Origin of the sequence: Kitasatospora sp. NPDC058478 (assembly GCF_042720345.1) — a bacterium.
Classification (GTDB): Bacteria; Actinomycetota; Actinomycetes; order Streptomycetales; family Streptomycetaceae; genus Kitasatospora.
In genome coordinates, this window is sequence record NZ_JBHXML010000068.1 from 1 (window position 1) to 57,671 (window position 57,671).

General features: G+C 74.3%; 11 protein-coding genes and 1 pseudogene (1 of these 12 running past the window's edge). 7 read left to right on the forward strand and 5 right to left on the reverse strand.

Annotated features, from left to right (window positions below):
* Positions 1-127: 127 nt before the first annotated feature.
* Together ACFWPT_RS31400 and ACFWPT_RS31405 are read right to left on the reverse strand one after the other, a co-directional pair.
* Positions 128-217: pseudogene (locus ACFWPT_RS31400) on the reverse strand (GNAT family N-acetyltransferase); the annotation flags it as partial.
* A gap of 300 nt (positions 218-517) precedes the next feature.
* A complete protein-coding gene (locus tag ACFWPT_RS31405; protein WP_380485910.1) occupies positions 518-4,957 on the reverse strand; it encodes a LamG-like jellyroll fold domain-containing protein in 4,440 nt (1,479 codons plus the stop codon).
* A gap of 713 nt (positions 4,958-5,670) precedes the next feature.
* Between ACFWPT_RS31405 and ACFWPT_RS31410 the strand changes: the two genes are divergently transcribed.
* Positions 5,671-12,585, forward strand: coding sequence for an RHS repeat-associated core domain-containing protein (locus tag ACFWPT_RS31410; RefSeq protein ID WP_380485912.1), 6,915 nt, complete (start codon positions 5,671-5,673; stop codon positions 12,583-12,585).
* Between the two features lie 15 nt (positions 12,586-12,600).
* Positions 12,601-13,005 carry a hypothetical protein gene (locus tag ACFWPT_RS31415; RefSeq protein ID WP_380485914.1) on the forward strand — a complete coding sequence of 135 codons (405 nt, stop codon included), beginning with the start codon at positions 12,601-12,603 and terminating at the stop codon, positions 13,003-13,005.
* Between the two features lie 430 nt (positions 13,006-13,435).
* Here ACFWPT_RS31415 and ACFWPT_RS31420 read toward each other — a convergent pair whose 3' ends face one another.
* Positions 13,436-13,558, reverse strand: a complete 123-nt coding sequence (locus tag ACFWPT_RS31420; protein ID WP_380485916.1) for a hypothetical protein — start codon at positions 13,556-13,558, stop codon at positions 13,436-13,438.
* An 85-nt stretch (positions 13,559-13,643) separates the two neighbouring features.
* On the reverse strand, positions 13,644-13,943 hold the full coding sequence (locus tag ACFWPT_RS31425) for a replication initiator (RefSeq protein WP_380485918.1): 300 nt from the start codon (positions 13,941-13,943) through the stop codon (positions 13,644-13,646).
* A gap of 634 nt (positions 13,944-14,577) precedes the next feature.
* Between ACFWPT_RS31425 and ACFWPT_RS31430 the strand changes: the two genes are divergently transcribed.
* Positions 14,578-15,123 (forward strand): hypothetical protein, encoded by a 546-nt coding sequence (locus ACFWPT_RS31430; protein ID WP_380485920.1) that lies wholly within the window; start codon positions 14,578-14,580, stop codon positions 15,121-15,123.
* Positions 15,124-15,235: 112 nt separating this feature from the next.
* On the opposite strand, the gene ACFWPT_RS31435 is transcribed toward ACFWPT_RS31430, so the two are convergent.
* Positions 15,236-17,371 (reverse strand): alkyl/aryl-sulfatase, encoded by a 2,136-nt coding sequence (locus ACFWPT_RS31435; RefSeq protein ID WP_380485922.1) that lies wholly within the window; start codon positions 17,369-17,371, stop codon positions 15,236-15,238.
* Between the two features lie 284 nt (positions 17,372-17,655).
* Between ACFWPT_RS31435 and ACFWPT_RS31440 the strand changes: the two genes are divergently transcribed.
* From ACFWPT_RS31440 to ACFWPT_RS31455, 4 genes are all read left to right on the forward strand, one after another.
* A complete protein-coding gene (locus tag ACFWPT_RS31440; protein WP_380430113.1) occupies positions 17,656-18,255 on the forward strand; it encodes a hypothetical protein in 600 nt (199 codons plus the stop codon).
* 1,023 nt (positions 18,256-19,278) lie between these two features.
* Entirely contained in the window at positions 19,279-20,637 is a 1,359-nt protein-coding gene (locus tag ACFWPT_RS31445) for a serine hydrolase domain-containing protein (protein WP_380377013.1), read from the forward strand.
* Positions 20,638-20,806: 169 nt separating this feature from the next.
* Positions 20,807-39,658 (forward strand): non-ribosomal peptide synthase/polyketide synthase, encoded by an 18,852-nt coding sequence (locus ACFWPT_RS31450; protein ID WP_380485924.1) that lies wholly within the window; start codon positions 20,807-20,809, stop codon positions 39,656-39,658.
* Positions 39,659-39,681: 23 nt separating this feature from the next.
* Positions 39,682-57,671 carry the 5' portion of a non-ribosomal peptide synthase/polyketide synthase gene (locus ACFWPT_RS31455; protein WP_380485925.1) on the forward strand. The gene runs 2,149 nt beyond the window's last position, so the window shows 17,990 of its 20,139 coding nt (coding positions 1-17,990); it begins with the start codon at positions 39,682-39,684; its stop codon lies off the right edge, out of view.

A 57,671-nucleotide genomic window follows, 5' to 3' on the forward strand; every position in this document is an offset into this window, starting at 1 on the left:
CGATGGTACTGCAGGGGGGACCCTGTGGGAGAGTAGGACGCCGCCGAACAATCATTCACAGAGAACCCCCATCCGGGAAACCGGATGGGGGTTCTTTGCATTTCCGGGGCTTTGGGACTTCAAGGCCTCAGAGCTGGAGCTTGAATCCGACGTGCGACGGGACGAAGCCGAGCTTCTCGTAGAAGCGGTGGCCCTCGTTGCGGGTCCACGCAGACGTAGCCGAGGCCGCAGGTGTGGCGGACAGTGACGTGGGGGCGGTCATCGTGCCGTACGGGCGGGTGTGGCTGGCCGGCCTCAGTGGCGGCGCGGCCGGGGCCGTGGGCGTCGAACAGGGGCTTCAGGAGGAGGGGTTACAAGGTCTCGGTGTCGGGCCCTGTGGTCCCTGTAGGCCCTGCGCCGGTAGGCCCCGCCCTGCGAATCGGCCCGGGCCCGCTTGGCGGCCGTCCGGGTACGGCGAAGGCCGTTGGCTCCCCCATGGGGGAGCCAACGGCCTTCGCGTGGTGGTGCCGGTTGACCGTCAGCCAGTCAGCTGTGCGGTGTAGGTCCACCGCTGGTTGGCCCCGCCGTGGCAGTCCCAGATGTCGAGCTGGGTGCCGTTGGTGGTGGTCCAGCCGGGGAGTTCCAGGCAGCGGCCGGACTGCGGGTTGAAGAGGCTGCCGTCGTAGCGCCGCAGCCACTGCTGGCCGCCCTCGGCGGGGTTGCAGTCGCGCAGGACGACCTTGGCCCCGTTACCGGAGGCGTTGTCCTGAGTGCCGACGCACTTGCCGTTGATGGTCATGGTGTCGTCGGGAGTGAAGGTGAAGTGCTGGTTCGCTCCGTTCCAGCAGTCGTAGATGGCGATCGTCGCACCAGCTGAGCCGCCACCCCAGTCGTCGACGCACTTGCCGTAGGCGTAGGCGCTCTGGACGTGGACGCTGGCGTTACCGGTGGCGAGGTTGTTGGCCTGCTGGTCGGTGACGGCATACGGGTAGAGCCGCACGTCGCTGACCGCGCCGTCGAGTCCGGCGGCGTCGGGGAGCTGGTGCGTGGTCTCGGCGCCGATGGTGATCGGGCCGTCGGCCGTCCAGCCGTGCCAGTCGGCGTCGACCTTGGTGGTGCCGACGGCCTGCCCGTTGACGTAGAGGGTGATCGCCTGGGTGTCGGCGTTGTAGGTGCCGACGAGGTGGGTCCAGACGCCGACCTGGGGCGCTGCGGTGTCGTTCACCGTGTAGTACTTGGCCGGCGGGTAGCGGTCCTCACCGGCGAGGGTGAACGACCAGCGGCCGAAGGAGGAGGAGTACTGGAGGTAGAACGGGCTCCGCTGGTTCCCGGTCTGGGAGACGATGGTCCGGAAGCCGTTGGTGTTGTTGATCTTCGCCCAGGCCGCGACGCTGTAGCTGCGGGTGGTGTCGATGCCGGGGCTCTGCTTGGTCTTGTAGTAGCTGCTGCCGTTGAGGGCAGTGGCCGCGCCGGCGACGTTGTTGTGGTCGGCGGTGCGGGTGGGGGCGCCGCTGGGACTCAGCGGGTTGTTGATGCTGCTGTCGACGACCTTCTCGGTCCTGCCGTCCATGGCCCACCAGCTCGGGGCGGCGGCGGCACTGGCGGCGTTCTGGGGACCGGCGTCCCAGGTGAAGGTGGGATTGGTGGGGTCGCCGCTGCGGTGTCCCCACCAGATCTGGATCTGCCCGTCGGCGTTGCGGCCCCAGAGGGTGGGGGCGCCGTTGCCGGTCAGGTCGCCGTCGGAACCCAGGACGGGCCACGTCGTGGCGGAGACGTTCCCGATCGGGACGGCGGCGGAGATCGCGGTCACCGTGGGCACGCTGATCGGGTTGCCGAAGTCGTCCCGGACGGGCTCGCCGTTGTGGGTCGGGGCGTAGGTGCCGGTGGTGAAGGTGTAGGCGCGCAGATCGCCGGTGGCGCGGTTGCGGGTCCACAGGCCGGGGTGTCCCTGGCCCGCCCAGTCACCCGGGGTGAGAAGGTCGATGTCCTTCCAGCCGGAGGCCGCCAGTTGCACGGGGGCGCCGAGCGTCTGGGCGCCGGTGGCCGGGTAGAACCACAGGCCGGCGTCGCTGCCGTTGCTCTCGACCGTCAGCAGGCCGGTCTGGTTCTTGAACTGCAGCTTGGTGTCGAGGTCGCTGTGCGCGGGGTCACCGAGCGAGGCGACCTGCAGAGTGGTGGACCAGTCGGCGGCGTACACTCCCGGCGCGCACTGCGGCGGCGGGCTGTCCGCGTCGCTGCAGTTGGGCTTGGTGAGCACGGCCTTGCTGTCGAAGCGGCCGGAGTAGCCGGTGTTTCCGGGGTTGCCGTAGAGGTAGATGTCCTTGTCGCCCGCCGGGTGGACGATGAGGTCGTCGACGTTCTTGCCGCCGGTCAGGGTACCGCGGTGGGTGAACTGGACGCCGTTGGTCCAGCTGCCGGTGGGGGAGTCGGCCGGCAGCGCCGCCAGAGCCGCGGTGGGACTCTTGGCGAGGGAGTTGCCGGGCACGTTGTACGCGCGGAGGTTGCCGGCCCCGTCGTAGGTGACGATGTCGGGAGCGCCGTCTCCGGTGATGTCGCCGAAGACCGGCGGCGGGCCGTCGGGGTTCCACGGCACGTAGAAGGCGTACTGGGAGACGGGGGAGACGTTACCTGCGTCGTCCTGGGCCTGGATGAACAGGACGTTGGTGCCCCAGCGGCCGGCCATGACCGGAATGCCGCCGGTGGGCATGGCGCCGCCGCACTGCCAGCCGGCGCCGGCAAGCTGCGGGTCCCAGCTCCAGCGAAGGCACTTCACCCCGGAGGCGACGCCGTCGTTGGGGGTGGGATCGGTGAGGGTGACGGGGACGTACCCGGTCTGCCAGGTGCGGATCTTGGTGGTCTGCCCGTTGCCGGAGGGCGGGAACTGGGTGGCCAGTGCGCCGTCGGAGAGCTGGTCGTAGACGCCGGGAACAGAGACCTGCGGAGGAGTCAGGTCGACACCGAAGCGGCAGGTGGGGGTGGAACCGGAGAGACCGACCAACTGGTCGCTGGCCATGATGCCGTAGCCGTAGAGGTGACCGTCCTTGATGACGTTCGGGTTGACGGTGAAGGCAGCGTTGCCACCATTGTTGACGAGGGGTGAGTAGCCGCTGTCGACATCGGGAACGCCGGAGACGGTGTAGTCCCAGATGTGGGACCAGGAGTAGAGCTGCCCCTGGACGGGGCTGCTGACGGTGGCGTTGAGGGTGACGGCGCCGTTGAGGTCCGAACCGGCACCGAGCCAGCCCCAGTTGTCGCCGTTGCAGCCCTGGGTCTGGCGGGCGGGGTCGACGGTGTGGGGGACCGGGTAGGTGTACGGATTTGTCGGGGTGTTGGGGGTGCGGTCGTAGGTGACGGTGAGCGTGGCGCCGTAGTCGAAGCGCTTGAACGCGTAGGCGTTGTTCTCGTCGGAGGCCTGGAGTCCGAAGGTCAGCCAGGGCTCGTTGACCCACTGCGCCACGGTCGGGCCGGCGTTCCAGAACGTCACCGGGACGTTGTCATGGCAGGCGCCGCGGCCGGAACCGGCGACCTGGGCGGTCTCGATCGGGCCGCCGACCGGCTGGGGCCGGTTGCTCCAGTTCGTGCCCGTGTTGATGGGGCGGTCGACGAGGTAGAGGTCGACGCCGTAGGTCTTGTTGCAGTCCCAGTCGGCGGAGATGTACTCGGCGAAGTCCAGCCGCGCGGAGTTGATCGCCGCGCCGTTCAGACCGCGGGTGTCGATCTGGAAGTAGGCCCGCTCGATGTCGGCCGGGTTGCAGCTGGGCGCGCTCGGGTAGCTGCCGCACTTGCCGACGCCCAGGTGGTCGCTGTCCGCCGGGCCGTTGACGTTGTAGTGCGTAGCGCCGGGGTGCGCGGACTGGACGAAGGTGGAGCCGTAACTGCCGTTGACCCAGGGGATCCAGGCCGGGTCGATGAAGTACGGCGCGGTGCCCGTGGCAAGGATGTCCTGGTCCGGGGTGACGTCGATGCCAGAGGACGTGGTGGCCACCGGCATCGTCGCGACCTTCGCGCCGGCGCCGGGGCTCTCCGGGGTGCTCACCGAGGGGACCACCTCGCGGCCGCCCGCGCCGGAGGAGGCGCTGGGGGCCGGTGACGGCGAGTGCGTCGTGTCGGCTGCGGGCATGGCCGCGGCCGCAGCGCGGAAGCTCGCGGCCTTGACACCCGGAGTGCTCGTCCGGGTGGCGTCGGCGGAGGCCGTCGGCGCGCCGGCGGCGGGGGTACTGTCCCACATCCGGGGCGCGGGTGCGTGCCAGCGGGGACCGTCGGCGGCGGAGGCCGTCAGGTCGTGGTTCTCGTCGGACGTGATGGTGACCCCGTCCGTGACGGTGCCGAAGTGGAGGTTCTTCAGCGCCGGGTCCGCCGCTGCCTTGGCGGTCTTGACGATCAGTACCGTGCTGACGCTGCCGGCCTTTCCGACCGTGACCTTCAGATCGGTGTCGGCTCCGAGGACCGCCGGGTAGAGCAGGCTGTCGCCCTGGACCTGGGGTGCGGGCAGCGGGAACGGTGCGGTCAGCGCCAGCCTCTTCCCGTCCGTGCTGGTCATGGTGGCCAGCGGCCCGTCACCGCCGCCGGACAGGACCACACCGGACGGGGTGGCCTTGGGGGCGAAGCCGCCGCCCGGTCGCGCGGTCAGGGTGGCGTCCAGCGGGCGCCATTGGCCGTCGGCCTTCATCCGCTGCTGCTGCGGGTGGCGCGACTCCTGCAGCCGGCCGTCCGGGGTGGCGTAGGTCTCGGTGAACTCGGTGGTCAGACGGTCGATCAGGACGCTCTTGCCGGTCGCCTTGGCCTGGGCGAACGCGGTGTCATCCGCCGGCCGGTCCTTCGGGCGGTCCTTGGCGTGTGCGGCATCCGCGGCCGCCATGAGCTCGGTCAGGGTCTTGCTGTCGGTCCCGCTCGGCGTGGTGCCGGCGAAGGCGGGCATCGCGGAGGACAGGGCGAGGACGAATCCGGTTGCGGCGGCGGCGAAGCGCAGCCGAGACACAGCTCGCCCCCGGGTTCTCGAGTGTTCTCTCGGTGGGCGTTCGGGCATGACGGGGCCTCCCCCGGAAGTGATGGTTGGTGCGGACACCGCCGGGATCGGGCAATGCGCACAGGACATGCGGAATTTCGCCCAGGAAGTGAAGGTTCGTCAAATCATTAACCGGGTGATATGTCCCTTTAGTGAGACCAGCTGACGGTTTGTCGGTCAACGTGATGTATGCCACTTACAAAAAATTGATCTTGGACTCGACGGTGATGTGAACGAGTTCGTAGTGTCGCCGACGTTAATTTCGGCTGTTCCATGCCCAGAGGCATGGTCAATTCCCGTAGGGGGCAGTGGTGGCGTCCACCCGTCGTGCTCGATCAACCAGGGGAAGAACCGCCCAACGGGCGAGAAAACCCAGAACAGCACTGCTCAGCGCACTGGCTATGATGGCGGGACTCGTCGTGCCGGCGGCTGGGGTTCCCGCATTCGCCGTCGGTTCGGACGAGAACAGGATCTGGTCCCCGACGACCACTCAACTTCCGTCCACGCCATCCGTTCCCGGGCAGGACGCGAAGCCCGGATCTCAGGTTCCGGTACGAATTGCGACTCCTGACTGGGTGCCGCCAAAATCCCCGGCGGTCCCCCCTCATGGTGCGTCCACTGTCGAGCTGGCGGCTGCACCGTCGGCCGGCAGTCGGGCGGCCCGGCTGGACGAGGCCGGCCAGACCGTGATCGAGCCCTCCGCCGGCGCCTCCACCAAGGCAGGCGCCCTCCCGGTGTGGCTGGCGCCCGTGGCCGCCGACGGCCGGGCGGCTACACAGAAGGACGCGCCCGTCGAGCCCGGCGCCAAGTCCTCGGTGCACGTCGAGGTCACCGACGCGAAGACCGCCGCGTCCGCGGGATCGCGCACCAACCTGGTGGCGCTCACGCCGACCGACCCGTCGAACGCGTCCAAGCTGCGGGTCAGCCTGGACGCCTCCGCCTTCGGAGCCGGGCTCGGCGGCGACTGGTCCCAGCGCGCCCGCCTCTACACCCTGCCGGCCTGCTCCCTGACCACCCCCCAGGCTGAGGGCTGCCTGGAGCGCAAGCCCGTCGAGTCGCACTACGACGCCCAGACCGGGAAGCTGGTCGCCGACGTCGATCTGCCAGCCGCCGTTGCCGGCCCGGCCTCCACGGCCGCGGCCGCCCCGAAGACAGGCGTGACGCAGGCCGCGTTCCGCACCGGGCTCACCGCCGGCGCGGCCGCACCGACCGTGCTCGCCGCCGACGCGCCCGCCACCGGCGGGGCCGGCACCTACAGCGCCACCAACCTGGCACCCAGCCAGTCCTGGACGGCCGGCGAGGCCTCGGGCGCGTTCAGCTACAGCTATCCCGTGCAGGCGCCCCCGAGCATCGGTGGCGGCGCGCCGAATGTCGCCCTGGGATACAGCTCGACCGCGGTGGACGGCAAGACCTCCTCGACGAACTCCCAGGCCTCCTGGATCGGCGACGGCTGGGACTACAGCCCGGGCTTCGTCGAGCGCTCCTTCCGCCCGTGCGCGAAGGACGGCATCACCGGTTCCGGCGACCAGTGCTGGGGCGAGGCCAACCTCACCCTGTCCCTGGCCGGCCACTCCGGCGAACTGGTGCCCGACGACGCCTCGTGCCCGAAGACGGCCGGCCCGGACGAGTGGTCCAGGTGCACCTGGCGGCTCAAGACCGATGACGGCAGCAGGATCGAGTTCCTGACCGGCGCCACCAACGGCACCTGGAACGGCTCGTACATCAAGCTGACCGACGCCGCCGGTGCCGCCTACTACTTCGGCTTGAACCACCTTCCCTCCGCCACCGGCAAGCCCACCACGATCGGCCCGGACACCAACTCCGCCTGGACCGTTCCGGTGTACTCGCCCAACAGCGGCGACCCCTGCTACGACGCGGGCAAGGGCAAGGACTCCTGGTGCCAGACCGCCTGGCGCTGGAACCTCGACTCGGAGGTGGACGTCTACGGCAATCTGACCACCTACAGCTACACGCCCGAGACCAACTACTACGCGCGCGGCGGCGGCCAGAACCGGGGCAAGGGCACCAACACCGCCTACACCCGCGGTGGCGTCGTGGCCTCGATCGGCTACGGGCAGCTGCTGTCCGACCAGCTGAACGCCAACGGTGGCTACCAGCCCGCCGCCCGGATCGACTTCGACTCCGGCGAGCGCTGCGTCACCGGCGCCGCGGCCTGCGACCCGGCCCAGCGCACCGCCGCCAACGCGGCGAACTGGCCCGACGTCCCGCTGGACAAGCAGTGCGCGCAGAACGACGTGTGCGCCAACTACGGGCCCAGCTACTTCACCACGAAGTGGCTGAACACCATCACCACCCGGATCCGCTCCGGCAACGGCTACCGCGACGTCGACTCCTACGCGCTCAACCACGTCCTGAAGCTGGTCCAGAACAGCACCGAGAACACCGCGGTCCCGTGGCTGGCCTCCGTCCAGCGCACCGCCAAGGACGAGTTCAACGGCCAGAAGCCGTTCACCCTCCCGGCCGTCACCTTCGCCGACGTCCTGCTACCCAACCGGGTGGACGGCGCGGGCCCCTCCCGCCCCGCCTACAACCGGCCGCGCATCGCCTCGGTGACCACCGAGACCGGCGGCGCCATCAACGTCGACTACTACCAGGCGTCCTGCTCCCGCACCGCCGGGGTGATGCCGACGTCGGCGGACGACAACAAGCTCGGCTGCTTCAACGTCAAGTGGTACCAGCCCAACTCCACCGCCGACAGCAACCCGGTGGACGACTGGTTCCTGCGCTACCCGGTCAAGACGATCACCGTCGACCCGCGCTCCGACCTCGTCAAGGGCGCGCTCCCGCAGACCACCACGTACACCTACGGCGACGCCGCCTGGCACCGCAACGACGGCCGGTTCGTCGAGGCGAAGGACCGCACCTGGGACGACTTCCGGGGCTTCGCCACGGTGACGACCGTGATCGGAACCGGCAAGGACGGCGTCCAGGGCCAGAAGTCGACCACCTACCACCAGGGCATGGACGGTGACCTCACCGCCTCCGGCGCCAAGCGCTCCCGGACGGTCGCCGGCCCGATGAGTGGACCGGTCACCGACAGCGACTGGCTCTCCGGCCAGGTCCTGGAATCGGACACCTACGCTCAGGCGGGTGCGACCGAACCGGTCGCCTTCAGCGTCAGCACCAGCTCCGGACCGGCCACCACCGCGACCCACGTGCGCGGTGACGGCCTGCCCGACCTCGTCGCCCGCTACACCTCCACCAGCAGCGTCGTCACCGCCAAGGCCCGTAAGACCGACGGCACCTGGCGCACCACCACCGACACCACCACCACCGACCCGGCGCACGCCAACCGGCCCGTCACCGTGCTCAACCAGGCCGAGGGCACCCCGGACGTCTGCGCCCGCACCACGTACGCCACGGGCACCGACCCGATCATGACCGTGCTGGTCTCGGAGGCCATCTCGGTCTCCGGCCCGAACGCCTGCACCGCCGCCCCCACGGCCGCCAACACCCTCACGGGTTCGCGGACCGTCTTCGACGGTGCCGCCTTCGGCAGCGCCGGCGCCAAGGGCGAAGCGAGCAGCATCCAGGTCCTGGAGAAGTTCGACGACTCCGGCAAGGCCCAGTGGACCACCACCGGCCTCAGCACCTACGACACCTACGGGCGCCCGGTCACCGTGACCGACCCCACCACCACCGACTCCGCCCACCCGGGCGGCGCGGCCACCACCACGGTCTACAACTCCGCCAACCCCGGCGAGCTGCCCAACGGGACGACGATCACCTCGCCGGCCCCTGTCGGGGCTCCCGACGCGGCCTCCGGCCGGATCTCCACCGCGACCCTCAACCCCGCCCGGGCCCTGCCGATCACCGGCACCGACGCCAACGGGCGCACCGTCACCCAGGCCTACGACGCCCTGGGCCGCCTCACCGCCGTCTGGCTCGCGGGCCGGACGACCAGCGACAAGGCGAACTACACCTACAGCTACGCGGTCGGCAACGGTGCTCCCAGCAGCGTCACCTCCGGCCGCCTGCGCGCCAACAGCAGCTACGCCCAGTCCGTCCAGATCATGGACGGGCTCGCCCGCGTGGTGCAGACCCAGGCCGACCCGGCGATCTCCGCCTACCACGGCCGGATGATCACCGACACCTACTACGACTCCCAGGGCCGCGCCAACCGCGTCAACAACACCTACTACAACGACCAGGCCGGCCCCGCGACCACGCGGTTCGAGCCCGAGGACGCCAAGGTCCCGAACCAGACCTACAGCGTCTTCGACGGCCAGGGCCGTACCACCAGCGTCCAGTTCCGCGCCTACGGTGTCGCGCAGAACGCCACCACCACGTCCTACCCGGGCGCGGACCGCACCGACGTCACCCCGCCCGCCGGCGCCACCCCGACCACCACGGTCAACGACGCCCGCGGCCGCACGACCCAGCTGTGGCAGTACCGGACGCCCGTCGCCACCGGCAACAGCGCCGACGCGGACGTCACCAGCTACGCCTTCAACCCGGGGGGCCAGGAAGCCTCCCGCACCGACGCCGCCGGCAACACCTGGTCCTACACCTACGACCAGCGCGGCCGCCAGACCGGCGCCAGCGACCCGGACGCGGGCAACAGCTCCACCACGTACAACGCCGCGGGGCGCGTGGCCTCCAGCACCAACGCCGGCGGCCAGACCATCGCCACCGCCTACGACCTGCTCGGTCGCAGGACCGGTACGTACCAGGGCACGGTCAGCCCGGAGAACCAGCTGACCGGCTACGCGTACGACACCGTCGCGAAGGGGCAGCAGGACAGCTCCACCCGCTACGTGGGCGGGGCGAAGGGTGCCGCGTACACCAACGCGGTCGTGTCCATGGACATCGGCTACCGGCCGACCAAGACCACCCTGACGATCCCCGGCAGCGAGGTCGGACAGACCAGCCCGGTCACCTACACCACCAGCGCCAAGTACGACCCGATCACCGGGGCCAAGACCGAGGAGACCCGCCCGACCGTCGGCGACGTCTACTCCGAGACCATCGTGTACACCTACGAGGTCTACGGTCTGCTCTCGAAGTTCGGGGCGTACGGCGGCAAGATGTACGACCTCCAGTCGGACTACGACGCCTACGGCCGCAACATCCGCTCCACGATGAACCCGTGGGGCACCCAGGTCGTCACCACCGCCACCTACGACGAGCCGACCGGCCGCACCCTCAACCAGTACGTCGACAAGCAGACCTCGACCACCGGCACCGTCCAGAACACCACCTACGCCTACAACCAGGTCGGCCGCATCACCGCGATCCGGGCCATCCCCGACAACACACCGAGCGCCACCGACCTGCAGTGCTTCAGCTACGACCACCTCGGTCGGCTGAGCACCGCGTGGTCCGACACCGGACGCCTCGACCAGGCGCCCGACCCGGCGGTGGGCGGCCAGGGGGCCTGCACCAACTCCACGCCCACCAGCGGCGCCCAGGCGCCCACCCGCACCACCGTCGGCGGCTTCGCGCCCTACTGGCAGAGCTACCAGTACGACCTGACGGGCAACCGCACCCAGCTCGTCGTGCACGACGCCGGCGGCGACACTGCCAAGGACACCACGGTCACCCAGACCTTCCCGTCCACCGGCACCCGCAACGCCCCGACCAGCGCGCCCAACAGCGGTGGCGGCACCGGCGGGCCGCACGCCCTGCTGAGCTCCACCAGCAGGACGGGCAACAACGCGCCCACCACCAGCACCACCCAGTACGACGCGGCCGGGCGCACCACCGCCATCACCGACACCAACGGCACTGCCAAGCTCACCTGGAACGGTGAGGACCGGCTGGAGTCGCTGGCCAAGACCGACGGCGGCACCACCACCTACCTGTACGACGCCGAGGGCAACCAGCTCATCCGCCGCAACCCCGGCAAGACCACCATCAACATGGGGGCCGACGAGCTCACCGTCGACACCAGCACCACCACCAAGCAACTCGCCGGCGCCCGCTACTACGACATACCCGGCGGCACCACCCTGGTCCGCCAGGGCGGCGGCAGGCTGACCTACCAGATCGCCGACCACCACGGCACCGGCGTCCTGGGCATCGACTCGGCAACTCTGACCGAGACCCGACGGCCCAATGACCCGTTCGGCAACCCCCGGGGCACCCAGCCGAGTACCTGGGCCGGAGACAAGGGTTTCGTCGGCGGTACCAAGGACGACGTCACTGGACTCACGAACCTCGGGGCCCGGCAGTACCAACCGACCACCGGGCGGTTCCTGAGCCTCGATCCCATCCTCGACCGGGCCGATCCCCAGCAGTGGAACGGCTACGCGTACGGCGACAACGATCCCGTCAACCGTGCGGACCCCAGCGGTCTGTTCTCCATCGTCGACTTCATCAAGCCGCTCATCATCGCGGTCGCCACTGCGGTCGCCTCGGCCATGGGCTGGGCCATCCCGAGCGCTAAACCCGTCTCCCCGAACGTCGTCTCCGTCCCGGCGGTCGACCAGGCGGAAGAGAGCGCACAGCGGGCCGAAGCCGCGAAGCAGAAGGTCGAAGCGGCGCACCACAAGGAGAACCAGGCCAAGCAGAAGGTGATGGGCGCCGGCAAGCAGCTGGCCAAGATCGCCGCCGACGAACTCGGCATCACGGACGCCTTCGACTGCGTCACCAAGGGCGACCTCGGCGCCTGCGGCGAGACCGTGCTCAACGTCGCCACCAGCCTGATCGGCGGCGGTCCGCTCGCCAAGCTCGCCAAGAAGTACGCGTTCCATTGGGGCAAGGCCTACGAGCTCGCCAAGACGATCAAGCGCCTCGCCAACGAGCTCTACGACGGCTTCAAGGCCTGGCGCACGGAGTCCAAGGCCGCCCGCGAGGCCGAGCAGGCGGCCGAAAGCTGCCTCACCGGAGGGAAGAAGCACAGCTTCAAACCCGACACACCCGTCCTACTCGCCGACGGCAGCAGCAAACCCATCAAGGACGTGAAACCGGGCGACGAAGTCCTGTCGACCGACCCGCAGACCGACAGCACCAAGGCCGAGGCCGTCGCCGCCACCATCGTCACTCCTGACGACCGGCAGTTCACCGACCTCAGCCTCAGCACGGACGCGAAGCCGGCCGTCACCCTCACCTCGACCCAGCACCACCCCTTCTGGGACGAGACCACCCAGCGCTGGACCAATGCCTCCGACCTCCACGCCGGCGACCGGGTCCGCGCGGCCGACGGCACTTTCCTCACCGTCCAGGCCATCCGCAACTACGAGACCGATCCGCAGGAAGCTCGCGACCTGAGCGTCGCCGAACTCCACACGTACTATGTGCTCGCGGGGGCCACTCCGGTCCTGGTACACAACTGCGATATTTCGATGGATGAGGCCGTCAACCGTGCCGTTGCACATGTTGGTGACGATGCAACAGTGGTGCGGTCTGGAAGCGGCGGAGTTCAGTTCATGAGCGTGACGACCGGCGAGGACGGGAACGCGATCAGGAAGATTGCGCGGTTCGATGTGAACCCCGATAGTGCTCATGTCCAGAAACTTGGACCACATCTTAATCTGGAAACCCAGATCAATGGAAAGACGGTTACGAGTGGTCCGCTCAAGGATCCCCATACTCCTATCGATCCATCTACGATCCGGCCGGGTGACTACTGGCGGTAGACAACTTACGGAGGTGTGGCGTTGAAGGTCTTGCGCGAAGATTCGACCGGGGAAATGGAGCTCTCTGGAACTCGCTCCGAGCTGCTGGCCTTGGGCCGGGAGCTGCGGAGCGGTCGAGGAGAAATCCGCATTCCGAAAGCATCGAATCCATTCCCGTACGATAGGGCGTTGTCGCGGATCGAATTTCAGCAAGCGAGAGGGAAGGTTCGTATTTCTTCTTCGGGAGACGGCGAAGCTATGGAGGTTCAAGGCGAGCTAGATTCTCTTGCTATTCTTGCCGATAATATCGAAGCGTTCGCCTTGGGGGCGGATCAAGACGACCACCTCCATGTGGATTACTTTCCAGACCATGATTATCTGGTCGAGGGATCAGAGTCGCTGGTTGTCGGCATCGCTGGTGATGCACTCAAGTTGTCGTGAAGCGACTTTGGTGCAACTAATCCGGCAGTGAAATCGCTAAATTTCCGCGGCTTATGCAGCGGCCCCACCGGATCCATCCGGTGGGGCCGCTGTGGCGTCTGACGACAGTAGCTGACGGCAACGTCAGCGGACGGGCACCTCACGAAGCGATGGATCGTTGCCGTCTCCGGGCACGTTGGAGGTCTCGTTGGGGTTGTGGAGGGCGTTGCTAAGGGTGTCGCTGGCTTGGCGCTGGAGGAGGAGCCGGAGCCCCGGAAGCCGAGCATGTGCGCCCACTTCCAGAGCTTGGGGCCGGCAAAAACTCCTAGCGCTGGCCCAGGTTTCAGCAGGTGCGGATCATCTGCCGCGCGTGCCGTTCTACGGCTAGGCGGGGCGGCGGGCGGGACTGGCTGGTACCCGGGCAGGTCCGGCACTCCACTGGCGCGCCGGTCTATGCGGACGGGGCCATTCCGTGCCCCTTGCGGTGGCGGCAGAGCAGGGCGCGGTCGAACCCGCCGGGTGATTCGGCGGACTTGGTGGCGTACTTGGCCGCGTAGGCGGCGGTCTCGCGCACGTCGAGCTGTTCGCTCCAGGTGAGTTCGCGTTCTCCCCCGCGACATCGGAGGTGGCGGTCAGGGTGACGTGCTCGGTAGCGGCTTCTATAGCACTGTGAGGACTTCGGCGGTCGCGTACCTGGGCGGCGGGGGGGGCTCGCTGCTATCTTCAGAGCCATCGAATCGGATCACGGTGTGGAAATGGACTGGGCTGCGCTTCTGGTAATCGGCCAGCTTCGCGAAGGAGACCCGCAGCACTGTGTGGGTAGCCTTCTGCGGGTGGCCGAACCGGACCGCGATCTCGCGTCGCAGGTAGATGTGAAGTGCACCTATAGTGTGGAGGCATGGGAGTCGAATATTATGCGCCCGCGTAGTTGTGTATCTTTGGGTCGAGCGGGGTGTCACGCGGCGCGTCTGTGAGTTTCCGTAACGGCAAGGAGGGCACTATGTGCAGAATGGCGCCAGTCGTACGAGCAAACCACCCGGACCATCGTTCGCGTCGAGCCCTGAGCATTGCAGTAAGGCCAGTCGTAAAGTCGGCAAAAGGGGCGATTGGCCTACGCAACTGGCGGCAGTGGCGACGGCAAAAACCACGGACTTAATCTCAAATTCAAGGGATTTGACGGGCTGTCAAATAATTAACGTCGACCCAAAAGTCCGGTAGAGGGGTTTCGTATAGCATGCATACTATATGCCAGAAGGTGTCGATCTGATCCTGGTGTACAACTGTCCGGCGGGCAGTGGTGAAGCACAGGCGCCAACATGGGCGGGCAGAAGATCTTTGGTCGAATGAGGATTCAACTGGCGACCGCGCCGTTTTCGGATGGGGTGAGGATGGCAAGGTCGTGCGCATCAGGCCTGGATCAAGGATGGATGGGCTTTCAGCGGTTGGCGTAAGGGGCTGAGGTTCCGCGGCACCGGAGGCGAGCATTCTGGAATCACACCACCGATCTACTACCCGAAGGGTGGCGGTCGCGGAGTGCCAGGTGCAGACGTTCCGGAGAGCATTCCTCCGGGCTATCTTCCGTAGGGAGTCCACATGAGTCGGAACGAACTATCCCGGCGAATCCTTCACGAGGCATTCCCTGAAGTGGATTCCAGCGATCCGGTCTCGTACTTCAGCGAGACGGGCGATGCGGTGCAGGCCTTGATGTACTCATGGCTCTACTGGCCGAACCTGGTGGAGATCCGCGGCGCCGTCTTTTTTGCGCTCTACGGGAATGACGAAGTTGAGATTGCGAACTGTCTGGCGACTCCGTCGGCCGACGGGCATCCGGATTGGCCTGCCATGGCATGGGGTCAAATGGTGGACAGCTACAACATCTTCGAGATCCCGCACCTCTTCCGGATGATGAGGGGGCCGTCCGAACTCGCTGCGGATGCTTGTCGGCAGCTCGGTGACGCTCTGGTCCAGACGTGGCAGGGGCGACTCCTGGCGGCGTATCCAGAGCGCCGCCTCACGGTGCGGATGATCGAGGGTGATGACTCGATGGACCTGAGGATCGAGGTCTCTCAGCTGACCCCGAGTCTCGTTCCACCGAAGGGCTGGGACGGGCAGCGAAGGGGAATCACTGTGACGTCGTGAAAAGGTCTCCGAACAACCCGTAGCCGGGTGTTCGGATCGATTCGGAAGATCGAAGGCGCCCCCCTTGCCCGGCACGTGAGTGCCGGGCAAGGGGGGCGCTGTTTTGCAAGGTTTACCGGGTGGGCGGGGTGACGATGGGGAACTTCGGGTCGGGGAGGGTCAGGGTGGCGAAGACGGCGTCGGCCGCCTGCTGGGCGTTCGCACCCGTCAGCGCGATGTGCCGGTCCTCGACGGCCTGGTCGAAGTTGTGCCGGAAGCCGGGGGTCTGGGCGAGGTCGTCGAGGGTTTGGCGGCTGAGCGTGATGGTGGCGTCCGGCACGTCGACGAGGCGGTCGCCGCCGGCCACGAACACCAGCACGCCGTTGCGCAGGGTGGTGGTGCAGGTGTCGCCGGTGTCGGTGAACACCCAGTTCAGGGTGATCGGGAGGCGGTTCCGCTCGGCGGCCGTCGGCCCGTCCACGCTGCGGGCGAGGGCGGAGAAGTACTGGTCCAGGGTGGTGCTGCGGATCAGGTCGGCGGAGGTCTGGCTGGTGATCAGCGGCTGCGGGCCGTCGACGACCTCCCGGGCGCCGGTCAGGTAGGCGTTGCGCCAGGTCCCGTTGGCGCTGCCGTAGCCGAGCTGGGTGAAGACCTTGGCCTGGAGCTCCTTGGCCCGGGTGACCTGCGGCTCGGCGAGCGGGCTGCCCGAGTCGGCGGCGGCGCCGAAGATGACGTGGTCGAGGAGTTCGGCGGCCCAGCGGAAGCCGTCCGTGGTGTCGGTGTCGTAGGCCCGCTGGGCCGCCGTGACGACGGCCTCGGCGCCGCCCATCGCCTCGACGTACGCCGCGCCGGCCTTGACGGGCGGGAGCTGCCACAGGTGGGCCGGGTTGCCGTCGTACCAGCCCATGTACCGCTGGTGGACCGCCTTGAGGTTGTGGCTCAGCGAGCCGTAGTAGCCCTGGTTGTACCAGTGGTCGTCCAGGCCCGGCGGGAGGGTCTCCAGCTCCTCGGCGATCTCTATGCCGGTGCGGCCGGCGTTGATCAGCCGCAGCGCCTGGTCGTTGAGGTAGCCGTACATGTCGCGCTGGGTGTTGAGGAATTCGAGGATGCGGGCGTTGCCCGGCGCGCTGCCCTCGCTCTCCTCGCTCCACATCGGCCAGTGATGAGAGGCGAACAGGACGTCGGTCTCCTTGCCGAAGGTCTGGATCGTCTCGGTCAGGTACTTCGACCACGCGTGCGCGTCCCGGACCTGGGCGCCCCGCAGGCTGAGGATGTTGTGCATGGTGTGCGTGGCGTTCTCCGCGATGCACAGGGTGCGGGCGGCCGGGAAGTAGATGTTCATCTCCGCCGGGGCCTCGGTGCCCGGGGTGAGCTGGAACAGCATCTGCACGCCGGCCAGGTTGAACTGGTACAGCCCCGGCCGCCAGGGGATGACGTACGTGCTGTCGCTCCACTGGTCCTTGGGGACCGGCTGGTGACGGGGCCCGCCGATGTAGTCGGTCGGCGGGATGAGGGTCACCTCGCCGGTGGAGATGGTCGTGCCCAGGCCCGAACCGACCTGCCCCGTCGGGCTCTTGTCCAGCTGCGCCGCGTACATGTACTGCGCGCGCCGCGCCATCGCGGGGCCCGCGTAGACGTTCTCGCTGATCGCGTGCTCCAGGAAGCCCTCCGGCGCGACCACGGGGACGCCCGGCTCCAGCGGGTCGCCCTGCTCGGCGAACAGGCCCCGGGAACCGCCGAAGTGGTCGACGTGGCAGTGGGTGTAGACGACGCCCAGGACGGGTCGCTGCTCCCGGGTGAGCTCGGTCCTGTCCTGGAACAGCCGGAGCGCGGCCTGCGCGGTCTCGTAGCAGGCCAGCGGGTCGATGATGACCAGGCCCGCGTCGCTCTCGACGATCGTCATGTTCGACAGGTCGTAGCCGCGTACCTGGTAGATCCGGTACGCGGGACAGCTCGTGACGTGGAACAGCCCGGCGATGGCGGTGAGTTCGCCCTGCCGGTGCAGGCTGCCGTTGACCGTGGGCATCTCGGTGCGCAGGTCCGGCTGGAGGAACTCGTACGCGGTGAAGTCCCAGACCACCTCCGACGGGTTCTTGCGGGACATGATGACGGGCACGTCCGGCGGGGCGATCATGAACCGGCTGGCGTCGGCGAAGTCCCGGCCGTCCTTCTCGTCGGCGATCCTGGCCGCCTCGGCGGCCTTCCGGTTCGCTTCGGCGATGGCGGGCGTGGGCTCGACGGGCTCGGTGTACGAGGACGTTCCGGACATGGCGAAGCCACCTCCATGGGTAGGTGAGGGAACCGCCGCACTGCGGCGGGGCAGTCGCGCTATGTGTGTATACGACTACGAACAAGGGGGGTGATCGAGCCATTTCCTTGACCTGAACCTGTCGATAAATCGTTCGACGGTCGCGCCGTCCCAGGGCGCACGCACCCCCTGACGTGCGCCGTCGCACCCGCCGTTCGAACCCGGGAGGGGGCGCCGGCCGTGATACCGGCGGAGGCCGGTCGGTGGTCGGCGGTCGGCGCGAGGACGGATGGAGGAGGACAGCGATGGCCTGGTACCAGGGGCGGAGCCGGATCACGGTGACGGCGGTGGAGGGGCAGTGGCCGCAGCGGGCGGTGGTGACGGTGCGCGGTGGCCGTCCGGTCGAGATTCCCGGGACGGTCGGGGCGAGCCACCTGGTGGACGCCGAGCGCTGGGAGCTCGACCTGGAGCACCGGCGCGAGGGCGAGTGGTGCCCCAACATCCGCGCGGTGCAGGGGCGCTGGCAGGAGGTCCGGGGTGTGCTGACGCAGCTGGTGCACAGCCGCAACCGGGACGGGGGCGGTGACCGCAGCGACCGGAACCTGGTGCTGCGGATCGAGCGCGTCGAACCGGGCGACGGCGCGCCCGTGGGCGTGGCCGCGCAGGGCCGCGCCACCGCGCCGCGCACCTCGGCGGGCCAGTCGGCGGCGTCCGGGGCGTCGGCCCCGCGGACTTCGGCCGCGCCGGTGCGCGGGACGTCGACCACCTCGTCGGCGCCGACCGTGCGGACCAGCGGTTCGGGGACCGGATCGGCCGGCCCGGCCCCGTCCGCTCCGTCGCGTGCGGTGACGTCCACCGGGGGCACGGCGACCCGGCCCTCGACCGGCAGCTCCTGGCAGGGCTGACGGGCGTTCTGAGCTGACGGATGTCCTGAGTCCTGAGTCCGCCCGCGTTCCGGCGCGTGGCGGATCCGCTCGGCCGCCCCGCGCCCCGGGGCGGCCGATGTGAACCAGAGCATGCGTGAAACAGGGCACACGCGCACCACGGCACAAGCGCATCGGGGCACACGCGCATCAGAGCCCTCATTGATTCACTCACAACGCACCTGATCTATTCCGTCGCATTCCTGCACAACCGCCCCAGGCGTCAGGGGAATCACTCGGCTATTCCCCGCGGAAACCCGGCCGGGTGGCCAGGGGGATCGGGGTGTCACATTTTCGGCCAAAGAATTCACACCCGTCATCAGGCGTTCCGGGCGTGGCCGGGAGTCACACCAGCGATTTTGCGGTTCCGATTCCGGGGAGAGTTGCTTTCCGTTCAATCGCCAGGGGTTGCGAGCGGGTGACCCGCCGTGAAGACTGTTCCGCGTTCGTCGTTCCGAGCGTTCGGGCCGTCAAGGTATTGCCCGGTCCTCGCGACGGTTGTGGCAGGTTCCGCACGGTGGCTGCGGGGAGGGATCGCAGGGGGGATAGGCATGCCGGGCGCAACGATCGCGCAGGTCAGGGCCGTCGGAGCGGCCGACTGGAGCGTTCGGGATTCCTGTCCGGCCCCGCCTGCGGGGTGAGGGCATTCGGCGGTCGGCCGTTCGCCGCGCACCGTTCCCGCCCGCCGTTCCCCCGTTCGCCGTTCCGGGGCGGCGTGGAATTCGGGTCGCATTCGCACCGTCCGGTCGGGGAGCGCCGAAGCGGCCGGGAACGGTTCCCCTCGGGCGGGTGCGGCGCCCTGCCGGGAGCGGTCGGGGATTCCCGTTCACACCCAGCCGGCCGTCATCGGCAGGGCTTCCGTCGATTCCCGTTGTTCCCGCGAGTCTTGAGTCGAGGAGCGCAGGTGGCAGGAAATTTCACGGCGTGCTCCACAGTAATCAGGAATTCATCCGCGGACGCTTGCCGCGCCCGCATCTGAGAACCAGTCAACGGGAGCGTCCGTCCATGCCGTACCCCAGTTCCGCGCCCGTCCGCGAGCGCGCGCCGTTCCTCTTACGCCGCTCACGCCGCGAACTGCAGCACCGGCTCGACACGCTCGCGCGCACCCACCGGGTGCCCGGCGCCCAGGTGGTGCTGGACACCGGCTCGGAGGTCGTGGCCCTGCACACCGGTGTGGCCGACGCCGCCACCGGTGCGCCCTTCACCGGGGACACCGTGGTGCCGGTGGGGTCGCTCACCAAGCCCTACACGGCCGCCCTGGTGATGCTCCTCGCCGACGACGGCGACCTCGACCTCGACGACCGGGTCGCCGATCACCTGCCCGAGCTCCGCCGGATGCCAGCAGTAACGATTCGCCAACTCCTCAGCCACACCGGCGGACTGCCCACCGGGCCGGACTCCGACGCCGCCGCCCGGACCACCGCGGCGCACTACCTGTCGTCCGTGTGCACGGCCGGGGACGCGCTCTTCCCGCCCGGGACGGACTTCTCCTACTCCAACGCCGGCTACGTCGCCGCCGGGCGCCTGGTGGAGACGGTGACCGGGATGCCCTGGCACGAGGCCGTGGCCGCCCTGCTGCTCGAACCGCTCGGCACCGTGCCCGTGTTCGTCGACGCGAGCGCACCCGCACGCCCGGTCGCCGCCGGGCACGCGCTCAACGCCGCGACCGGCCGGGCCCGGCCGGTCCGGCAGAACCTGGCCCCGCTGGAGGCCCCGGCCGGCGCCCTGCTGGCGAGCGCCGCGGACCTCGCCGCGCTCGGCGGCGCCCTGGTCGGCCGGGCCAAGGCCCTGCCCCCCGCCGTCGCCGAGGAGATGCGCCGCCCGCAGCCCGGCGCCCGGCCGGGTGCGCTCGCGGACGGCTGGGGCCCGGGGCTCGCCCTCTACCAGCAGGACGGCCGGTTGTGGTGCGGCCACGACGGCAACGCCATGGGGACTTCCTGCCACCTGCGGGCCGACCCGGACAGCGGCGTGGTGGTCGCCTTCGCGGGCAACTCCGGCACCGCCACCGCGCTCTGGCGCGAGCTCGCGGCCGATCTGGCCGAGCTGGCGGGTGTCCGGGTGCCGGCCGCGATCGCGCCCGTGGGCGCGGGCGAGCCCGCCCCCCTGCCCGAGTGCGCGGGCACCTACCGCAACGGTTCGATCCGGTACCGCGTCGAGCCCGCGGGCGACGGATCGTCCACGCTCTCCGTGGACGGCGACCTGCCGTTGCCCCTGCGCTGTTTCGCCGACCTCTCCTACGACCTGCTCGCCCCCGACACCGGCCGCCCCGAGCCGGGCGGGCGCTTCCACCGCGATCCCGCCACGGGCGTGATCGACCGGGTGCAGGTGTCCGGGCGCACGGCGCGTCGCGCCGACCCCGCCTGAGGCGCCCGGCCTCGTCCTGGCCGCCTGCGGCCCTCCCGCCGGCGCCGCTCCACCGGGCTCACCCCCGGCTCGTTCCGTTCCCCCGGCCCCCGTTCCCGGGCCCGAGGGCCGGCCCCCGCCTGCCCCGGCGCCCGCATCGCCTCCTCCCCGTCCGGAAGGACCTTCCGCCATGACCGACCGGCCTGCCCAGCCCGTGCGTTCGTCCGCTCCGCCGCAGGCCGGCGACACCCCTGGCGCCCCGGGGACCGGTGCCGCCCCGGGGAGCGATGCCGCCCCGCCGCCGGCGCACCGGACGCTCGACGCGCTGTTCGCCGCCCAGGTGGACCGCGCGCCGCACGCGCCTGCGGTGACCGACGGCCGGCGCAGCTGGACGTACCGGGAACTGGCCGACCGGGTCGAGCGCCTGGCCCGCGACCTCGCACGGCGCGGCGCAGGGACGGACCGGACGGTGGCGCTGGTCCTGCCGCGCTCCATGGAACTGGTCGCGGCGGAGCTGGCGGTCGCCCGGACGGGCGCCGCCTTCCTGCCCGTGGATCCGGCCTACCCCGCCGGGAGACGGGCGCTGATGCTCGCCGACGCCGCCCCCGCCGTCGTCCTGGACGATCCGGCCCGGGTCCGCGCGCTGCTGGAGACGGACCCGGCCGGCGCCGCAGACACGCCCGACACCGGCCTGGCGGGCCCGACCGGTACCGCGCTGCCGGGCCCGAGCGGGACCGACCACGCGGCGTACGTGATCTACACCTCGGGCTCCACCGGGACGCCCAAGGGCGTGGTCGTCACCCACCGGGGCATCGGCGGCTTCGCGGAGGCGGCCCGCGCGCACTACGCGGTGCGCCCCGGCGACCGGGTGCTGCAGTTCTCCTCGCCCAGCTTCGACGCCTCCGTCCTCGAACTGTTCATCTCCGTCCTGGCCGGCGCCACGCTGGTGATCCCCCCGCACGGCCCCTGGCTGGGCGAGGAACTCGCCGCCGTGCTCGACGAGCACCGCATCACCCACGCCCTCATCCCGCCGGCCGCCCTCGCCACCGTGCCCGGCGGCACGGGCCGCCACCTGCGCACCCTGATCGTCGGAGCAGAGGCCTGCCCCGCGGACCTGGTCGACCGCTGGGCGCCCGGCCGGCGCATGATCAACTCCTACGGCCCGACCGAGGCGACCATCGTCGCCACCTGGACCGGCCCGCTGACCGCCGGCAGCGGCGCACCCCCCATCGGCGGCGCGCTGCCGCACACCCGGGCGTACGTGCTCGACGCGGCCATGCGGCCCCAACCACCTGGCGTAGACGGCGAGTTGTACGTCGGCGGCGAGGGCGTGGCCCGCGGCTACCTGGGCCGCCCCGGCCTGACCGCCGGGCGCTTCGTCGCCGACCCCTTCGGCCCGCCCGGCGCCCGGCTCTACCGCACCGGCGACCGGGCCCGGTGGACGGCCGACGGGGAGCTGGAGTTCCTCGGCAGGCTCGACCGGCAGGTGAAGATCCGCGGCTTCCGGATCGAACCGGGGGAGATCGAGGCCGCCCTGCGGGCGCACCCCGCCGTCGACCAGGCCGTCGTCGTGGTCCGGGAGGACGAACCGGGCCGCGAGCGCCTGGTCGGCTACGCCACGCCCGCCGAACCGGAGCACGCCCCGGATCCGGCGGAGCTGCGCGCGGCACTGGCCGCCACCCTGCCGGCTCACCTGGTGCCGTCCGCCGTCGTCGTCCTGGCCGCGCTGCCGCTCACCCCGCAGCACAAGATCGACCAGCAGGCGCTGCCCGCGCCCGCCCGCCCCGCAGCGGCCGGACCCGTCGCCCCGCGCACCGGGCGCGAACGCGCCCTGGCCGCCATCTGGGCCGAAGTCCTCGGCCTCGACGCGGTGGGCGCGACGGACGACTTCTTCGACCTGGGCGGCGACTCGATCCTCGCCGCCCGGACCCTGGCCCGGGTCGCCGAGCGGCTGGGCGTCCGCCTCACGCTCCGGGACGTCTTCACCGCGCGGACCGTCGCCGCCCTGGCCCCGCTGGTGGACGAGCGGCACACCGCCGCGCCGCCGGACCCGATCCCGCCCGCCCCGCGCGAGGAGCCGCTGCCGCTGTCCAGCGCCCAGCGCCGCCTGTGGTTCCTCGACGACCTCACCGTCGGGGGGACGGAGTACAACACCGGCGTCGCCCTGCGGCTGCACGGAACGACGGACCCGGAGGCCCTGCGCCGGGCCCTGGGCCGGCTCGCCGCCCGCCACGACTCGCTGCGCACCACCTTCGCCACCGTCGACGGGCAGCTCGTGCAGTGCGTCGCGGCGGCGGGCACCCTGCCGCTGCGCACCGCGGACGTCGGCGACCGGCCGGCCGGGGAGCGCGCCGAGGCGGCCGAACGGCTGCTGACCGAGGAGCTGAACCGGCCCTACAACCTGACGGACGGCCCGCTCGCCCGGGCGCTGCTGGTCCGGCTCGCCGCCGACGAGCACCTGCTGCTGCTGGCGCAGCACCACATCATCACCGACGGCTGGTCGGTGGGCGTCCTCACCCGCGAACTGGCCGCGCTCTACCGGGCGGAGGTCTCCGGCGAACCGGACGCGCTCGCCGCCCCCGCCCTCCAGTACCCCGACTTCGCGCGCTGGGAGCAGCGCCGGCGGACCGAGGGCGCCGGGGCGGAGGACGCGCCGGACCTCGCCTACTGGAGGCGGAACCTGGCGGAGCTGCAACCCCTGCAACTGCCCACCGACCGGCCCCGGCCCGCCCAGCGCACGACGAACGGCGCGGCGCACCGCCACCGCCTCCCGGCCGCACTGGTGGCCCGGCTGCGGCACCTCGCCGCGGGCCGCGGCACGACGCTGTTCACCCTGTTCGCGGGGGCGTCCGCGCTGCTGTTCTCGCGTTACTCCGGCCAGCGGGACGTGGCGTTCGGCACCGTCACCACCGGGCGCGACCGGCGGGAGCTGGAGGAGGTGACCGGCTTCTTCGTCAACACCGTGGTGCTGCGCGGCGACGTGGACGAGCGGGCCACCGTCGACCGGTTCGTGGAGAGCGTGCGCACCACCCTGCTGGACGCCTTCGCCCACGCGGCGGTGCCCTTCGACCGGGTGGTCGAGGAACTGGCCCCGCCCCGGGACCCGAGCCGCACCCCGCTGGTCCAGGTCATGGTCGTCCAGCAGAGCCCCACCACCCCGCCGCCCGCCGGAGGCCTGCGCTTCGAGGACCACCCGCTGCCCCGCCCGGCCGCCCGGTTCGACCTGGTGCTGGAGTTCACCCCGGAGGGCACCGACGGCTGCGCGCTGACGGTGGAGTACAACACGGACCTGTTCGACGCCCGGACGGTGGCCCGGATGGCGCGCCACCTGCACCGCCTGCTGGCGGGCATGGCGGACGGCCCGCAGCGCATCCTCGCCGAACTGCCCATGCTCTCCGAGGAGGAGCAGCGCACGCTGCTCGACTCCTGGAACCCGCCCGCGCACGGCGCCCGCGACCTCCCGGACGCCGTGCTGCCCGTGCTGTTCGAGGTGCAGGCGGCCCGCACGCCCGGTCGGACCGCCGTCGGCTGCGGCCCGGTGCGGCGGGACTACGCGGAGGTCAACCGGCGGGCCAACCGCCTCGCCCGGCTGCTGGTCGCCCGGGGCGCGGGCCCCGAGCGGCTGGTCGCGCTGTGCCTGCCGCGCACCGCCGACCTGCCGTCGGTGCTGTGGGCGGTGCTCAAGTCGGGTGCGGCGTACCTGCCGGTGGACCCGGGCTACCCGGCCGAGCGGATCCGCTTCATGCTGGCGGACGCCGGGCCCGCGCTGGTCCTCGCCACCCGGGAGACGGCGGCCGCGCTGCCCGAGGGGTGGCCCGTCCTGCTGCTGGAGGACGGCGTCGGCCTCGCCCCCGACCCGGCGGGCGCTGATTCGGCGGACGCCGATCTCACGGACGCCGACCGCCTCCGGCCGCTGCTGCCGGAGCACCCCGCCTACGTCATCTACACCTCGGGGTCGACCGGCCGGCCCAAGGGCGTCGTGATCACCCACCGCAGCGTCGTCGCCCTCGCCCGCTGGGCGGCCGAGCGGTTCGGGCCCGGCGGGCTGGACCACGTGCTCGCCGCCACCTCGCTCAACTTCGACGTGTCGGTCTTCGAACTGCTCTGCCCGCTGCTGGCGGGCGGCAGCGTCGAGGTGGTCGCCGACCTCGCCGCCCTCGCCGAGGAGCCGGCCCCGCGCCGCGTCGGCCTGGTCAGCGGCGTGCCCTCGGTGATCTCCCGACTGCTCGCCGGGGGCGCCGCCCCGGTCGACGCGGGCACCGTCGTGCTGGCCGGCGAGGCCCTCTCCGCCCAGGCGGTGGGCGACCTGCGGCGCGCCCTGCCCGGCAGCGCGATCGCCAACATCTACGGCCCCACCGAGGCAACCGTCTACGCCACCGCCTGGTTCGCCGGTGACCGGCTGCCGGAGCAGGCGCCGCCGATCGGCAGGCCGCTCGCGCTGACCAGGACGTACGTCCTCGACCCCGGGCTGCGCCCGCAACCGCCGGGCGTGGTCGGCGAGTTGTACCTCGGGGGCGGCGGTCTGGCGCGCGGCTACCTGGGCCGCCCCGGGCTGACCGCCGCCCGGTTCGTCGCCGACCCGTACGGCGCGCCGGGGGAGCGGATGTACCGCACCGGCGACCGGGTGCGGTGGAACGCCGACGGCGAGCTGGAGTACCTCGGCCGGATCGACCAGCAGGTCAAGGTGCGCGGCTTCCGGATCGAACTGGGCGAGGTGGAGGAGGCGCTGCGGCGCTGCGAGGGCGTGGCGGAGGCGGCCGCCACCGTCGCCGACGGCGAGGGAAACCGGCGCCTGGTCGGCTACGTGGTCCCCGTCCCGGGCGGCCGGGTGGAGCCCGAGGCCGTGCGCCGGGCGCTCGGCCTGGCCCTGCCCGACTACCTGGTGCCCTCGGCCGTCGTGCCGCTGCCCGCGCTGCCGCTCAACCCCAACGGCAAGCTCGACCGGAGCCGGCTGCCCGACCCGGGGCCGGCCGTGCCCGCCGTACGCCACGTCGCCCCCCGCACCCCCGCCGAACAGGCGCTCGCCACCATCTGGGCGGAGGTGCTGCGGCTGGAACGGGTCGGCGCGGACGACAACTTCTTCGACCTCGGCGGCGACTCCATCCTCGGCATCCAGGTGGTGGCCCGCTCCCGGCAGGTGGGGCTGGCGGTGACCTCCGGGGACCTCTACCGGCACCAGACGGTCGCCGCGCTGGCCCGGTGCGCGGACGACGCCGAACGGCCGGCCGTGACCGCCCGGGTGGCCGCCACCGGGGCGGGCGTCCTGACCCCGATCCAGCGCTGGTGGCTCGACCGGGCCGCCGGGCGCGCCGGGCACTTCAACCAGGCGCTCTCCCTCCTGCTGGGCGCCGACGTGGACCGGGCAGCGCTGGAGGACGCCCTGAACGACGTGGTCGCCCACCACGACGCGCTGCGCTCGGCCTTCACGGCCGAGGCCGGTGAGCCCGACGCCGCAGAGCCCGAGGTCGGAGAGCCCCGCACCGCAGAGCCCCGCGACGGCGAGCCCGGTACCGGCCCCGGCGTGCGCTGGCGGATCGACGACCGGGCGCCCCGGATCCGCCTGGGCCGGCACACCGGCCCGGACGGCGACACCCCGCACTTCGGCCCCTTCGACCTGGGCGGCGGCGACGGCCCGCTGCTGCGCGCCGTGCTGCACGAGCGCGGTGCGGGGCTGCCGCCGGTCCTGCACCTGGCCGTCCACCACCTGGTCGTCGACGGGGTCTCCTGGCGGGTGCTGGCTGAGGACCTCGACACGGCCTACCGCGCCCGCCGCGACGGCCGGGACGGGGCGGCGGCCCTGCCGGCGAAGTCCTCGCCGCTGCGGCAGTGGGGCGAGCGGCTCGGCGCGTACGCCGCGGCGGGCGGCTTCGAGGACGAGACGGAGTACTGGGCGCGGGCCGTCCCCGGGCAGGACGGTGACGCCCCGGCGGACCCGTTCCCGGCCGACCTCGCGGGGGCCGACACCCACGCCTCGGCCCGCTCCGTCACCGTGCGCCTCGACGCCGCCGACACCGCCGCCCTCCTGCGCACCCTGCCCGACACCTACCGCACCCAGGCCAACGACGTGCTGCTGAGCGCCCTCGGCCGGGCCCTGTGCGGGGCGAGCGGGCTGGAGCGGGTCGTGGTGGACGTCGAGGGGCACGGGCGCGAGGAACTGTTCGCCGACCTCGACCTGAGCCGCACGGTCGGCTGGTTCACCACCCGGCACCCCGTCGCGCTGGCCGTGCCCGCCAGGGCCGACTGGGACGGCGTCCTCAAGCGGGTCAAGGAGCAGCTGCGCGCCGTCCCCCGACGGGGCCTCGGTTTCGACGCCCTGCGCCACCTGGGGCGCCCAGGCACGGCCCCCGACGCCCCGGCCGCGCGGATCAGCTTCAACTACCTCGGCCGGATGTCCTTCCCGCAGGACGCGGCCGGGCTCTACCGCGGCACCTTCCGGCCCCTGGAACTGGACGCCGACCCGCACGTCGAGCGCCCGCACGCCCTGGAGGTGGTCGGCCGACTCGACGGCGACGCGCTGGAGTTCAGCTGGTTCTACTCCGGCGCCGTGCACCGGCGCGACACCGTCGAGGCCCTGGCCCGGCGCTTCGCCGCCGAGCTGGCCGACCTCGCGCGGTACGCGGCCCGCCCGGGCGCCGCCGGGCGCACCCCGTCCGACTTCCCGCTGGCCCGGCTCGACCAGGCGGCCGTGGACCTGATCACCGGCGACGACCCGGGCGCGGTGGAGGACGTCCTCCCGCTGACGCCGACCCAGTCCGGGATGCTCTTCCACGGCCTCGCCGAGGAGGACAGCGGCGCCTACTTCCAGCAGCTGGACTTCGTCCTGGACGGCGTGCCCGACCCGGGGCGGTTCGCCGCCGCCTGGCAGTGGGTCACCGACCGCACCCCGGTGCTGCGCGCCCACGTCCGCTGGCAGGAGGTGCCCGAGCCGCTGCTGGTGGTGCGGCGGCGGGCGGCCGTGCCGGTCACCCACCTGGACTGGCGCGAGCTGTCCGAGCCCGAGCGCCGGGGCCGGCTGGCCGAGCTCCTGGACCGCGACCGGGCCCGCGGGCTGAACCTGGCCCGGGCCCCGCTCCAGCGGCTGCTGCTCATCCGCCTCTCCGACACCCGGGTGCGCGTGCTGTGGTCCTTCCACCACCTCGTCCTGGACGGCTGGAGCCTCTTCCAGGTGCTGTCCGACGTGTTCGCCGTGCATGCCGCGCTGGCCCGCTCCGAGCCGGAGACGGGAGAAGTCCCGTCCGGCACCGTCCCGTTCGGCACCCTGCCATCCGGCACCGAGCCCTTCGGCACCGTCCCGTACGGCACGGTGCCGGAGCGCCGGCCCTACCGCGACTTCGTGGCCTGGCTGCGCGAGCGCGACCCGGCGGAGGCCGAGCGGCACTGGCTCGGGCGCCTGGCCGGGCTGGCCGAGCCGACGCCGCTGCCGTACGACCGCGAGCCGCGCCAGAGCCACCGCGCGGAATCCACCCGGGCCGTGCCGTTCACCCTGCCCGCCGCCGCGACCCGGGCGCTGGAAGGCCTCGCGCGCAGCTCCGGCCTGACCCTGAACACCCTGGTCCAGGGCGCCTGGGCGATCCTGCTGGGCCGTCAGGCCAACCGGGACGAGGTGGTGTTCGGCACCACCTCGTCCGGCCGCCCGCCCGAGCTGCCCGGCGTCGAGACGATGACCGGCCTGTTCATCACCACCCTGCCCACCCGGACGGCCGTGCCCTCCGACGGCACCCTGCTCGACTGGCTCCGCACGCTGCAACGGGAGCAGGGCGAGGACCGGCGCCACGGCTTCGTCCCGCTCACCCGCCTGCGGGCCGCCACCGTCCTCCCCGAGCAGACCGCCCTGTTCGACAGCATCGTCGTCTTCGAGAACTACCCGGTCGAGGACGACGCGGCCGCCGCGCACGGCCTGCGCCTGCGCGACCTGGACGGCATCGAGACCACCAACTACCCGCTCGCCCTGCTGGCCTACCCGGGGCCGGAGCTGGCCCTGCGGCTGTGCTACGACCCGCGGCTGTTCGACGAGGCCACCGTCCGGCGGATGGCCGGGCAGCTCACGGCCGTCCTGACGGGACTGCCCGGGAGCGCCGGGGGCCCGCCCGCGCGCGTGCCGCTGCTGACCGCCGGGGAGCGCCGACGGATCCTCGTCGACTGGAACGCCACCGCCGTCGGACGGACCGAGCGCGACATCGCGGACCTGTTCGCCGAGCAGGTGCGCCGCAGCCCGGACGCCGTCGCCCTGGAGGCGGGCCACGAGCGCCTCGGCTACCGCGACCTCGACGCCCGCGCCGCCGCCCTGGCCGGCCGGCTGGCCGCGCTCGGCGTCGGCGCCGAACGCCCGGTCGGCGTGCTCATGGACCGCTCCGTCGACCTGGTCGTCGCCCAGCTGGCGCTGGTCCGGACCGGCGGGGTCTACGTGCCGCTGGACGGCAGGGCGCCGCGCGAGCGGCTGCACCTGATGCTGGCCGAGGCCGGCGCGGACCTCCTGCTCACCGACGCGCACGGGGACCGGATGGCCCGCGAACTGCGGCCGGACGGGCAAGTGCTTCGCGTCGACGGGCAGACCTTCGCGGCCCGGCCGGGCCCGGCCGCCCCGGCAGCGGCCCCGGTGCCCCACCCCGACAACGTCCAGTACCTGATGTTCACCTCGGGCTCCACCGGCACCCCCAAGGGCGTCGCGGTGCGCCGGCGCGACGTCGCCGCGCTCGCCCTGGACCGTGCCTTCGCCGGCCACGACCGGGTGCTCGTGCACTCCCCGCACGCCTTCGACGCCGCCACCTACGAGCTGTGGGTGCCGCTGCTGCGCGGCGGCACCGCCGTGCTGGCCCCGCCGGAGGACCTGGACGCCGCCTCCGTCCGCCGCGCCGTCACCGAGCAGGGCGTGCAATGCCTGTGGCTGACCGCCGGCCTGTTCCGGCTCCTCGCCCAGGAGGACCCGGGCTGCCTGCGCGGCGCCCGGGAGGTGTGGACCGGCGGCGAGGCGGTGCCCGGTGCGGTCGTGCGCCGGGTCCTGGAGGCCTGCCCCGACCTCACCGTGGTCGACGGCTACGGCCCGACCGAGACCACCACCTTCGCCACCCGCCGGGCCTTCCGCCCCGGTGACCGGCTGCCCGCCGTGCTGCCGATCGGACGCCCGCTGGACGACACCCGGGTGTACGTGCTGGACGGCGCCCTCCAGCCGCAACCGCCCGGCATCACGGGCGAGTTGTACATCGCCGGCGCCGGAGTCGCGCGCGGCTACGCGGGCCGGCCCGGCGAGACCGCCGCCCGCTACCTCGCCGATCCCTTCGGGCCGCCCGGCGGCCGGATGTACCGCACCGGCGACACCGCCCGGTGGAGCGAGGACGGCGAACTGCACTTCGTGGGCCGCGCGGACGACCAGATCAAGATCCGCGGCTTCCGCATCGAACCCGCCGAGATCGAGGCACGGCTCACCGCCCACCCGGCCGTCGCGGAGGCCGTCGTCTCGCTCCACGAGGACGCGGGGCGCAAGCGGCTGGCCGCCCACCTGGTGCCGGCCGGCGGCGCCGAGCCGCCCTCCGCCACGGCGCTGCGCGCCCACCTGGCGGCCGACCTGCCCGACTACATGCTGCCCGCGGCCTTCGTCACGGTCGCCGAACTGCCGCTGACCGCCAACGGCAAGGTGGACCGCCGGAGGCTGCCCGCCCCCGACTGGTCGGCGGCGGGCGACCGCGCCCACCGCGCCCCGAGCACCGACACCGAACGCGTCCTCACCGCGATCTGGGCGGAACTGCTCGGCGTGGAGCGGGTCGGGGTCGACGACGACTTCTTCCTGCTCGGCGGCGACTCGATCCTGAGCATCCAGGTCGTCTCCCGCGCCCGCGCCGCCGGTCTCGCGCTGTCCCCCCGCGACCTGTTCCGGCACCCCACCGTCGCCGCGCTGGCCGCCGTCGCCGGCACCGCAGCCACCGTCGCCGGGACCGAACCGGTCAGCGGCGAGGTGGGCCTGACGCCCATCCAGCACTGGTTCCTCGACCCGCACCCGCCGTACGCCGCGTCCTTCGACCAGTCCGTCGTGGTGGAGGCGCCCGGCGAGGTCGACCCGCAGGCCCTGCGCCGCGCCCTGACCGCCCTGTGGGCCCACCACGACGCCCTGCGCTCCCGCTTCACCACCGGGGCGGACGGCGCCTGGCAGCAGCACTGCGCCCCCGCGGACGCCGCCGTGCCCGAGCTGCTGGAGGTCGTCGACCTCGGCGCCCTGGACGGGGCGGCGGCCGAGGCCGCCGAGGCGCGGGCCACCGAGGCCGCGCACGCCGCGTTCCGGCTGGACACCCTCCCGCTGCTCACCGCCCGCCTGTTCACCACCGACGGCACCCGGCCCGCCCGGCTGCTGCTGGTCGTCCACCACCTGGTCGTCGACGGCGTCTCCTGGCGGATCCTGCTGGAGGACCTGGAGACCGCCTACCGGCAGGCCGTGGAGGGCCGGCCGCTGCGCCTGCCCGCCCGCACCACCTCCGTCCGGGAGTGGACCCGCCGCCTGCGCGAGCACACCGCGGCCGGCGGCTTCGCGGGCCGGCGCGCCCACTGGGCGGCGGCCGCCCGGCACTGCGCGGCCGCGCTGCCGGTGGACGGCGACGGCGGCAACACCGCCGCCGACCTGCGCGCCGTCACCGTCCGGCTGGACCGCGAGCGCACCGGGAGCCTGCTGCGCAAGGTCCCCGGGGTCTACCGCACCCGGATCGACGACGTCCTGCTCACCGCCCTGGGCCGGGTGCTCGCCGAGTGGACCGGGCGGAGCACCGTCGCGATCGGCCTGGAGGGGCACGGCCGCGAGGACCAGCTGTTCGAGGACGTCGACCTGTCCCGCACGGTCGGCTGGTTCACCTCGCTCTTCCCCGTCGCCCTCGACGTCCCGGACGGGGACTGGGGCACCGCGCTGAAGGCCGTCAAGGAGCAGCTGCGGGCGGTGCCGGAGCGCGGCCTCGGCTACGGCGCGCTGCGCCACCTCGCCCGGGACGAACAGCTCGCCGACGCCCCGGCCCCCGGGATCAGCTTCAACTACCTGGGCCGCTTCGACTGGTCCGCCGACGGCGCCGCCCTGGTGCGCGCCGTCCCCGGCGGCCTCGGCGGCGCGGAGGCGCCCGGCACCGAGCGCCCGCACCTGCTGGACGTCGTCGCCCGGGTCGAGGACGACCGGCTGGAGATCGGCTGGTACTACAGCGCCGGCCGGCACCACGAACGGACCGTCACCGCGCTCGCGGACGCCATGCTGCGCGCCCTGGAGGACCTCGTCGCGCACTGCGCCGAGCCCGGCGCCGGCGGCCGCACCCCCGCCGACTTCCCGCTGGCCCGGCTGGACCAGGCGGCGGTGGACCGGATCGCCGGGGACGGCCGCTCCGTCGCGGACGTGTACCCGCTGACGGCGATGCAGGCGGGCATGCTCTTCCACAGCCTGCTGGACCCGGACACCCACACCTACGTCAACCAGGTCCAACTGGTCCTCTCCGGCGTCACCGACCCGCACGCCCTGGCCGCCGCCTGGCAGCAGACCGTGGACGCCAACGCGGTGCTGCGCACCCGGCTCGCCTGGCAGGACACCGCCGAGCCGCTCCAGGTCGTCCAGCACCGGGCCGCCGTCCCGGTGACCCACCACGACTGGACCGGCCGCCCGGCCGACCGGATCGAGCGGGACACCGCCCGGCTGCTCGCCGAGGACCGGGCGGCCGGCCTCGACCTGGCCGCCGCGCCGCTGATGCGGCTGACCCTGGTCCGGCTGTCGCCGACCCGGGTGCGGGTGGTGTGGACCTTCCACCACGTCCTGCTCGACGGGTGGAGCGCGGCCCAGGTCTTCGACGAGGTGTGCGAGCGCTACGCCGCCCTGGCCGCCGGGCGCCGGCCGAACCCGGTCGTGCGCGCCCCCTTCGCCGACTACCTGCGCTGGCTGTCCGGGCAGGACCCGGCGCGGGTCGAGCGGTACTGGCGCGACACCCTGGCCGGGTTCCCCGCCCCCACCGAACTGCCCCGCGACCGGCGCCCGGCCGAGGCGCACCGCGCGTCGTCATCGGCATCGGTGCGGGTGACCCTCGACAACGACCTGTCGGAGCGGCTGCGGACCACCGCCCGGCAGGCCGGGCTGACCGTCAACACCGTGCTCCAGGGCGCCTGGGCGCTGCTGCTCTCCCGCTACGGCGGCGGGGACGACGTGGTCTTCGGCACGATCGTCTCCGGCCGGCCCGCCGAACTCCCGGGCGTCACCTCGATGGTGGGGCTGTTCATCAACGCCCTGCCCACCCGGGTGCGGATCGACGCCGGCCGCTCGCTGCTGGAGTGGCTGCGGGAGCTCCAGGACGCCCAGTCGGAGGCCCGCCGCTACGACGCCGTCTCCCTGGCGCAGCTCCAGAACTGGAGCGAACTGCCGGGCGGAACGGCCCTGTTCGACAGCATCGTGGTCTTCGAGAACTACCCGTTCGACGCGCAGGCGCTGACCCGGCACGGCCTGGGCGTCGAGACCGAGCACGTCCTGGAGCCGACCAACTACCCGCTCGGCGTGGTGGTCGCCCCCGGCGACGCCATCGCGGTCAGCCTCGACCACGACCCGGCCGTCTTCGACACCGCCACCGTCGAGGCGCTCGGGGCGGGCCTGCACACCTTGCTGACGGCGATGGCGGCCGGCCTCGACCGGCCGGCGGCGCAGCTGCCGCTGCTCGACCCGCTGCGAGGACGCGAACTCGTCGACCGCTTCGGCGGGGCGGTGGTCGAGGCACCGCAGGACACCGTGCCCGAGGCCTTCGCCCGGCAGGCCGCCCGCACGCCCGACGCCCCGGCCGTCCGCTGCGGCGACGTGCTGCTGACCTACCGGGAGCTCGACGAACGGGCCAACCGGCTGGCCCGGCTGCTGATCGCGGCCGGGGCCGGGCCCGAGCGGTTCGTCGCGCTCGCGCTGCCCCGCACCGCCGACCTGGCCGTGGCGCTGCTGGCGGTGCTCAAGAGCGGCGCCGCCTACCTGCCGGTCGACCCCGGGTACCCGGCCGAACGGATCGCGTTCCTCTTCGCGGACGTCCGCCCCGACGCCGTGGTCACCGACACGGAGACCGGAGGGCGGCTGCCGGCGGGCCCGTTCACCCGGATCGTGCTCGACGACCCCGGGTGCGCCGGACGGCTCGCCGCCGCCCGCCCCGACACCGTGCGCGACCATGAACGGCTCGGCGCCCTGCTGCCGCAGCACCCCGCGTACGTCATCCACACCTCCGGCTCGACCGGCCGCCCCAAGGGCGTCGTGGTCGCCCACGCCTCGGTCCTGGCCCTGACCGACTGGGCCGCCGCCGAGTTCGCCGACCACGGCCTGGCCCACGTGGTGGCCGCCACCTCGCTCAACTTCGACGTGTCGGTGTTCGAGATCTTCTCGCCCCTGCTCGCCGGCGGCTGCGTGGAACTCGTCCGGGACCTGCTGGCCCTGGCCGAGCGCCCCGGGCCGTGGCGGGCCGGCCTGCTCAGCGCGGTGCCCTCCGCCCTGGGCGGCCTCCTCGCGGAGGACGCCGTGCACCTCGGCGCGGACACCGTCGTCCTGGCCGGCGAGGCCCTGCCCGCCCGCACCGTGCGCCGGCTGCGCGAGGCCGTCCCCGGCTGCCGGGTGCTGAACATCTACGGCCCCACCGAGGCCACCGTCTACGCCACCGCCTTCGCCTGCGACCCCGCCGACCCCGACCGCGACCCGCCGATCGGCCGCCCGGTCGGCGGCGCCCGGGCCTACGTCCTGGACGACCGGCTGCGCCCGGTGCCCGTCGGCGCGCCGGGGGAGCTGTACCTGGCCGGCACCGGCGTCGCCCGCGGCTACCTGCGCCGCCCGGGCCTGACCGCCGCCCGGTTCCTGCCCGACCCCTTCGGCCCGCCCGGGCGCCGGATGTACCGCACCGGGGACCTGGTGCGCTGGACGGCCGACGGCGACCTCGGCTACCTCGGCCGTGCGGACGACCAGGTCAAGGTGCGCGGCTTCCGGATCGAACTCGGCGAGGTCGAGGCCGCCCTGGCCCGCCACCCGCAGGTGTCGGCCGCCGCCGCCCGGGTCGTCGACCACGACGGCCACCGGCGCCTGGTGGGCTACGCGGTAGCCCGTGACGGCGCACTGCCCGACGCCGTCGAGTGGCGCGCCTTCCTCGGGAGCACCCTCCCCGACCACCTGGTGCCCGCGCTGGTGGTGCCGCTGGAGCGGCTGCCGCTCGGCGCCACCGGCAAACTCGACCGCCGTGCGCTGCCCGCCCCGGTGTGGGCCGCCCCGGCCGCACGCGGTGAGCGACCGCCGCGCACCGCGACCGAACGCACCCTCGCCGCGATCTGGCGCGAGGTGCTCGGCGTGCCCGACGTGGGCGCGGACGACAACTACTTCGCGCTCGGCGGAGACTCGATCCTGGGCATCCAGATCGTCACGGCGGCCCGCCGGGCCGGCCTCGCGCTCACCCCCCGGCACCTGTTCGCCCACCAGACCCTGGCCGAACTCGCCCTCGCCGCCGAGGAGTCGCCGAGCCCGGCGGTCGCCGCCGAACAGGGCGCCGTGGTCGGCGACGCCCCGCTCACCCCCGTCCAGCACTGGCTGCTGGACACCCTCGGCGGGGACACCGCCCAGTTCACCCAGTCGGTCTCCTTCACCCTCGCCCCCGACACCGAGGAGCCCCTGCTGCGGGCCGCGCTCGCCGCCGTCCTGGACCACCACGACGCGCTGCGCCTGCGGTTCCAGCCGCTCGGCGACGGGCGGTGGCGCCAGCACGGCACCGCGCCCGGCGACCTGCCGGAGCTGCGCACGCATCAACTGCCCGCCGCCCCGGCGCTGGAGCGCGAGGCGACGCTGCGCGAGCTGGGCGAGCGCCTGGCCGCAGGCTTCGACCTGGCCGAAGGGCCGCTGCTGCGGGCCGCGCTGTGCCGCTTCGACGGTGAGCGGCACCCCGTCCTGCTGCTGGCCGCGCACCACCTGGTGGTCGACGCGGTGTCCTGGCGCGTCCTCCTGGAGGACCTGGACACCGCCCACCGCGCGCTGAGCGCGGGCGGGCGGCCCGACCTCGGCCCCAAGAGCACCTCCTTCCGGGCCTGGGCCGAACGGCTCGCCGAGCACACCGCGGCCGGCGGCTTCGACGACGAGCACGCCCACTGGTACGGGCTGGACGACGGCGCCGCGACCGCCCTGCCGACCGACCTGGACGGCGCCAACACGGCCGCCACCGAGGAGTCGCTGGACCTCGCCCTCGACGCCGAGGACACCCGCCGGCTGCTCCAGGACGTCCCGGAGGTCTACCGCACCCGGGTCAACGACGTCCTGCTCTGCGCCCTGGGCCGGGTGCTGGCCCGCTGGACCGGCCGGGACCGGGTCACGGTCGCCCTGGAGGGCCACGGCCGCGAGGAACTGTTCGACGGGGTCGACCTCTCCCGGACCGTCGGCTGGTTCACCACGCTGTACCCGGTGGCCCTGGACGTGCCCCGGGACGCCGACACCGGCACCGCCCTGAAGACCGTCAAGGAGAACCTGCGCGCCGTACCGCGCGGCGGGCTCGGCTACGGCGCCCTGCGCCACCTGCGGCCCGCCGCCGACCCCAGGCTGCCCGACCTGCCGCAGATCGGCTTCAACTACCTGGGCCGGCAGGACTGGACCCCCGCCCCCGGCGGCCTGCTGCACTCCCCGGCCGGCCAGCTCACCGGCGGCATGGACCGGGCCGCGGACCGGCCGCACCTGCTGGACGTGCTCGGCCGGGTGAGCGACGGGAAACTGGCGTTCACCTGGTCGTACTCCCGCGCGGTGCACCACCGCGCCACCGTCGCCCGGCTCGCCGCCGAACTGCTGGACGAGCTGCGGGAGATCGTCCGCCACTGCGCCCAACCCGGCGCGGGCGGACGCACCCCCGCCGACTACCCGCTGGCCGCCCTGGACCAGGCCGCCGTCGACCGACTGGCCGGCACCGGACGGGACGTGACGGAGATCCAGCCGCTCACCCCCACCCAGACCGGCATGGTGCTGCACGGCCTGGACGAGGCCGAACACGGCCTGTACGTCGAGCAGATCACCTTCGTGCTGGACGGCGCCCGCGACCTGCGGCCGCTGGCCGCCGCCTGGCAGCACGTCGTCGACCGCACCCCCGTGCTGCGCACCGCCGTCGTCCTGCGCGACGTGCCCGTACCCCTCCAGGTGGTCCACCGGGAGGCGACGCTGCCGGTCACCGAACACGACTGGAGCGCACTGCCGGAAGCCGAGCGCGAAGCCCGCCTGGAGCGGCTGCTCGCCGACCAGCGGGCCCGCCCGCTGGCCCTGGACCGGGCCCCGCTGCTGCGGCTCGACCTGATCCGGCTCGGGCCGGACGCGGCGCGCGTGGTGTGGACCTTCCACCACGTGCTGCTCGACGGGTGGAGCGTCTTCCACGTCCTGTCCGACGTCCTGGCCGCCCACGCCTCGCTCGCCCGCGGTGACCGGCCGGGCCTGCCCGAGCGCCGGCCCTTCGCGGACTACGTCGGCTGGCTCGCCGCCCGCGACACCGCCGCCGCCACGGAGCACTGGCGCGGCGTCCTGGCGGACCTCACCACCACCGCGCTGCCCTACGACCGCAGGCCCGCCCAGGGCGACACGGCCCGCTCCGGCGCCTGGCTCTCGCACCGCCTGGCCGAGGCCGAGACGGACCGGCTCCAGGAGTTCGCCCGCCGGCACCGGCTCACCCTCAACACCCTGGTGCAGGGCGCCTGGGCGCTGCTGCTGTCGCGGTGGAGCGGGGAGCAACGGGTGTGCTTCGGCACCACCGTCTCCGGGCGCCCGGCCGACCTGGCCGGCTCCGACGCCATCGTCGGCCTGTTCATCACCACCCTGCCCGCCCGCGTCACCGTCGACGGCGCCCGGCCCTGTGCCGCCTGGCTGCGCGTGCTCCAGGAGGAGCAGGCCGAGGACCGCCGGTTCGACCACCTGCCGCTGGCCGCGATGCACGGCCTGAGCGGGCTGGCGCCCGGGACGCCGCTGTTCGACAGCCTGGTGGTCTTCGAGAACTACCCGGTCGGGGACGCGACGGCCGGCGCCCACGGCCTGCTGATCCGCGAACTGGACGCCAGGGAGGCCACCAACTACCCGCTCACCGTGGTCGTCTCGCCCGGCGACCGGCTCGCCGTCGAACTCGGCCACGACCCCCGGTACATCGACCGGGACACCGCCGAGAAACTGGCCGCCCAACTGCTGCACACCCTCGCCGCGCTGGCCGGCTCGGACGGCACCGCCCGCCTGGACGACCTCGACCTGCTGCCGCCCGGGGAACGCGAGCGGCTGCTGCGCGGCCCGGCCCGCCCGGCGAGCGGCCCGGTGCCCCCGGCGGCCCTGCCCGCCCTGGTCGAGGCCGCCGTGGACCGCCGGCCGCACGCCCCGGCGCTGAGCGCCCCCGGACTGGAGCTGACCTTCGCCGAGGCCGAGGCGCACGCCAACCGCCTGGCACACCGGCTCATCGCGCGCGGCGCCGGCCCCGGCGAGGTGGTCGCCCTTCTACTGCCGCGCTCGGCGGACATGGTGCTCGCCCAGCTGGCGGTGGCGAAGACCGGTGCCGCGTTCCTGCCGGTCGACCCCCACTACCCCGACGAGCGCGTCGAGTTCATGCTGCGCGACGCGGCGCCCGCGCTCACCCTGGACGCCAAGGAGGTCGCGGCGCTGCTGGCCGCCCCGCCGGACGGCGCCCCCGACCACCGCCCCGCCGACCCCGACCGGCTCCGCCCGCTCGACCTGGACGACCCCGCCTACGTCATCTACACCTCCGGCTCCACCGGCACCCCGAAGGGCGTCGTCCTCACCCACCGCGGGCTGGCCGCCTTCGCCGCCGCCGAGGCCGAGCACTACCAAGTCGCGCCGGGGGACCGGGTGCTGGCCTTCGCCACCCCCAGCTTCGACGCCTCCGTGCTCGAACTGTGCATGTCCCTGCCGCACGGCGCCCGGCTGGTGGTGCCCGCACCTGGACCGCTGCTCGGCGCCCAACTGGCCGAGGTGCTCCGGGCGGAGGCGATCACCCACACCCTGCTGCCGCCGGCCGCCCTCGCCACCCTGCCCGCCGACACCCCCGGCACGCTGCCCGCGCTGAAGACCCTGGTGGTCGGCGCCGACGCGTGCGGCGCCGACCTGGTGGCCCGCTGGGCCCCGCACCACCGCATGGTCAACTCCTACGGCCCCACCGAGGCCACCGTGGTCGCTGCCTGGTCCGCACCGCTGGCCCCGGACGGCGCCGCGCCGCCGATCGGCCGCCCGCTGCCCGGCACCGGCGCCTACGTCCTGGACGCCCGCCTGCGGCCGGTGCCCGACGGCGTCACCGGCGAACTGTGGCTGAGCGGAACGGCCCTGGCCCGCGGCTACCTCGGCCGGCCGGGCCTGACCGCCGCCCGCTTCACCGCCGACCCGTACGGGCCGCCCGGCACCCGGATGTACCGCACCGGCGACCTGGTGCGCCGCGACCACCGGGGCGAACTGCACTACCTGGGCCGCACCGACCACCAGCTCAAGCTGCGCGGCCACCGCATCGAGGCGGGCGAGGTCGAGGCCGTCCTGGTGCGCCACCCGGCCGTGCTGGACGCCGTGGTGACGGTGCGGGAGGACGAGCCCGGGCTGCCCCGCCTGGTCGCGCACCTGCTCGCGGCCCCCGGCGCCGAACCGCCGACCGGCGCCGAACTGCGCGCCCTGGCCGCCCGCTCCCTGCCCGGCCACCTCGTCCCCTCGGCCTTCGCCGTCCTCGACCGCTTCCCGCTCACCGCGAGCGGCAAGACCGACCGCGCCGCGCTGCCCGCCCCCGTACCCGAGGAGGAGCAGCGGCCCGACCGGCTGGCGCCCCGCACGCCCACCGAGGAGGCCGTGGCCGAGATCTGGGCCGAGACCCTGCGGACGGCCGTGGGCGTGACGGACGACTTCTTCCAACTGGGCGGCGACTCCATGCGGGCCCTGCTGATCGCCTCCCGCGCCAACGATGCCTTCGGCGTCACGCTCACCCCCCGCGACGTCCTGGTCTCCCGCACCGTGGCCGCCCTGGCGGAACTGGTGGAGGACCAGGTGCTGAGCGAACTCGAGGACGCCGCGTCCGGCGGCCCGGACGATGACGAACGATGACGAACGGTGAGGATCCGACGACCATGACGCCTTCGAAGCGAGACCGCGCCGAGGCCCTGCCCGCCGACCTGCGCGAAGCGCTGCGCCTGCGGCTGGCCGGGCGCTCCGGCGGCGCCCGGGCCGCCGCCGACCGGTCCATCCCGCACGCCGACCGCAGCCGACCGCTGCCGCCCTCCTTCGTCCAGCAGCGCCTGTGGTTCCTGGACCGGCTGCGCCCCGGCGACCCCCGCTACAACAGCGCGGTCGCCGTACGGTTCACCGGCCCGCTGGACCGCGCGGCGCTCGCCGGGGCGCTGGCCGCCGTCGTGGCCCGCCACGAGGGGCTGCGGACCACCTTCGACGAGGCCGACGGCCGCCCGGTGCAGACCGTGCGGCCGGCCGGTCCGGTGCCGCTGCCCGTCCGGGAGCCGGCCGACGGGGAGAGCCTCGACGCGATCCTGCTCCAGGAGTACTCCCGCCCCTTCGACCTCCGGCAGGGGCCGCTGCTGCGCGCCCTGCTGGTGCCCGAGTCGGACCGCTCGCACGTCCTGCAAGTGACGGCGCACCACATCGTCACCGACGGCTGGTCGATGGGCGTCGTCCTGGACGAGCTGTGCACCGGCTACGAGGCCCTGGCCCGCGGCGCCGCCCCGGACCTGCCCCCGGTGGCCGTCCAGTACCCGGACTTCGCGGTGTGGCAGCGCGAACAGCTCTCCGGCGCCCGGCTGGAAGGCCAACTGGCCCACTGGAAGGCGAAACTGGCCGGTGCGGCGCCGCCGGAGCTGCCGCTGGACCACCCGCGGCGCGGCGAGGAGGCCGGCCCCGGCGCCGTCCACGCCTTCACCGTCCCCGCGCCGCTCACCGCCCGGCTGCGCGAGCTCGCGGCCGAGCGGCACGGCACCCTGCACACCGCCCTGGTCGCCGCCACCCAGGCGCTGCTGGCCCGCTGGTCCGGCCAGCAGGACGTCACCGTCGGCTCCCTGACGCCCGGGCGCTCCCGCACCGAGCTGGAACGGGCCGTCGGCTGCTTCGTCAACACCGTCGTCCTGCGCACCCGGGTGGAGCCCGCCGGATCCTTCCGCGACCTGCTCGCGGCCGCCACCGAGACCGGCAACGACGCGCTCGCGCACGGCGACACGCCCTTCGAACGGCTCGTCGAGGCGGTCGGCGCGCCCCGCCAGGCGGGCCGCAACCCGCTGTTCGACGTGCTGGTCCTGCTGCACCCCGCGCCGCCCGAGGCCACCACCCCGCACGGGCCGGCAGCCGCCCCGGTCGCCGTGCCCCGGCAGGCCGCCACCTTCGACCTCAGCGTCGAGTTCGTCCCGGACGGCGAGGCGCTCACCGGCCTGCTGGAGTACCGCGCCGACCTCTTCGACGCGCCCACCGCCCGCCGGATGGCCGACCAGCTCCTGCTGCTGCTGGCCGGCGCCGCCGCCGAACCCGACCGCCCGCTCGGCACCCTGCCGCTGCTCTCGCCCCGGGAGACCCGGCTGGTCACCCGGGACTGGAACGCCACCGCGCTGCCCGTCGAGGACACCGGCTACCCCGAGCTGTTCGAGCGCAGGGCCGCCCTGACCCCGCACGCCCCGGCCCTGGTCGCCGGAGCCGAGCAGCTCGACTACGCGACGCTCAACACCCGCGCCAACCGGCTCGCCCACCAGCTCATCGCCCGCGGCGCCGGCCCCGAACGGCTGGTCGCGCTGCGGCTGCCGCGCACCGCCGACATGATCGTGGCGATCCTCGCCGTCTGGAAGGCCGGCGCCGGCTACCTGCCCCTGGACCCGGCCCTGCCGGCCGAGCGCCAGCGTTACCTGCTCGACGACGCCCGCCCGGCTCTGGTCCTGGACGAGCAGACGCTCCGGGCAATGCCCGACACCGGCCCGGACACCGACCCCGGCGACGCCGACCGGACCGCCCCGCTGCACCCCGCCAACACCGCGTACGTGCTCTACACCTCCGGCTCCACCGGCCGCCCCAAGGGCGTCGCCGTCCCGCACCGCGCGGTGGTGAACCTGCTCGCCGCCCACCGGGCGGGCTTCGTCGCCGACGCGGGCGGCGGGCCGCTGCGCGTGGCGCTGACCGCCTCGTTCTCCTTCGACACCTCCCTGGAGGGCGTGCTGCTGATGGCCGACGGCCACCCGCTGCACCTGGTCGACGAGACCACCCGGATGGACCCGGCCGCCCTGGTCGAGTACGTCGTGCGCCACCGCGTCGACTTCCTCGACCTGACGCCCTCCTACCTGCGCCAACTGCTGCCCGCCGGACTGCTCGACGACCCGCGCCACCGCCCCCGGGTGCTGATGCTCGGCGGCGAGGCCGTCGGGCCCCGGCTCTGGCGCGAACTCGCCGGGCACCCGGACGTCGCCGCCTACAACTACTACGGCCCCACCGAGTGCACCGTCGACGCGCTCGCCTGCCGCATCGCGGGCGGTGACCGGCCGCTGGTGGGCCGCCCGCTGCCCAACCTGCGCGCCTACGTCCTCGACGACCGGCTCCAGCCGGTGCCGCCCGGGGTGAGCGGCGAACTCCACCTCGCCGGCGAGCAGGTCGCCCGCGGCTACGCCGGCCGACCGGGGCTGACCGCCGCCCGCTTCACCGCCGACCCGTACGGGCCGCCCGGAGCCCGGATGTACCGCACCGGCGACCTGGCCCGCTGGACGGCCGACGGGAGCCTGGAGTACCTCGGGCGCGCCGACGACCAGGTCAAGGTGCGCGGCCACCGGATCGAACCCGGCGAGATCGAGGCGGCGCTGCTCGACCTGCCGCAGGTCGCCGCGGCCGCGGTCGCCGCCGTGCCCGACGCGCGCGGCCACACCCGGCTCGCGGCCTACCTGGTCTTCGCCGACGGCGCGGCCCGCCCGTCCGCCGACCTGCGCGCCGCCCTGCGGCGGGTGCTGCCGGACCACCTGGTGCCGTCCTCGTTCACCGCGCTCGACACCCTGCCGCTCACCACCAGCGGGAAGCTGGACCGCCGCGCACTGCCCGCCCCCGACCCCGAAGGCGAAGCAAGGGAAGGGGAGTTCGTCGCCCCGCGCACCCCCGAGGAGGAGATCCTCGCCGGGATCTGGGCCGAGGTGCTGGGCATGGCGCGGGTCGGCGTCACCGACAACTTCTTCGAGCTCGGCGGCGACTCGATCCTGAGCATCCAGGCCGTCTCCCGGGCCCGCGCCGCCGGCCTGCGGATCGGCTCCCAGGACGTCTTCCGCCACCAGACCGTCGCCGACCTGGTCGCCGCCGCCCGCCCGGCCGCCGCCCCGGCCCCCCGGCCGCGCCGCGCGGACGGGCCGGCCCCGCTCACCCCGGTCCAGGAGTGGTTCTTCGCCGCCCACGGCCCGCTGCGCCACTTCACCATGTCGATGCTGCTCGACCTGCCGCGCGACCTCGACGAGCCGGCCCTGGACCAGGCGCTGCGGGCGGTCCTGGCCGCCCACCCGGCGCTGCGCACCCGCTTCACCCGCGCCGGGGGCACCTGGCGCCAGGAGCCGGTCGCGGACGCGGGCACCGGGCTGCTGACCAGACTCGACCCGCCCGCCCCCGGCGCCGACACCGGCTCTGAAGCCGCCCGGGGCGAGGCCGCCGACGCCGCCCGCGCCGCCCTGGACCCGGCCACCGGCACCCTGCTGCGCGCCGTCCTGTTCCGTTCACACGGCGACGCCCGGCCCCAACTCGTCCTGACCGCCCACCACCTGGCCGTCGACGGTGTCTCCTGGCGGGTGCTGCTCGCCGACCTGGAACAGGCCTACCGGCAGGCGGCGGCCGGGGACGCCCCGCACCTGGAGCCCGAGCCCACCCCGTTCACCGACTGGGCCCACCACCTCGCCGAACTGGTCCGGGCCGGAGGCCTCGACGACGACCTGCCCTACTGGAGCGCCGAGACCCGGGCGCCGGCCGCCCCGCTGCCCGTCGACCACCCCGGCACGCCCACGGCCGGCACCCTGCGCACCCTGCGCACCCGGCTCGACCGCGCCACCACCGAGGCCCTGCTGCGCAGCGTCCCCGAGGCCTACCGGACCCAGGTCAACGACGTGCTGCTCAGCGCGCTGGGCCGGGCCCTCGCCGACTGGACGGGCACCGAGCGGGTGACCATCGCCCTGGAGGGCCACGGCCGCGAGGAGCTCGTCGACGGCGTCGACCTCTCCCGGACCGTCGGCTGGTTCACCACCCAGTACCCCGTCACCCTCGCCCCGGCCGGCCCGGCCGGCGCCCCCGACTGGGCCGCCACCCTCAAGCAGGTCAAGGAGCGGCTGCGCGCCGTACCCCGCCGGGGCCTGAGCTACGAGGCCCTGGCCCGGCTCGGCCCGCCCGCCGCCGGCGCCCTGAAGGGCCGTCCACTCCCGCAGGTCTGCTTCACCTACCACGGCCAGTGGACCGCCCCCGGGACCGGCGACTTCGCGCCCGCCGGCCAGGCGCCGGGCCGGGAGCTCGCCGCCGACGAGCCCCTGGACCACCTGCTCGACGTCTCCGCCGTCGTCGCCGACGGCGAGCTGGAGCTCACCTGGCACTACAGCGACCAGACGCACGAGACGGCCACCGTCCGCGCGCTGGCGCAGGCCACGGCCTCGGCACTGACCGGCATCGTCGAGCACTGCGCCCGCCCCGACGCCGGCGGCCGCACCCCCTCCGACTACCCGCTGGCCGGACTGGACCAGGCCGGGGTGGACCGGATCGCCGGCGACGGGCGGGACGTCGAGGACCTGCTGCCGCTCACCCCGCTCCAGGAGGGCATGCTCTTCCACCGCCTGGTCGGCGGCCCCGACGACGTCTACGTGGACCAGGCCGGCCTGCTGCTGGAGGGCGTGGGCGACCCGCACGCCTTCGCCCTGGCCTGGCAGCGGGTCGCCGACCGCACGCCCGCGCTGCGCACCTCGGTGGTGTGGGAGGGCGTCCCCGCCCCCCTCCAGGTCGTGCGCCGCGGCGTCCGGCTGCCGGTGACCCACCTGGACCTGCGGGCGGTCGACCCGGCCGAGCGCGCCGACCGGCTGGCCCGGCTGCGCGCGGACGACCTCGCCCACGGGCTGGACCTCGCCACGGCGCCGCTCACCCGGCTCACCCTGGTCCGGCTGCCCGAGGCCCGCCTGCACCTGCTGTGGACCTCCCACCACCTGATCCTGGACGGCTGGAGCCTGGCCCAGGTGCTCACCGACGTGTTCGAGGAGTACGCGGCCCTCACCACCGGCGGCGTGCCGGCACCCGCGGTGCGCCGGCCCTTCGCCGACTACGTGCACTGGCTGGCCGGTCAGGACGCCGCGGCCGCCCGCGCGCACTGGCGGGGCGTCCTGGACGGCTTCGCCACCGCCACCCCGCTGCCCGCCGACCGCGCCCGGCGCGAGGCCCACCGGGCCCGCTCGGCGCTCGCGCACACCGCAGGCCTGTCGCCGGAGGCCTCCGAGCGGCTGGCCCGCACCGCCCGGCAGGCCGGGCTCACCCTCGGCACCGTGGTGCAGGGCGCCTGGGCCCTGCTGCTCTCCCGGTACAGCGGCGAGCCGGACGTGCTGTTCGGGACGACCGTCTCCGGACGCCCCGACGAACTGCCCGGTGTCGAGTCGATGATCGGCATGTTCATCAACACCCTGCCCACCAGGGTCCTGGTCGACGGCGGCCGCACCGCCGCCGACTGGCTGCGCGAGCTCCAGGAGGCCCAGGCCGAGGCCCGGCGCCACGCCGCCGTGTCCCTCGCCGAACTCACCGCCTTCAGTGGCGTGCCGTCCGGCGGGACGCTGTTCGACAGCATCGTCGCCTTCGAGAACTACCCCTTCGACGACGCCCGCACGGCCGGCAGCGGGGTGCGCCTGGTGGAGGTCACCTCCCGGGACGCCACCAACTACCCGCTCGTCCTGCGCGCCTACCAGGGCGGGCACTTCGGCTTCGACCTCGCCTACGACCCGGAGCTGTTCGACGCCGCGACGGTCCGCACCCTCGCCGACCGGCTCTGCCTGCTGCTCACCGAACTGGCAGCCGGACTGGACCGGCCGCTGCGCGCCCTGGAGTGGACGACCGCGCAGGAGCGGCGGCAACTGACCGACTGGGACGGCACCGCGCACGGCCGCCCCGACCGGACCCTGGTCGACCTCTTCGAGGCGCAGGCCGCCCGCACCCCGCACGCCGAGGCCGTCACCTGCGGCGACGAGCACCTCGACTACGCCGCCCTGGACGCGCGGGCCGGCCGCCTCGCCCACCGGCTGGCCGAACTCGGCGCCGGGCCCGAGCGGTTCGTGGCCCTCGCGCTGCCCCGTACGGCCGACCTGGTCGTGGCCGTCCTCGCCGTCCTCAAGACGGGCGCGGCCTACCTGCCGCTCGACCCGGGCCTGCCCGCCGAGCGCCGCGCCCAACTGCTGGGCGACGCCGCCCCGGTGGCCCTGGTGACCCACGGACCCGGCGGGCCGCCCGAGAGCTTCGAGCACGGGGTGCCCGTCCTCTCCCTCGCCGACCCGCAACTGCGCGCCGACCTGGCCCGGGGCCCGGCCGCCCCGCTCGCCGCCCGGCACCGCCCGCTGCCCGACAGCCCCGCCTACGCCATCTTCACCTCCGGCTCCACCGGCCGCCCCAAGGGCGTCGTGGTGCCGCACGCCAACGTGGTGCGGCTGTTCGAGCAGACCAGCGGCGTGTTCGGCTTCGGCGCCGAGGACGTCTGGACGCTGTTCCACTCCTACACCTTCGACTTCTCGGTCTGGGAGCTGTGGGGCCCGCTGCTGCACGGCGGCCGGCTCGTCGTCGTGCCCGAGGACACCGCCCGCTCCCCGGAGGACTTCCTGCGGCTGCTCGTGGACGAAGGCGTCACCGTCCTCAACCAGACCCCGTCCGCCTTCCACCCGCTGGCCCGCGCCGACGCCGAACACCCCGAGCTCTCCCGCCGGCTGGCGCTGCGCACGGTGGTCTTCGGCGGCGAGGCCCTGGACGCCGGCCGCCTCGCCGACTGGTACGACCGCCACCCGCAGGACGCGCCGCGCCTGGTGAACATGTACGGCATCACCGAGACGACCGTGCACGTCACCCACGCCCCGCTGGAGCGCGCGACCGCCGCCGCCGGCGGCCCCGCACCGATCGGCACCGGCCTCCCGGACCTGCGGCTGTACGTCCTCGACGCCGACCTGGCCCCGGTGCCCCCGGGCGCCGTGGGCGAGCTGTACGTGGCGGGGGAGGGCCTGGCCCGCGGCTACCTCAACCGGCCCGGCCTGACCGCCACCCGCTTCCTCGCCGACCCCTTCGGCGCCCCGGGCACCCGGATGTACCGCACCGGCGACCGGGCCGGCCGACAGGCCGACGGCACCCTGCGCTACCTGGGCCGCGCCGACCAGCAGGTCAAGATCCGCGGCTACCGGATCGAACCCGGCGAGATCGAGGCCGCCCTCCAGACCCACCCGGGCGTGGGCGCCGCCACCGTGGGCGTGTACCAGGACGCCTCCGGCACCCGCCGGCTGGTCGCCCACGTCGTCGCCGGTCCGGGCGCGGCCCACCCCCCGGCCGCCGCCGACCTGCGCGCCCACCTCGAACGGCTGCTGCCCGCCTACCTGGTGCCCGCCGCGTACGTCCCGCTGGCGGCCCTGCCGCTCACCCCCAACGGCAAGCTCGACCGGCGCGCGCTGCCCGTGCCCGGCCCGGCGGGCTTCGCCGCCGGCCGGCAGCGCACCGCGCCCCGCACCCGTGCCGAGCGGCTGGTCGCCGCGGCCTGGACGGAGGTCCTGGACACCGGGGAGATCGGCGCCGAGGACGACTTCTTCGCCCTGGGCGGCGACTCCATCCTCGCCGTCCGGGTCACCGCCCGGCTGCGCGCGGCCTTCGGGTCGGCGGAGCTCTCGCCCCGGCTGCTGTTCACCCACCCGGTGCTGGCGGACCTGGCCGAGGCCCTCGGCTCGCCCGGCTCCCTCGGCTCCCTCGGCTCGCTCGGCGAGCCGGGCGGGGCGTCCCCTGGACGAACCGTCATCCCGGCCGCGGACCCGGCGGCCGAGCCGCCGCTGTCGTACGCCCAGCAGCGGCTCTGGTTCCTCGACCGGTTCGAGCCGGGCAGCACCGAGTACACCTCGCTGTCCGTGCTGCGCCTGCGCGGAGCGCTCGACCGGGCCGCGCTGGGCACCGCCCTGGACGCCCTGGTCGCCCGGCACGAGGCGCTGCGGACCACCTTCGCCGAGCGGGACGGCCGCGCCCGGCAGGTGGTGCGCCCGCCGCAGCCGGTCGAGCTGCCGTGCGAGGACCTCGCCGGGGCGCTCCCGGCGGCCCTGGACGCGCTGCTGGAGCGGATCGCCGCCACCCCGTTCGACCTGGCCGCCGGGCCCCTGCTGCGGGCCCGGCTGGTCCGGACGGCCGCGGACGAGCACGTGCTCGCGCTGGCCGTGCACCACATCGCCACCGACGGCTGGTCGATGGGCGTCCTGGGCCGTGACCTGGGCGAGCTGTACGCGGCGGCCCGCGAGGGGCGCCCGCCACGGCTGCCCGCGCTGCCCGTGCGCTACACCGACTACGCGTCCTGGCAGCGCGCGCGCACCGACCTCGCCGAGGCGGACCTCGCCCACTGGCGCCGGGCCCTGGACGGCCTGACCCCGCTGGAGCTGCCCACCGACCGGCCGCGCCCGGCCGTGCGCACCCGGGACGGCGCGCTGGTCGCCTTCACCCTGCCCGCCGGGCTGACCGCGCGGCTGCGCGAACGGGGCCGGGAGGTCGACGGCACCCTCTACACCACCCTCCTGGCGGCCTGCCAGGTCCTGCTCGCCCGCTGGTCCGGGCAGCAGGACATCGCGGTCGGCACCGTCACCTCGGGCCGCGAGCAGGGCGAACTCCACGACGTGGTCGGCATGTTCGTCAACACCCTGGTGCTGCGCGGCGCCGTCCGGCCGGAGCTGTCGTTCCGCGAACTGCTGGCCGCCGCCCACGGCACCGTCCTGGAGGCGCTCGCCCACCAGGAGGTGCCCTTCGAACGGCTGGTGGACGCCCTCCAGCCGGAGCGCGACACCAGCCGCACCCCGCTCTTCCAGGTCATGGTGGCCCTGCACAACCTCGGCGCCGAGGTGCCGGACCTGCCGGGCCTGACGGTGGAGCCGGTCACCCCGCCCGTCCACGGCGCCACCTTCGACCTCTCCTTCGACTTCGTCGAGCGCGACGGCGGCCTGACCGGCTACCTGGAGTACAACACCGGGCTGTTCGACGCGCGGACCGCCGAGCAGCTGGCCGGCCGGCTGGGCACCCTGCTGGAGGCCGTGGCCGAGGCGCCGGAGACGGCCGTCGGGGCGCTGCCGCTGATGACGGCCGACGAACGCCGCCGGGTGCTGCGGCAGGGGCGGGGCGCGCCGCTGCCCGCGCCGGACACCACCTTCCCCGCCCTGTTCGAGGCGCAGGCCGCCCGCACCCCGGACGCCACCGCCCTGGTCGCCGGGGACGCCACCCTCGACTTCGCCGCCCTCAACGCGCGGGCCAACCGGCTCGCCCGCCACCTCGCCGCCCTCGGCGCCGGCCCGGAACAGGTGGTCGCGGTCCGGCTGCCGCGCACCTCGGACCTGCTGGTGGCGCTGTTCGCGGTGCTCAAGGCGGGCGCAGCCCTGCTCTTCGTCGACCCGGACCTGCCCGAGGAGCGGGCCGCCCTCCTCCTCGACGACACCCGGCCCCGGGTGGTGCTGACCGGGCAGGCCCTGCGCGAGGTGCCGTGGGCGGCGCTGCCCGCCCACGACCTGACCGACGCCGAGCGGACCGCCCCCCTGCTGCCGCAGCACGCCGCCTACCTCGTCCACACCTCCGGCTCGACCGGCCGCCCCAAGGGCGTCGTCGTCGAACACCGCCAGCTGGTCAACCTCTGCCGGGACCACCAGGAAGGCCTGGTCGCGCCGCACACCGCCGACGGGACGCGGCTGCGGGCCGCGCTCAGCGCCTCCTTCTCCTTCGACACCAGCTGGGAGGGCCCGCTGCTGCTCGCACTGGGCCAGGAGCTCCACCTGATCGACGAGGACGTCCGGCTGGACCCGCAGGCGTTCTGCGCCCAGGTCGTCGACCGCCGCCTGGACCTGGTCAACGTCACCCCCTCCTTCCTGCGCGAACTCACCGCCGCCGGACTGCTCGCCCCCGGCCCGCACCACCCGCGCCTGCTGCTGGTCGGCGGCGAGGCCGTCCCCGCCGCCACCTGGCGGGAGCTGTGCGCGGCGCACGCGGACCTCGGCGTCACCGCCTACAACATGTACGGGCCCACCGAGTGCACCGTCGACGCCGCCTACGCCCGGTGCGCGGACCACCCCGAGCGCCCCGTCATCGGCCGCCCCGGCCGCAACCTGGGCGCCTACCTGCTCGACGGCGCCCTGCGGCCGGTGCCGCCCGGCATGCCGGGGGAGCTGTACCTGGCGGGGGACCAGGTCGCCCGCGGCTACCTGAACCGGCCCGGACTGACGGCCGCCCGCTTCCTCGCCGACCCCTACGGCCCGCCCGGGGCCCGGATGTACCGCACCGGCGACCTGGCCCGCTGGGACGCGAACGGGCAACTGGAGTTCCGGGGCCGCGCCGACGAACAGGTCAAGGTCCGCGGGTTCCGGATCGAGCCCGGGGAGGTGGAGGCCGCCCTGCTCGCCCACCCGGACGTCGCCGACTGCGCGGTCGCCGCACGCGAGCACGCCGGCCGTACGGTGCTCGTCGGCTACCCGGTGCCCGCCGGCCGCCGCGTGCCGACCGCCGAGGAACTGCGGACCTGGCTGCGGCGGACGCTGCCCGACCACCTGGTGCCCGCCGCGTTCGTCCCGCTGGCCCGAATACCCCGGACCACCGGCGGCAAGACCGACCGGCGCGCGCTGCCCGCGCCGCCCGCCCAGCCCGACCGCACCACCCCGTACGTCGCGCCGCGGCCCGGTGCCGAGGAACGGCTCGCCGCGATCTGGGCCGAGGTGCTGGGCGTGGAGCGCGTCGGCACCCGGGACAACTTCTTCGCGCTCGGCGGCGACTCCATCCTCAGCATCCAGATCGTCTCCCGCGCCCGCGCCGCCGGGCTCGCCCTCACCACCAAGGACGTCTTCCGCCACCAGAACATCGCCGAACTCGCGCTGCGTGCAGGAGATCTGACGGATCATCAAGAAATCGGCGAAGCCGAGCCCGGCGAGGCGCCGCTCACCCCGATCCAGCACTGGTACCTCGACGGCCGCCGCCCCGGCGACGCCCTGCGCTTCACCATGACCCAGCGCCTGGAACTGGCCCCCGGCACCGATCCGGCGGCCCTGCGCCGGGCGGTGCTGGCCCTGGTGGAGCACCACGCGGCCCTGCGCACCCGCTTCCACCGCACCGAGGCCGGCTGGCGCCAGGAGGTGCTTCCCCAGGGGGCGGACGGCGTCTTCACCCGGCACGACGTCAGCCACCCGGACCTCACCGGCCATGACGTGGAGGCGCAGGTCCAGCGCGCCACCGACGAGGCCCAGCGCTCCCTCGACCCCGTCGAGGGCCGGGTGCTGCGCGCCCTGTTCTTCGACCCCGGCCTCCGGCAGCCGGGCCAACTCGTCCTCACCGTCCACCACCTGGCCGTGGACGGCGTCTCCTGGCGCATCCTGCTGGCCGACCTCGAAGCGGCGTACCGCACGGCCCGCGCCGGAGCCCCCGTCGCCCTGCCGCCGACCGGCACGTCCTACGGCCGCTGGGCCACCCGGCTGGAGCGGCACACCCGCGCCGGCGCCCTGGACGGCGACCTCGGCCACTGGACGCGCACCGGCGCGGCCCCGGCCGACCTGCCCGCCGGCCGCCCCGCCCCTGACACTGACGCCCCCAACGCCCCCGTCTCCAACACCCACGCCACCGCCGCCACCGTCCAGGTGAGGCTGGACGAGCGGACCACCGAGGCGCTGCTGCGCCGCGTCCCCGAGGTCTACCGCACCCAGGTCAACGACGTCCTGCTCAGCGCCCTGGGCCGCACCCTGGCCCGCTGGTGCGGCCGGGACACCGTGCTGGTCGGGGTGGAGGGGCACGGCCGCGAGGACCTCTTCGAGGACCTGGACCTCTCCCGGACGGTGGGCTGGTTCACCGCCGAGTTCCCGCTCGCCCTGCGCGTCGACCCCGACGCCGGGTGGCACGACACCCTGCGCTCGGTCAAGGAGCAGCTGCGCGCCGTCCCGCTGCGCGGACTCAGCCACGGCGCGCTGCGCCACCTGCGGCCCGGCGGCCCGCTGACCGGCACGGCGGCGCCGCAGATCGGCTTCAACTACCACGGCCAGTGGGACACCCGCGGCGGCGCCGAAGGCCTGGTCCGCGGCGCGCTGCCCCCGGCCGGTCGCGACACCGACCCCGACGAGCCCCGCCCCTACCTGCTGGACATCACGGGCGCGGTCCAGGACGGCCGCCTCGAACTGGCGTGGACCTACCCCGCCGCCGTCTACGACGAGGCGACCGTCCGCGGGCTCGCCGAGGAGATGGGCGCCGCGCTGCACGAGCTGGCCGCGCACTGCGCCCGCCCGGACGCCGGCGGCCGCACCCCGTCGGACTTCCCGCTCGCCGGCCTCGACCAGGACCGGCTGGACCGGCTCGTCGGCGACGGGCGCGAGACCGACGACGTGCTGCCGCTGACGCCGCTGCAGTCCGGCATGCTCTTCCACGGGCTCGTCGACGCCGACGGCGCCTACGTCGACCGGATCGCGGTGCGCCTGGCCGGCGTCGCCGACCCGCGGGCCTTCGCCGAGGCCTGGCAGCAGGTCGCCGACCGCACCCCGGCACTGCGTTCCGGCGTTCACTGGCGCGGCCTGCCGCACCCCGTCCAGGTGGTCGCGCGGCACGCCGCACTGCCCGTCCGCCACCTCGACTGGCGCGACCTGACGCCCGGGCAGCGCGCCGACCGGACGGAGCGGCTGCTCGCCGAGGAGCGCGCCGCCGGGATGGACCTCGCCACCGCGCCGCTCACCCGGCTGACCCTGGCCGCGCTGCCCGGCGACGAGGTCCTGCTGCTGTGGTCCACCCACCACCTGATCCTGGACGGCTGGAGCACCGGGCAGCTGCTCACCGAGGTGTGCGAGGAGTACGCCGCGCTGACCGGCGGCCCGCAGGCGCCCCGGCCGGTCCGACGGCCGTTCGCCGACTTCCTGGGCTGGCTGCACGACCAGGACGAGGAGGCGGCCGAGGCCCACTGGCGCGGCCTGCTGGCCGGATTCACCGGCCGGACCCCGCTGCCGTACGACCGCCCGCCGACCCGGGCCCACCGCGCCCGCTCCAGCGCCGCCGCCCACCGCGAACTGGACGAGACGCTCTCCCGCCGGCTGCGCGAGAACGCCGCCGCTGCCGGACTGACCGTCAACACCGTGGTGGAGGGCGCCTGGGCGCTGCTGCTGGCCCGCTACAGCGGCGGCGACGACGTGGTCTTCGGCACCACCGCGTCCGGGCGCCCGGCCGAACTGCCCGGCGTCGAGTCGATGATCGGCCTGTTCATCAACACCGTGCCGACCAGGGTCCCGATCCCATCGGGCGGCGTGCTGCCCTGGCTGCGGGAACTCCAGGAACGCCAGAGCGACGGCCGCCGCTTCGACCACCTGGCCCTGCCGCGCGTCCAGGCCCTGAGCGACCTGCCCGCCGGGGAGCCGCTGTTCGACAGCATGGCGGTCTTCGAGAACTACCCCGTCGACGAGTCGGCCGCCGACCGGACCGGGGTGCGGGTGGTCGAGGTGCGCGCCGACGACGCCACCACCTTCCCCTGGTGCCTGCGCGCCCACCTGGCCGAGCGGCTCGGCTTCGACCTGGCCTACGACCCCGCGCTCTTCGACCACCGGACGGCCCACGGCGCGGCCGACCGCCTGGTCCTGCTGCTCACCGCCCTCGCCGACGGCCTCGACGGCGACCTCGCCGAGCTGGACCAGCTCACCCCCGCCGACCGGGAGCAGCTGGCCTCCTGGCACGGCACCGCCCGCCCGGCGGCGCCGCGCAGCCCGCTCCAGGTCTTCGCCGAGCAGGCCAGGCGCACCCCCGGCGCGCCCGCCGTGCGCGACGGCGACCGCGAACTGACCTACCGCCAGCTCGACGACTGGTCCGACCGCCTGGCGGCCCGGCTGCTGGCCGACGGCCTGGCCCCCGAAGGCCGGGTGGCACTGCTGATGGACCGCTCCGCCGAACTCGTCGTCGCCCAGCTGGCCGTCCTCAAGGCGGGCGGCGCCTACCTGCCCGTCGACCTCCGGTCCCCCGAGGAGCGCCGCCGCGCGCTGCTCGACCAGGTCGGCGCCGCCCTGCGGCTCACCGCCGAGCAGGTAGCCGCCGAGCAGGTCGCCGCCGCGCGCACCGGCGCGGCCGGGCCGGTGGCGGCGGCCCTGCCGCCCGCCGACCCCGACCGGCTGGCGTACGTGATGTTCACCTCGGGCTCCACCGGGGTGCCCAAGGCGGTGGCGGTACGGCACCGCGACGTGGCCTCGCTCGCCACCGACAGCCGCTTCGCCGACGGCCGCTGCGCCCGGGTGCTGCTGCACTCGCCGGTCGCCTTCGACGCCGCCACCTTCGAGGTCTGGGCGCCGCTGCTGGGCGGCGGCTGCGTGCTCGTCGCCCCCGCCGGGCCGGTGGACGCCGCCCTGCTGCGGCGGCTCGCCGGACCGGACGGGCCGACGGCGCTGTGGCTCACCGCCGGGCTCTTCCGGCTGCTCGCCCAGGACGCGCCGGACTGCTTCGCGGGCCTGCGCACGCTGTGGACCGGCGGGGACGTGGTGCCCGCCGCCGCGGTGCGCCGCGTCCTGGCGGCCTGCCCCGGGCTGACCGTGGTGGACGGCTACGGGCCCACCGAGACCACGACCTTCGCCACCGCCCACGCCGTCGCGGAGGCGGCGGCGGTGCCCGACACCCTGCCGATCGGCCACCCCCTGGACGACCGCCGCGTGCACGTCCTCGACCGGCTCCTGCGGCCCGTCCCGCCGGGCTGCGCGGGCGAGCTGTACGTGGCCGGCGAGGGCGTGGCCCGCGGCTACCTGGGCCGGCCCGGCGAGACCGCGGCCCGCTTCCTCGCCGACCCCTCCGGACCGCCCGGCGCCCGGATGTACCGCACCGGCGACCTGGCCAGGCGGCGCCCGGACGGCACCGTCGAGTTCCTGGGCCGCGCGGACGACCAGGTGAAGATCCGCGGCTTCCGGGTCGAACCCGGCGAGGTGGAGGCCGCGCTCGCCCGCCACCCCCAGGTCACCGACGTCGCCGTGGTCACCCGCGAGGACCGGCCCGGCGCCCGGCGCCTGGTGGCCTACCTGGTCGGCCCGGCGGGCGACGAACCCGAGGAACTGCGGGCCTTCGCCGCCCGCGCGCTGCCCGACTACCTCGTCCCCGCCGCCTTCGTCCCGCTCGCCGCCCTCCCGCTGAGCCGCAACGGCAAGGTCGACCGGGCGGCCCTCCCGGCGCCGGACGAGGAGCACGGGAGCGGACACCGCGCGCGGGTCGAGCCGCGCAGCGAGGCCGAACGCCGCACCGCCGAGGTCTTCGGCGACGTCCTGGGCATCCGGCCGCCCGGCGTGGAGGACGGCTTCTTCGAGCTGGGCGGCGACTCCATCCTCAGCATCCGGCTCGCCGCCCGCCTGGCCGAGGCCTTCGGCGCCGACCTCACCCCCCGCGCCGTCTTCGACCACCCCACCCCGGCCGGCCTGGCCCGCCTGCTTACCGAGGAGCAGGGCCGCCCGGGCGGCCAGGGGCGCCCGCCCGTCCTCCCGGTCGCCCGCGACGGCGCCGCGCCGATGTCGTACGCCCAGCAACGCCTGTGGTTCCTGGAGGAGTTCGCGCCCGGCGGCGCCGAGTACGTCACCGCGCTCGCGCTGCGCCTGCGCGGCGCCCTGGACACCGACGCCCTCGGCGCCGCTCTGTGCGCCCTCGCGGCCCGGCACGAGTCGCTGCGCACCACCTTCGACAGCGTCGACGGCCACGGCGTCCAGCTCGTCCACCCGCCGCAGGCCGTGCCGCTGCCGCTGCACGACCTGTCCGGCCTGCCGTCGCAGCCGCGGGCGGAGGCCCTGCGCGGCCTGCTCGCCGCCGAGCGGGCCCGCCCCTTCGACCTGCGCCGCGGACCGCTGCTGCGCACCGCCCTGGTGCGGCTGGCCGAGGGCGACCACGTGCTGGCCCTGACCCTGCACCACATCGTCACCGACGGCTGGTCGACCGCCGTCCTGCTCACCGATCTGGCCCACCTCTACCGCGTCGAACTCGGCTCCGGGGAAAGCCGGTTGGCGCCGCTGCCGGTGCAGTACGCCGACTACGCGCAGTGGCAGCGCACGGTCGGCGCCGCCGGATCCGACCAACTCGCCTACTGGAAGCAGCAGTTGGCCGACGTCTCGACGCTGCGCCTGCCCACCGACCGGCCCCGGCCCGCCGTGCGCACCACCAACGGGGCCACCGCCCGCCTGGAGCTGCCCGCCGACACGGCCCGCCGACTGGCCCGGGTCGGCCGGGAGCGCGGCGCCACCCTGTTCACCACCCTGGTCGCCGCCGCGCAGGCCTACCTCGCCCGGCTCGGCGGCGACCAGGACATCGCCGTCGGCACCGTCACCTCAGGCCGCGAGCAGGCGGAGACCCAGCGGCTCGTCGGCTTCTTCGTCAACACCCTGGTGCTGCGCTCGCGGGTGGAACCCGGGCAGCCCTTCGGCGACTTCCTCGGCGCTGTCCGGCAGACCGTCCGGGACGCCTTCGCCCACCAGGACGTGCCGTTCGAGCGCGTGGTCGACGAGGTGCAGCCGGTGCGCGACACCAGCCGCAGCCCGCTCTTCCAGGCCCTGGTCGTCCTCCAGAACACCCCGGCCGCCGACCTCGACCTCCCGGGCCTGCACGTGACCGACGTCGAGACCGACACCACGCAGGCGGCCTTCGACCTCGCGCTGGAGTTCGCGGAGGCCGACTCCGGTGCGCTGCACGGCCTGATCACCTACAACACCGGCCTGTTCGACCCGGCCACGGCCGAGCGGATGGCCGGCCAGCTCGCCACCCTGCTGACCGCCGTCGCCGAGGACCCGGATCGCGCCATCGGCGCGCTGCCGCTGGCCGGCGGCGACCAGCTGGCCGCCGAACTCGACCGGGCGCGCGGCACCTTCCGGCCCGTCCCCGAGGCGACCCTGGCCGAACTCTTCGAGCGCCAGGCCGCCCGCAACCCCGACGCGGTGGCGCTGCTCGACGGCGGCCGCGAGCTGAGCTACGCCGAGGTGGACCGGGCGGCCAACCGGCTGGCCCACCGGCTCATCCGGCGCGGCGTGGGGCCGGAGCGGCTGGTCGCCCTCGCCCTGCCCCGCTCGGCGGCGGCGGTGGTGGCCCAGCTCGCCGTGGCCAAGGCCGGCGGCGCCTTCCTCCCGGTGGACCCGGACTACCCGGCGCCCAGGCGGGAGTTCATGGTGCGCGACGCGGGCGCCCACCTGGTGCTCGACGACCCGGCCGAGGTGTGGTCCGCCGACGGGCCGCAGACCCCGCCCACCGGCGCCGACCGCGACACCGGTGCCGACCGCGACACCGGTGCCGACCGCGCCACCGCGCCGACCGACGCCGACCGCGCCGCCGTGCTCACCCCCGGACACCCGGCCTACGTCATCTACACCTCCGGATCGACCGGCACGCCCAAGGGCGTCCTGGTGACCCACGCCGGACTCGCCGCCTTCGCGGCGGCCGCCGCCGAGCAGTACGCCGCCGGCCCCGGGGCCAGGGTGCTCCAGTTCGCCTCGCCCAGCTTCGACGCCTCCGTCCTGGAGCTGTGCGTCTCCCTGCTCAGCGGGGCCACCCTGGTCACGGGGGAGGAAGGGCCGCTCGTCGGCGAGCGCTTGGCCGAGGTCCTGGCCGAACGGCGCATCACCCACGCCCTGATCCCCCCGGCGGCCCTGGCCACCGTGGACCCGGAGACGGCCGCGACCCTGCCCGCCCTGCGCACCCTGGTCGTCGGGGCGGAGGCCTGCCCGGCCGACCTGGTCGACACCTGGGCCCCCGGCCGCCGGATGATCAACGCCTACGGCCCCACCGAGGCCACCGTGGTCGCCACCTGGACGGGCCCGCTGTCGCCCGGCACCGGCGCACCCGCGATCGGCCGCCCCGGCGGCGCCGCCCGCAGCTACGTCCTGGACGCCGCCCTGCGGCCGGTGCCGCCCGGTGTGACCGGAGAGCTCTGGCTGGCCGG

Coding starts and splice junctions, on each gene's coding strand:
- ACFWPT_RS31440 (WP_380430113.1), top strand. CDS start 17,656: ATGGCCTGGTACCAGGGGCGGAGCCGGATCACGGTGACGGCGGTGGAG.
- ACFWPT_RS31430 (WP_380485920.1), top strand. CDS start 14,578: ATGAGTCGGAACGAACTATCCCGGCGAATCCTTCACGAGGCATTCCCT.
- ACFWPT_RS31450 (WP_380485924.1), top strand. CDS start 20,807: ATGACCGACCGGCCTGCCCAGCCCGTGCGTTCGTCCGCTCCGCCGCAG.
- ACFWPT_RS31435 (WP_380485922.1), bottom strand. CDS start 17,371: ATGTCCGGAACGTCCTCGTACACCGAGCCCGTCGAGCCCACGCCCGCC.
- ACFWPT_RS31445 (WP_380377013.1), top strand. CDS start 19,279: ATGCCGTACCCCAGTTCCGCGCCCGTCCGCGAGCGCGCGCCGTTCCTC.